The 50,647-nt window shown below is 41.2% G+C and carries 40 protein-coding genes, 1 tRNA gene, 5 pseudogenes and 1 riboswitch; of the genes and pseudogenes, 25 read left to right on the top strand and 21 right to left on the bottom strand.

Features of this window, described 5'->3' with window-relative positions:
* Positions 1-38: 38 nt before the first annotated feature.
* Positions 39-212, bottom strand: coding sequence for a hypothetical protein (locus HWQ58_RS19130; protein WP_292865917.1), 174 nt, complete (start codon positions 210-212; stop codon positions 39-41).
* Between the two features lie 450 nt (positions 213-662).
* Here HWQ58_RS19130 and HWQ58_RS38530 point away from each other — a divergent pair, with 450 nt between their 5' ends.
* The gene (locus tag HWQ58_RS38530; RefSeq protein WP_366838234.1) at positions 663-809 is read left to right on the top strand and encodes a hypothetical protein; all 147 of its coding nucleotides are present in this window, start codon (positions 663-665) and stop codon (positions 807-809) included.
* Between the two features lie 151 nt (positions 810-960).
* On the opposite strand, the gene HWQ58_RS19120 is transcribed toward HWQ58_RS38530, so the two are convergent.
* The 7 genes from HWQ58_RS19120 to HWQ58_RS19090 form a co-directional block, all read right to left on the bottom strand.
* Positions 961-2,097, bottom strand: coding sequence for a 3-oxoacyl-ACP synthase III family protein (locus HWQ58_RS19120; protein ID WP_292865914.1), 1,137 nt, complete (start codon positions 2,095-2,097; stop codon positions 961-963).
* A 25-nt stretch (positions 2,098-2,122) separates the two neighbouring features.
* Positions 2,123-3,922, bottom strand: a complete 1,800-nt coding sequence (locus tag HWQ58_RS19115; RefSeq protein ID WP_292865911.1) for a ScyA-related TPP-binding enzyme — start codon at positions 3,920-3,922, stop codon at positions 2,123-2,125.
* A gap of 49 nt (positions 3,923-3,971) precedes the next feature.
* A complete protein-coding gene (locus HWQ58_RS19110; protein WP_292865908.1) occupies positions 3,972-5,486 on the bottom strand; it encodes a class I adenylate-forming enzyme family protein in 1,515 nt (504 codons plus the stop codon).
* Between the two features lie 46 nt (positions 5,487-5,532).
* A complete protein-coding gene (locus tag HWQ58_RS19105) occupies positions 5,533-6,948 on the bottom strand; it encodes a cytochrome P450 (protein WP_292865905.1) in 1,416 nt (471 codons plus the stop codon).
* 18 nt (positions 6,949-6,966) lie between these two features.
* Positions 6,967-8,670: a histidine ammonia-lyase gene (locus HWQ58_RS19100; RefSeq protein WP_292865902.1), complete on the bottom strand. Its 1,704-nt coding sequence runs from the start codon at positions 8,668-8,670 to the stop codon at positions 6,967-6,969.
* Between the two features lie 110 nt (positions 8,671-8,780).
* Positions 8,781-9,887, bottom strand: a complete 1,107-nt coding sequence (gene aroF / locus HWQ58_RS19095; RefSeq protein ID WP_292865899.1) for a 3-deoxy-7-phosphoheptulonate synthase — start codon at positions 9,885-9,887, stop codon at positions 8,781-8,783.
* An 876-nt stretch (positions 9,888-10,763) separates the two neighbouring features.
* On the bottom strand, positions 10,764-11,576 hold the full coding sequence (locus tag HWQ58_RS19090; protein WP_292865896.1) for a hypothetical protein: 813 nt from the start codon (positions 11,574-11,576) through the stop codon (positions 10,764-10,766).
* A gap of 514 nt (positions 11,577-12,090) precedes the next feature.
* Between HWQ58_RS19090 and HWQ58_RS19085 the strand changes: the two genes are divergently transcribed.
* Positions 12,091-12,771, top strand: coding sequence for a HEAT repeat domain-containing protein (locus tag HWQ58_RS19085; RefSeq protein WP_292865893.1), 681 nt, complete (start codon positions 12,091-12,093; stop codon positions 12,769-12,771).
* 75 nt (positions 12,772-12,846) lie between these two features.
* Positions 12,847-13,413 carry a phycobiliprotein lyase gene (locus tag HWQ58_RS19080; RefSeq protein WP_292865891.1) on the top strand — a complete coding sequence of 189 codons (567 nt, stop codon included), beginning with the start codon at positions 12,847-12,849 and terminating at the stop codon, positions 13,411-13,413.
* A 236-nt stretch (positions 13,414-13,649) separates the two neighbouring features.
* Here the strand turns inward: HWQ58_RS19080 and HWQ58_RS19075 are convergent, their stop codons facing one another.
* Positions 13,650-14,153, bottom strand: a complete 504-nt coding sequence (locus HWQ58_RS19075) for a 2TM domain-containing protein (RefSeq protein ID WP_292865888.1) — start codon at positions 14,151-14,153, stop codon at positions 13,650-13,652.
* Between the two features lie 310 nt (positions 14,154-14,463).
* Here HWQ58_RS19075 and HWQ58_RS19070 point away from each other — a divergent pair, with 310 nt between their 5' ends.
* Together HWQ58_RS19070 and HWQ58_RS19065 are read left to right on the top strand one after the other, a co-directional pair.
* Positions 14,464-15,180, top strand: coding sequence for an ROK family protein (locus HWQ58_RS19070; protein WP_292865885.1), 717 nt, complete (start codon positions 14,464-14,466; stop codon positions 15,178-15,180).
* 860 nt (positions 15,181-16,040) lie between these two features.
* A complete protein-coding gene (locus HWQ58_RS19065; protein WP_292865881.1) occupies positions 16,041-16,595 on the top strand; it encodes a peptidoglycan-binding domain-containing protein in 555 nt (184 codons plus the stop codon).
* A 67-nt stretch (positions 16,596-16,662) separates the two neighbouring features.
* Here HWQ58_RS19065 and HWQ58_RS19060 read toward each other — a convergent pair whose 3' ends face one another.
* From HWQ58_RS19060 to HWQ58_RS19040, 5 genes and pseudogenes are all read right to left on the bottom strand, one after another.
* The gene (locus HWQ58_RS19060; protein WP_292865878.1) at positions 16,663-19,083 is read right to left on the bottom strand and encodes a sucrose synthase; all 2,421 of its coding nucleotides are present in this window, start codon (positions 19,081-19,083) and stop codon (positions 16,663-16,665) included.
* Between the two features lie 425 nt (positions 19,084-19,508).
* Positions 19,509-20,835, bottom strand: a pseudogene (locus HWQ58_RS19055) (IS701 family transposase).
* A 499-nt stretch (positions 20,836-21,334) separates the two neighbouring features.
* Positions 21,335-22,480: pseudogene (locus tag HWQ58_RS19050) on the bottom strand (ATP-binding protein); the annotation flags it as partial.
* A 214-nt stretch (positions 22,481-22,694) separates the two neighbouring features.
* Complete coding sequence (locus tag HWQ58_RS19045; RefSeq protein ID WP_292865875.1) at positions 22,695-25,664, bottom strand: PAS domain S-box protein; 2,970 nt, start codon at positions 25,662-25,664, stop codon at positions 22,695-22,697.
* 459 nt (positions 25,665-26,123) lie between these two features.
* Positions 26,124-26,196, bottom strand: a tRNA-His gene (locus HWQ58_RS19040).
* Between the two features lie 124 nt (positions 26,197-26,320).
* Here HWQ58_RS19040 and HWQ58_RS19035 point away from each other — a divergent pair.
* The 7 genes from HWQ58_RS19035 (at position 26,321) to HWQ58_RS19005 (ending at position 31,535) form a co-directional block, all read left to right on the top strand.
* On the top strand, positions 26,321-26,704 hold the full coding sequence (locus HWQ58_RS19035) for a DUF4359 domain-containing protein (RefSeq protein ID WP_292865872.1): 384 nt from the start codon (positions 26,321-26,323) through the stop codon (positions 26,702-26,704).
* Positions 26,705-26,910: 206 nt separating this feature from the next.
* On the top strand, positions 26,911-27,588 hold the full coding sequence (locus HWQ58_RS19030) for a pentapeptide repeat-containing protein (protein WP_292865869.1): 678 nt from the start codon (positions 26,911-26,913) through the stop codon (positions 27,586-27,588).
* Between the two features lie 190 nt (positions 27,589-27,778).
* The gene (locus HWQ58_RS19025) at positions 27,779-28,525 is read left to right on the top strand and encodes a sirohydrochlorin chelatase (RefSeq protein ID WP_292865920.1); all 747 of its coding nucleotides are present in this window, start codon (positions 27,779-27,781) and stop codon (positions 28,523-28,525) included.
* A complete protein-coding gene (cobA, locus tag HWQ58_RS19020) occupies positions 28,522-29,301 on the top strand; it encodes a uroporphyrinogen-III C-methyltransferase (RefSeq protein WP_292865866.1) in 780 nt (259 codons plus the stop codon). The genes HWQ58_RS19025 and cobA overlap by 4 nt, the downstream gene beginning before the upstream one ends.
* Before the next feature lie 49 nt (positions 29,302-29,350).
* Positions 29,351-29,523, top strand: a riboswitch (cobalamin riboswitch).
* A 21-nt stretch (positions 29,524-29,544) separates the two neighbouring features.
* Positions 29,545-29,964 carry a DUF1636 family protein gene (locus HWQ58_RS19015; RefSeq protein WP_292865863.1) on the top strand — a complete coding sequence of 140 codons (420 nt, stop codon included), beginning with the start codon at positions 29,545-29,547 and terminating at the stop codon, positions 29,962-29,964.
* Complete coding sequence (locus HWQ58_RS19010; RefSeq protein WP_292865860.1) at positions 29,961-30,701, top strand: cobalt-precorrin-6A reductase; 741 nt, start codon at positions 29,961-29,963, stop codon at positions 30,699-30,701. Before HWQ58_RS19015 ends, HWQ58_RS19010 begins: the two co-directional genes overlap by 4 nt.
* 345 nt (positions 30,702-31,046) lie before the next feature.
* Positions 31,047-31,535 carry a PEP-CTERM sorting domain-containing protein gene (locus HWQ58_RS19005; protein ID WP_292865857.1) on the top strand — a complete coding sequence of 163 codons (489 nt, stop codon included), beginning with the start codon at positions 31,047-31,049 and terminating at the stop codon, positions 31,533-31,535.
* A gap of 976 nt (positions 31,536-32,511) precedes the next feature.
* Here the strand turns inward: HWQ58_RS19005 and HWQ58_RS19000 are convergent.
* Positions 32,512-33,201 (bottom strand): class I SAM-dependent methyltransferase, encoded by a 690-nt coding sequence (locus tag HWQ58_RS19000; RefSeq protein ID WP_292865854.1) that lies wholly within the window; start codon positions 33,199-33,201, stop codon positions 32,512-32,514.
* A gap of 140 nt (positions 33,202-33,341) precedes the next feature.
* On the opposite strand from HWQ58_RS19000, the gene HWQ58_RS18995 reads away from it, so the two are divergent.
* Complete coding sequence (locus HWQ58_RS18995; RefSeq protein WP_292865852.1) at positions 33,342-33,629, top strand: hypothetical protein; 288 nt, start codon at positions 33,342-33,344, stop codon at positions 33,627-33,629.
* A 261-nt stretch (positions 33,630-33,890) separates the two neighbouring features.
* Positions 33,891-34,634 (top strand): hypothetical protein, encoded by a 744-nt coding sequence (locus HWQ58_RS18990; RefSeq protein WP_292865849.1) that lies wholly within the window; start codon positions 33,891-33,893, stop codon positions 34,632-34,634.
* Positions 34,635-34,705: 71 nt separating this feature from the next.
* On the opposite strand, the gene HWQ58_RS18985 is transcribed toward HWQ58_RS18990, so the two are convergent.
* The gene (locus HWQ58_RS18985; RefSeq protein WP_292865846.1) at positions 34,706-35,449 is read right to left on the bottom strand and encodes a gamma-glutamyl-gamma-aminobutyrate hydrolase family protein; all 744 of its coding nucleotides are present in this window, start codon (positions 35,447-35,449) and stop codon (positions 34,706-34,708) included.
* Positions 35,442-38,960 carry an NB-ARC domain-containing protein gene (locus HWQ58_RS18980; protein WP_292865843.1) on the bottom strand — a complete coding sequence of 1,173 codons (3,519 nt, stop codon included), beginning with the start codon at positions 38,958-38,960 and terminating at the stop codon, positions 35,442-35,444. The genes HWQ58_RS18985 and HWQ58_RS18980 overlap by 8 nt, the downstream gene beginning before the upstream one ends.
* Positions 38,961-39,444: 484 nt before the next feature.
* On the opposite strand from HWQ58_RS18980, the gene HWQ58_RS18975 reads away from it, so the two are divergent.
* The 4 genes from HWQ58_RS18975 to HWQ58_RS18960 all read left to right on the top strand — a co-directional run bounded on the left by HWQ58_RS18975 (position 39,445) and on the right by HWQ58_RS18960 (position 41,026).
* Entirely contained in the window at positions 39,445-39,735 is a 291-nt protein-coding gene (locus HWQ58_RS18975) for a hypothetical protein (protein ID WP_292865840.1), read from the top strand.
* A gap of 212 nt (positions 39,736-39,947) precedes the next feature.
* On the top strand, positions 39,948-40,190 hold the full coding sequence (locus HWQ58_RS18970) for a hypothetical protein (RefSeq protein WP_292865837.1): 243 nt from the start codon (positions 39,948-39,950) through the stop codon (positions 40,188-40,190).
* Between the two features lie 333 nt (positions 40,191-40,523).
* Positions 40,524-40,838: a hypothetical protein gene (locus tag HWQ58_RS18965; protein WP_292865834.1), complete on the top strand. Its 315-nt coding sequence runs from the start codon at positions 40,524-40,526 to the stop codon at positions 40,836-40,838.
* 8 nt (positions 40,839-40,846) lie between these two features.
* Positions 40,847-41,026, top strand: coding sequence for a hypothetical protein (locus HWQ58_RS18960; RefSeq protein ID WP_292865831.1), 180 nt, complete (start codon positions 40,847-40,849; stop codon positions 41,024-41,026).
* A gap of 90 nt (positions 41,027-41,116) precedes the next feature.
* Here the strand turns inward: HWQ58_RS18960 and HWQ58_RS18955 are convergent.
* Both HWQ58_RS18955 and HWQ58_RS18950 read right to left on the bottom strand, forming a co-directional pair.
* Positions 41,117-41,287, bottom strand: a pseudogene (locus HWQ58_RS18955) (type II toxin-antitoxin system VapC family toxin); the annotation flags it as partial.
* Positions 41,288-41,315: 28 nt separating this feature from the next.
* On the bottom strand, positions 41,316-41,555 hold the full coding sequence (locus HWQ58_RS18950) for a hypothetical protein (protein WP_292865828.1): 240 nt from the start codon (positions 41,553-41,555) through the stop codon (positions 41,316-41,318).
* Positions 41,556-41,785: 230 nt separating this feature from the next.
* Here HWQ58_RS18950 and HWQ58_RS18945 point away from each other — a divergent pair, with 230 nt between their 5' ends.
* The 7 genes from HWQ58_RS18945 to HWQ58_RS18915 all read left to right on the top strand — a co-directional run bounded on the left by HWQ58_RS18945 (position 41,786) and on the right by HWQ58_RS18915 (position 50,091).
* Positions 41,786-42,919, top strand: a complete 1,134-nt coding sequence (locus HWQ58_RS18945; protein ID WP_292865825.1) for a substrate-binding domain-containing protein — start codon at positions 41,786-41,788, stop codon at positions 42,917-42,919.
* A gap of 589 nt (positions 42,920-43,508) precedes the next feature.
* Complete coding sequence (gene nifH / locus HWQ58_RS18940) at positions 43,509-44,477, top strand: nitrogenase iron protein (protein ID WP_292865822.1); 969 nt, start codon at positions 43,509-43,511, stop codon at positions 44,475-44,477.
* Between the two features lie 543 nt (positions 44,478-45,020).
* Positions 45,021-46,496, top strand: a complete 1,476-nt coding sequence (nifE, locus tag HWQ58_RS18935; RefSeq protein WP_292865819.1) for a nitrogenase iron-molybdenum cofactor biosynthesis protein NifE — start codon at positions 45,021-45,023, stop codon at positions 46,494-46,496.
* Positions 46,496-47,806 (top strand): nitrogenase iron-molybdenum cofactor biosynthesis protein NifN, encoded by a 1,311-nt coding sequence (nifN, locus tag HWQ58_RS18930; protein WP_292865816.1) that lies wholly within the window; start codon positions 46,496-46,498, stop codon positions 47,804-47,806. The genes nifE and nifN overlap by 1 nt, the downstream gene beginning before the upstream one ends.
* A 234-nt stretch (positions 47,807-48,040) precedes the next feature.
* Entirely contained in the window at positions 48,041-49,147 is a 1,107-nt protein-coding gene (locus HWQ58_RS18925; RefSeq protein ID WP_292865813.1) for a type I restriction endonuclease, read from the top strand.
* Positions 49,148-49,234: 87 nt separating this feature from the next.
* Positions 49,235-49,603, top strand: a complete 369-nt coding sequence (locus tag HWQ58_RS18920; protein ID WP_292865810.1) for a hypothetical protein — start codon at positions 49,235-49,237, stop codon at positions 49,601-49,603.
* A 125-nt stretch (positions 49,604-49,728) separates the two neighbouring features.
* Positions 49,729-50,091 (top strand): hypothetical protein, encoded by a 363-nt coding sequence (locus tag HWQ58_RS18915; protein WP_292865807.1) that lies wholly within the window; start codon positions 49,729-49,731, stop codon positions 50,089-50,091.
* Between the two features lie 206 nt (positions 50,092-50,297).
* Here the strand turns inward: HWQ58_RS18915 and HWQ58_RS18910 are convergent.
* Both HWQ58_RS18910 and HWQ58_RS18905 read right to left on the bottom strand, forming a co-directional pair.
* A pseudogene (locus tag HWQ58_RS18910) lies at positions 50,298-50,447 on the bottom strand (ABC transporter permease subunit); the annotation flags it as partial.
* Between the two features lie 27 nt (positions 50,448-50,474).
* Positions 50,475-50,594 (bottom strand): annotated as a pseudogene (locus HWQ58_RS18905) (IS1 family transposase); the annotation flags it as partial.
* Positions 50,595-50,647 lie beyond the last annotated feature (53 nt).

Here is a 50,647-nt window from a genome sequence, read left to right as displayed (position 1 = left end):
TTCTCGCTGTGCTTGAGTCTCAAGCTCTTAAATACTAATTAGATAGTCAGGGGGTCATTGCCAGAACCACCTAAGACTCGGTCGTCACCTCCACGGCTTGATATAACATCGTCTCCATCTAAGCCAAAAATTGTATCGCTATCATCGGTGCCGATAAGAACGTCACTGCTTTGCGTTCCATAGATTTGGTTGGCGGGTAAATTTTTGTGCATTTTTAATTTTGACCTTGTTGCTTTATGAAAGTTGTATTTTTCTTTAACACCCTAGTGTGTAGGCTATACACCTGTCTTTCAAAATTGAACCTTTGTTTACTCATTCGGCAGTGGATGAGGATCATACGCAGGCGCATAAAAAATTTACATTGCCTTACATAATTTCATAATGCAGCAACGCCTACGCGAGAGTTAGGATTCGGACTAACTATTGTGTTGATTCTGGTTTTCATTGATATAGACTTGCTTGGTATGTTGTTAAGCGAGAAATATGGTTAAAATATCAAGCTAATTGCCACAAAGTCCAGCATTTGTAAACAATATTAGTAAACAGTGACATGATTGCGATTTATGGAATAGCTGCCAAAAATCTTCAGCGTTTCCGTACAGGTTGCCAATTCTTCTAGAGCAGATTACACAACAGCCTCCCTAGGATCAGCTTCTAAATCAATGAAGAAAAGATACTCGCGGAGCGATCGCTTGGTTGGACGAGATACAATCCAACTGAGATTAATGCCCCGACTAGCAAAACAAAACAACGGTTTCACAGGTGTGCTAGGAACATTGGCGGGAACGCTAAAAGCAAGGGAAGTTTGACTCCCGCCAGTGGAGGATTCTAAACCTAGCACCCAGAAACGGGTATAGTTGTTGGGAAAATCATTAATCGGGCAAGCCAGAACTGGTAGATGTTAAAGTTTGGCGGCTCTAGGAGATGCGATCGCACCAGCTGTCTTATCTGAGAATACACTTACCTAGTCAACAACGGAATTTTATCTTCCTGCTGGTTACGGTAAACTGCGTCAGCAGGGAGGGGTCCCAACTTGACATCGCCCCAGCGCATCACAGTTGCCGCTGCGGTAGATGCAGAACCAATTGTATAAGCAAGAACCAAGTCATTTTCCTGGACTTTGCCCATTTGTGCGCCATAGTACATATTGACGATGGGGAGTACTGGTCCAATGTTTGCAATCTGTGGGTAGAGATTGATTGTGCGCTCCGGATCGATGCCCAGCGCCCGCACGCACAAGTTTGCATACCAAGCAGTGGGTGTATTGAAAGCAAAGAATTTGATATCGTCAAGAGTCACACCTGCGGCTTCAATAGCACCTTGAGTGCATGCACGGACGAACTCCACACCTGTGCCACGGATCTGTTGGCTGGCGTTTTTCCCATTCTGGATACGCATCCGTGGGTTGCCCTGGGCATCTGTTATGAGTTCATTAAAGAAAGCTCCGCAGGTGGCAGCGGTATGAATGATTTTAGTTGCCAAGACTCCTTGGTTCGGCTTCAGGGCACTGACCACAAAGGCTCCAGCACCGTCACCCATAAACCAAGATAGGGTATCGTCTTCGTCTACCAACCGAGAGTAAGTGCAAGAGATGACAATCAACACATTGCGGTAGGCTCCCGTTTGTACCAGCGCATTGGCAGTCTGGAGGGCAACCAAAGCACTAGAACAGGTAGACTCAAGATTCCAGGCGGGGCAACGCAAGCCCATTTCACCAACTAAGAAAGAAGCATTGCCCGGTGCAATTCGTTCGGGAAACAGGGAGGTGACAATCATCAAATCGACATCTTCAGTGGACATCTCTGCGGCAGCGATCGCATCAAATGCCACACGCTTCTCCAACGTCATCGAGGACTCATCTGGTGCCAATATCCGCCGCTCGACAGCTCCACGGAAGGGGTCTGACAAATAAGGTATCATCTCTTCGTCGAACTCGCTGGTTTTAGCGTTGGGGTCGTTAGCTGAAAACAATTTGGCTAATGCCTTTTGTTCGGCTTGAGTAACTAGCTGTGGGTACTTCTGACGCCAATATTCGTTTGTACGTACAATTTTAGGGAAGGTAACTGCAATTGAGCGAATTCCTACTGCTTGATTCATGATAAATCTCCTTTTAATCAATTAATTACTTATTTGTTTCTTTAGCGCCTTGTTCAATCAGACTCTGAATACGGCTGCCAAAGGGTGCAGTTTGTGTTGGGTCGATAATCACATCAACAACAAACGGTATCTTAGAAGCAAGTGCTTTCTCCAGTGCAGCCTGGAGGTCGGTTTCGCTTTCAACACGGATGCCGTCAGCTCCCATTCCTCGAGCGATCGCCACAAAATCCACTGGTGACATCTGAGTGTCTACACCCTTGAATCCCAATAACGCCATACCTTGACTACACATGTTGTAGCGTGAGTCATTCAGAACAATCCAAACGGCGGGAATCTGGTATTTGACGGCGGTGCTGACTTCACTATTCATCAGCATGGCACCATCCCCAAGGATGGCAACAGCTTTATCATTTTGTGCCAAGGCAGCACCCAAGATACCCGTAGCAGCATGTCCCATTGAGCCAAATCCAGTACTGACCCGGTAGCGACCTGGTTTAGTAAATCGCAGCGTGTGGGTTCCCCAAGCAAAGGAGTTACCTGCTTCGGTCATTACCACTGCATCGCTTTTCTCGACAAATACGCGCTGAATCGTATCCATCAGTACATCAGGACGCACCGCACCTTCAGCTTGGGGTAGGAGTGGTACTCGCTGGGGATTAGGCAGTACAGGGTAGTCACCGGGACGATTAGGAAAGTACTTGAGTAGGGCCTTGACAAAGACTTGCACATCCGACTGGATAGAGAAAGTCTCGACAGCTGGATAAGCAGTTCCTGGCACTTCTGGATCGATATCTACATGCACAAATCCTTTTTTTGGCACCATCGCCGGACTCCAGAACGAGGTAAATTCACCAAGCCTGGTTCCCAAAACCAATATACGCCCAGGACTTATGTCCTGCATGTATTTCACAACTGAGTTATGTCCGCCAAAACCTGTCACGCCCAAATACTGAGGATGATTTTCAGGAAAGATACCCTTACCACGGGGCGAAGACATCACCGCAGATCCGGTTCTTTCGGCAAGTTGGCGGATTTCTTCTGCTGCACCTCTAGCACCAAAACCAACCCAGATGGCAAAAGGTCCTTCAGAGAGTAACTGTACAGACTTGGCGATCGCATCCTCCCCAGCAGTTGTCAGAGTTTGCGAGAAAGTCACACGAGGTAACGATGCCTTGAGCAAACTTGATTGGATGGTTGTGGGGACACTCAGATGAGCGACAAATCCACCCGGTCGTGCTAAACCAGCAGCAAGTCGGCGTGCAATCTCTGGTAATTCCTCACCAGACTCAATGCTGGTAGCATAGTGAAACAACGATCCAGAACTACAAAAAACTTCACTGGGCATTGTGTAGCTACTGGTTTCTTGGAAAGCCCACCGTCCGCGCTGTGGTGCTGAGGTTGCAGGTGATAAGAAAATCACCTTCGCACCCTCCCAGCGTGCCGCGAACAATCCAGTCAGCGTATTGGTAATGCCTGGACCAGTGGTGGTAAACACAACTACAGGGCGGTTATTTGCAAAGTACGACTCAATGGCTGCAAAACCTGCTCCAGTTTCGTGGCGGAAGTGAAGCACCTCAATGGCGCTGTGTTCCAGACTTGCCCACAGGGAAGCGATCGCTCCTCCAGAGACGCCAAAGGCATGGCGTACTCCCAAATCTTCCAGCATTTTGACCACAGTGTCTGCTACTGTCAGCTGAGTTGGCTCTGATTGGCTAGATTGTTCATGAGACGATACCACTAAGGAGCCTGTGGGTTGCGCAAAAATAGTAGATCCAGATGATTTTTGCCCTGAGATGTGATTGGATTTAACATCAGTGTGTTTCATTGAATGAACCTCTTGTTAGGTTTTTTGAATACTTGGCTAAATTTCTGATTCAGACGGTAACAGTAGCGTATTGAGGAATTGATTTCTGACTTAAAAATCGCTTGAGGACTTTACCAGTTGGGTTTTTAGGAAGCGAATCTACAAATTGAATAACATGGGGAACTTTATAAATTGCTATCCTACGAGAACAGAATTCAATGATTTGCTCTTCTGTAACTGCGTTACCAGGCTTAAGTACGATGTTTGCCTTGACTATCTCACCTTTGAGCGCATCTGGAACTCCGTATACTGCACATTCAGCTACCGCCGGATGTTGATAAATAACATTTTCTACTTCAGTTGGATACACCTTAAATCCAGAAATATTGACCATATCTTTTAAGCGATCAACAATGTAGAAAAAGCCGTCTGAATCCATCCGACCAATGTCGCCAGTATGGAACCAGCCATTTTTAATAACTTGGGCAGTTTCAAATGGGCGATTCCAATACCCAAGCATGACGTTGGGCCCCTTGATAACTATTTCTCCCAACTCCCCTGGTTTTACCTGATGACCATCGCCATCAACAATCTTCATTTCTACATTTTCAATTGGCATCCCAATTGAACCGAATTTATATTTAAGCTCGTGGTTATAACAAGAACATGATGATGTTTCTGTTAAACCATACCCTTCATGAATGACGAGTCCATATTTCTCCTGCCAAATCTTTGCAACTTCAACGGGCATAGGAGCCGCAGCCGAAAAGTAATAGCGGATGCTTTGGAGATGGGAAAAAGAAGTGTTGAGCAGATTTAAATAGATTGTGGGTACCCCAAAGAACATAGTGACTTTTTCAGTAGCAATGGTGTCCAGAACTTGCTCAAGCTTAAATCGGCGTTGCAGGATAATAGTGGCACAAACGTTGAATCCAGCATTGAGAATTGCGTTTTGGCCAAAGCAATGAAATAGTGGTAAGTACAGCAGCAATCGGTCATCCGGTCGCATTCCACAACAACGGTTGTGGGAATACATATTGGAAATCACATTGCCGTGAGAAAGAGTGGCTCCTTTGGGGAAACCTGTTGTGCCTGATGTGTAAACGATGCAAGCTGGAGCGTGGCGATCCATTTCGACAGCACATCCTTCCCCCGAAGCGTTTTCTATTAGTTGCGTTAAACTAATTCCCTTGCTAGCTGTACCTTCTACAATCAAAATATGTTGCAGTTCGGGTAAGTCTGCCTCTAGCACCTGCTTGCTTTGAGTTTCTGTTGTAATTACTACTTTAGCAGCACAATCGTTGAGAATATAGCTGACTTCAGCACTTTTGAGCATTACATTGACTGAGACAACGATAGCACCAATTTTAAGAATGCCAAGATAAGAAATAATGAACTCTGGAATATTCGGCAAAAACAAGGCTACGCGATCGCCTTTTTTAACTCCCAATCCCCGTAAACCATTAGCCACGCGATTTGCTAACAGATTAAGCTGTTTATAGGTTAAAGATTTATCCTCAAAAATCAGGGCGATTTTGTCAGGAAATAACAGATGACCGCGCTCTACATGATGTGTGATGTTCATAATGAAAAAGACTCACTTTCAAAGCTACCTATGACAGCAAATTAAGTTAAAACGTCTTCTGAATCTCAGGTTGGTAGACATCACCAAAACTGATTTGTGGTTCCAATGTCATCAGGATGCCGTGGCGGGGACGTAATGTAAACATTGGCTCCTCCTCAACTGGATGTCCAAGTACTAGGTGCAGCCGATATTTTTGAGCTACCATCGCAACTATCAACTGCATTTCAGTCATTGCAAATATCTCACCTATGCATTGGCGTGGCCCGCCGCCGAAGGGGTAGTAAGCATAGCGGGGACGCGCAGCAGCTTGTTCTTTTGTGAAGCGCTCAGGGTCAAAGTCTTCGGGATTCTCCCAAAAAGCTGGTAGGCGATGGGTGATATAAGGGCTAATCATGATCACAGAGTTAGCTGGTATGTGATAGCCTCCAATCTCGTCGGCCTGTAAGTTAGTACGAGTATAGACCCATGCACCAGGATAAAGCCGCATCGATTCTTCGAGTACCATCCTGGTATATTTCAGGTTTGGTAAATCTTCAAGAGTCGGGGTACGCCCATTTAAAACACTCTTGAGTTCATCTTGGAGCCGACTTTCGACGTTAGGGTGAAGAGAAAGCAAATACCAAGTCCATGCAAGTACAGCTGCTGAGGTTTCAAATCCACCAGTAAAGATGGTCATAATCTCATCGCGCAGTTGTTCATTACTCATTCCCTGACCAGACTCTTCATCGTAAGTATCCATCAGCATAGAGAGCAGGTCGTCAGGACTATTACTGTTTTCCCGACGGGAGCGAATGATCCGATAGACGATTCTATCCAGTGTTCCCATCGCTTGCACAAAGGCGCGGTTTTTCGGCGTGGGTACCCATAGAGGTAGCTTGAACACTGCCCATAGTTGACTACTAAGATACTCATAAGCAGTATCCCATGCTTGATTCATCTCGCTAATTTCGTCTTCAGAATCAATGCTCAACAAACTCTTGACGAGGATATTCTGCGCTAGTTGCATCATCTGTGCAAACACATCTAGGGGTTTGTCTGAGCCGATGCTGCTCCAGTTATCTAGCATTTGGCTAATAGTTTTAGTCATGAAGGTGACTAATGCTCCAACCCGATGGCGATGAAAGGTTGGTTGCATCAAGCGGCGTTCGCGCCGCCAAGTATCACCCTCGGCGACTGCCAGACCATTACCGATTACCTGCTTAATAGACTTAAAGTTTTCGCCTTTAATGTAGTTACGGCTATTTTCTTGCAGGATGTACTTCAGATGATCTGGATGAGAGACTAAATAAAGCTGTTGAGGCCCCATTGCTCCCAGGTGGACTACTTCGCCATACTCCTGTACGGCATTCGTGAGAAACTGTAATGGATTCCGCAACATTTGCGGGAGGTTACCTATAATCGGGTAGCCGATAGGGCCTGGAGGAGCTTTGCTGATACTTGGTAAAATACTCTGTTTGTGCATCTGAACTGTCCTCAAGATTTAATTGAAACTTGACAAAATATCTTGAACTGCTTGCACAATCTGCCCACCAGATGCGATATCTGCACTAATCCGGGCAATATGTTCGTCAAGAGGTTGTTCGTGGTCGTTCCAGATATAAGGACGGTCAGGTGAGGCTGGTTGTCCGATGACATCACGCACTGCCATATATAAATCTCTGGTAGCGGGAGACAAACAAGCACGGGCATCATAATGGTCTGCAACTAAGTAGGTGCGTAAATCAACCGCTTGTACCCCAAATATCAAAGCGATCGCCATATACTGCTGGAACGTATCTACTGACCGACGCGCTAAGTTTGCAGAAGCAAAACCTTGGCTGTTGATATTTTGGTTAAATTGTTCAGCATGGGTAGGAAATCTGTCTGCGATCGAATTTCCATAGAAGGTTAACAATGGCATGATGGAGTTCCCAGATATTTGCAGACCTTTTAACCCCATGTTGACACTGCGCTCTCGGTTCCCCACTAAAGATGCTGGCAGTCCATTGTTAAATTCTGGCGCTACCAGGTAGGCTATTTGCACATCCAAATGTTTAGCCAATAACCCGATGTAGTAGCGCAGCTGATCCATTCCTACACCGATATACTGCCCTAAGAAATTACCGCCATGATAGCTAACTTGGTTCTCAACATCGATTAGCGGGTTGTCGGTGACAGAATTAATTTCTACTTCGATTTGTTTTTTAATCTGCTCGATCCCATCTACAATCGGCCCCATATATTGTGGTAAACAGCGCAGTGAATAACGGTCTTGAATTGGATCTCCACCCCGATAGTTGTGAGAACCATCTAGTTCTTCGCGGACTAAGCGTGAACCTGCTAGTAAGTTCAGCATTTGGTTCGCAGCCCATTTTTGCCCTGAATGTGGTTTGAGTTGATGAATAAATGGGTGGAATGATTGATTGGTACCATTCAAACCTTGAATTGCTAGGGCATGTGCCCCCATTGAGAGAGCTAATAAAACTCTGGTGTCGTAGACACAATTGGCAGCAATACCTGTCATGACTGAGGTGCCATTCATCATTGCCAATCCTTCTTTAGGAAGTAATTGCAATGGCTCTAAACCCAGATCACTCAACGCTGTCGGCGCATCGATTTCTTCGCCGTTAAAGTCAACAGTATAACAGCGGTCTAAACCAACCAATGCCCCAGTAATGTACGATAAAGGCACTAAATCACCGCTTGCACCAATAGATCCAAATTCATATACATGGGGTGTGACACCAGCATTTAAGAAAGTTTCCATACGCTGGATAAGTTCTAAACGAATACCAGATGCACCATGCAAGTGGGAGTTAGCACGCAAAAGCATGGCGGCTCGGACATCAGCTAGCGGTAATTTTTGTCCGGCTCCGGTTTTGTGATACCAAATCAGGTTGTTCTGAAGCAGTGCCGCAGATTCAGGGGAAATGACAACATTGGCCATGCCACCAAAACCACTTGTCACGCCATAAATTGGTTGACCAGATTCCACAGCATTACTAATGTAATCGCACGATGCTTGAACTCCTTGCACAACATCTCGATCATCGCTCAGGCGTACTTGAACACCATGACGGGACACACTGGCTACTTCGTCTATCGTTAGGTCTTGATTGCCTACAACTACAGTTTTGCTGGAATTTACTACGGAGGTTGCAGAAGATTGAAAGGTCTTGTTTTTGTTGAGTGATGTTGTATTCATTGAACTTCCAATTATTATTTAGATTGCACAGATGATGGACTGATTGGATGTCCTTGTTGGGAGTTGTGCTTTTGTTGCTTTGTCAGAGATATTTCAGGGAAATGGCACGCTTATAAAGCACTACTGGCGGTGGCAGAAACTCGTGCAGCAAACTTGGGGGTAACAGTGGTGCTATGTTGTTTAGACCAACGACCAAAGAACTTACCTAAAGAAGCCATTTCTAGCATTAAGTCTTCAAATGCTTCCGGTGTTAAAGACTGAGGGCCATCTGAAAGAGCCTTAGCTGGGTTAGGGTGAACTTCAATCATTAAAGAATCTGCGCCAGCTGCGATCGCTGCCAAGGTCATCGATTGGACAAACTCTGATTTCCCGGTGGCGTGGCTAGGGTCAATCATAATTGGTAAGTGAGTCAAAGTCCGCAAGACAGGGATTGCAGATATATCAAGGGTATTCCGTGTATACTGTCGGTCAAAGGTGCGAATTCCTCGCTCACACAAAATTACATTGGGATTGCCTGCTGCCAAAATATATTCAGCTGACATCAACCAATCTTCAATTGTGGCTGACAGTCCCCGCTTCAATAAGACTGCTTTACCTGTAGCGCCTACTTTCTTCAGTAGGGAGAAATTCTGCATATTGCGGGCACCAATTTGGATCACGTCTGCTACTTCAACAACCTTGTCTAAATCAGCTGCATCCATGACTTCTGTGATAATACCCAAACCAGTAGCTTCACGAGCTTTTGCTAACAAACCTAATGCGCTTTCGCCATGTCCTTGGAATGCATAAGGTGAAGTCCGAGGTTTGTACGCCCCACCTCGTAGGAACTGTGCCCCTGCTGCTTTTACTATCTGTGCTGTTTCGACAATCATTTCCTCATTTTCAACAGAACATGGCCCAGCAACTACAACTAAAGGATGGGTTTGTCCAAAGGTAACAGCTCCATTAGGTGTGGGTACAACCACTTCACTATGTTCTCCATAACGGAATTCTAAAGAAGCACGTTTAAATGGTTTTTTTACTCGGATCACTTGCTCAATAAAAAGGCTAAGATTTTGAATCTGCCTAGTGTCAATTTCTGCCGTTTCACCAACTAAGCCAATTACTGTTTTGTGTTGACCTTGACATACTTCTGGGGTGATTTCATAACGACTAAGTTCTTTAACAACACGTTCGATTTCTGTTGATGGCGTACCTAACTTCATAACTATAATCATTGCTTAAAATCTCCTAATTGCAACTATTGATTGAGTTGTGATGCCTAAACTTAAGAATGTTGTTTGTTTAACCCTTCAAATAACAATCAGTCTATTATTTGAGTTTTATGCAAAATCCTAGAAACTTTCTATTTGGTGAGAATTTATCGAATTAATTATCCAAAAGTGTTTCTGAGTTTGGTTAGTAAATTTCAAAGTTTTTCCCCGGATAAGCTTCTCGATTCGACGGCTAGTTCTTGAAATTCATCTTGTGTTAATTTTTGCAGCATTATCTACCAAACTATTGGCAATACGCCTACATATAAAAATACTAAGCTTTTTATTAATGTGCTGCTTATTTTTATATTTACCATCCTTTTCAAAAAAATACAAGTCTTATTTTTTGTTTTTAATTTTTATTAATTTCAGGATATTACCTTATTTACTTAACTAACCACATCCCAAAAAATATTCTTTAGATATTTATCTTTTCTTACTTATTTGAGTTTATTATTTTTTATCCAAATATAAAACTGGAAAAATTATCCCATTTAGGGATTTGCCAGAAATATATTTTCAAAGAAAATTTAAATGTACAAAGGCTAGCACTGGAAGATATTGTAAAATCGTGAATGGCCATTTAGAAGATATTTTAACATCAAAAAAATCATAGCTATATAAATTCTAGGCTCACTCATTTCTGGCAAATTTTTATAATCGCAAGCTTCAAGGTATGAGATTATAAATATAAATGAAAATGAATGTAGAGACGTAGCAGTGCTAAGTCTCTACAAGGTTTATGGATAAGCACATTTAATTGTTGAAGATATCCATTGATTCTGCTAGATGAGATTTAGCTCAAGAATTCAGTGCTTAGGTAAGTATCAGAGACTCCCCCTAACTACTGCTAGCTTTAGTAGTTTGTAATGAAGTTAATTCTGAACGAAGTTTTGCAATATCTAGCTTAAGTTCCTGATTCTTTATTTGTAGTGCCTCTAGTTGTGCTTTATAAGTATCACGCTCCGCTACCAATTTTTGCAGTTCATTCTGTTGAAGTGGAGAAGAAAGTGGCAGATGGTTAGTGGTTGTTTGTTCAATGCTAGAAACCTCAGCCTTGGGTAAGACTAATGCCTCTACTTGATTTGTATCCCTCTGCTGACTAATCGAAGAGGCTTTTTGTTGCGGTTCTTTTACTATTTTAGGAGTTTTATATTTTTTAATGAGATTTTTAACAACCTCTGGATCGACTACTTCTCCTGCTTTCAAAATTTTTATTGCTTCATCTATAGCAGCTTCAGATGTACTAGGAGCAGCCAGTTTATAGAGAGCAGTAGGAGTAATACTATTAATCAAATTTCCGATTATCGGAATTTTGGACTCAAATGCTTTAGCAACGTGAATAAACTCATAGGCTGAAGTTTTTCCCATTCCAAACTCCTGTCGTAGCCAAGGTAGAAACTTGCCATGTTCGGTAATTTTTTGAGCTTCTAACAAGTTGACACCAATGCAATAAATGTCCATAGCACTTCGTTTCAGCCTACGTCGTGTATCTTCTGCTAGAATGGCTAGACGTTGTTGTTTTTCCTCTTTACTCTCAAAGTCTAACTTGCTCTTAGGTACTGAAGACTGGTCAATAATTTTTTCTGAATGTGTAGGTATTACTTGGATTTCTATAGGAAAATCTGTTGACTCATGCTTACTAATTTTCATACAATTTATTTCTGCTAGCATTTGTATTTTTCCCTGAGATATTTTTGCAAAGCAGTTTTTTAGGCTTGTGATTTTATGTTTAAGGGAACTTATATTAAGTTACTCAGGTCAAGCTAATAACTTTTACGCAACTTCTTGTTATATCTTTACAAAAGTACATAATCGACTACTACCCCAAATACTATTTTAAAAACGCTAATGTGTTGTTATTCGCCAGTTTTGCGGCTTTTTTGCGATTGGCAGAACTACTCGTACCAATTCACGATGAAGATGTACTTAATATTTATTAAACGAATTGCCAAGTACGCCTTTTCTTAGAGAGGGCTATGGATGCGGGTGATTTTCCCAATTGGCAGACGCTTTACACCGATTTCTGCAACTGGTAAAGCGCGATCGCTTTTTTATTCATAATTGAGCCATTTTGTAAAGTCGCCAAACTCCTACTTCACTATGGCGACAGCCTGATCAACAGATCGGGTAAATTAAGATAAGTAAAGAAAACGCTTTGAACTAAATGGCAGCTCTAAGCTTACAAGAAATTTCTACTCAGCTAGAAAGTCCGAATTTACGCGATCGCATGGTAGCCCTTGCTAATCTGCGTCACGTTGCGGCTGAAGATGCAGTCCCTTTGATTAAAAAGGTACTAGACGACGAATCTTTGCAACTGCGATCAATGGCAATATTTGCTCTGGGAATCAAGCCAACACCAGAATGTTATTCTATTTTGGTAAAAATTCTCGAAAATGACCCTGATTATGGTATACGCGCTGATGCTGCTGGTGCTTTAGGATATTTGGGTGATGCCAGAGCCTTTGAGGTACTTTCACGGGCATTTTATGAAGATACTGATTGGCTAGTACGTTTTAGTGCAGCTGTTTCTCTAGGTAATATTAAAGATCCCCGTGCTCATCAAATTCTTCTTCAAGCATTGGATAGCAAAGAAGTAGTGTTGCAACAAGCTGCAATCTCTGCGCTGGGAGAAATTCAAGACATCGAGTCTGTAGACAAGATCCTGCGCTTCGCCGAATCAGATGATTGGTTAGTGAGGCAGCGTTTGGCAGAAGCCTTGGGAAATCTTCCCACTCCCAAAAGTGTCTCAGCTTTAAAATACCTGGAAAAAGACAATCATTTCAACGTTGCTGAGGCAGCCAGAATTGGCCTGAAGAAGCTTGAGCAAATAGGCAATCAAGCTTAATATTAAAGCTTCCTGCTACTTTTTAATAATAATTAAGTGGGAATTTTAGCATTTTGATGCAGGGTAATTTCATTCATGAATATTGAAGAGTTTTTTCAGTTAAGTGCTGGTAAATGGTTTTCTCATCGTACTAGTCAACATTTGGCTTTTAACCAATCGGAACATAGCAAGTCAGATATCATCATTGAGGCGCTGCCATTAGATCATCCAGAAGCGATCAAGCTGTGTCAAAATTACAACATTAATCCTAGTTCTGCTTCCTGTGCTACCAAAATTACCTGGAACGGCACAATGGACAAGGATCAAGCAAAACACACTGGTTCAACTGTGTTAGTTTCGGTACCTGATGCGGATAATCCGGCCCAAGGCAGGTTACTGAGAGAAATAGTTGATGCCAATAAAACTCCAGTTGCCGGACGCTATAAAATTGACAGTGATGGTGCTTTGATTCTAACTACAGAGGATGAAACCATCTTCTCAGAGGAACGCCTGTGGTTTGCTAGCCCCAATTTGCGAATGCGGGTAAATGTCCTCAAGAGTTTTGGTGGATTTAGCATCACTACCTTCACTTCTGAGATTCGTATGGGTGGCTTTCCACCCCCTGAGAAGGTTTCCGAGGCGGCTAATTCAGTATCTAGTTAATTTGATCGCAAAATATTCCCCCCTTTCTGGCTACAGTGTACACACAAGTCAAATTACCCCCCTTAATCCCCCCTTAGAAAGGGGGGAAACAGGAAATCTAGTTCCCTCCCCTTTGCAAGGGGAGGGTTAGGGTGGGGTAAAAACCAGATTCATAAACTACTTCAGACTTGTGTGTACACCGTAGCCGTTTCTGGGCGAATAAAGTAGAGATGGATTAGCGTTAGAGAAAGTTTTGATTAAGCCTGTAATACCTTAAACCACTTATTCAAAACTGTGCTAATGGTTTTCTTAATCTGATGGTTACGACTCCACTTTTGGAATGCCATTTCATACTCTTCACCTTTAATTTGAAAGGTATTCCAGACATCAAGCCCTACAGGCAATCCACAGAATAGCAAAATGTACAGCGACCAAGAAATTCCGCCACTAGTGATTAAATTAAGCAGTATAAAAAAGCCATTGAAAATTGCATATTTGCTTAAACGCTTCTGAAATCTTCTGATGCGGTAGGCGTCAAAAGCTTTTCGCTGTTGAACTTGGCCCTGTTGTAATACCCAATCGCGTTCTGCTAATTTTAAAGACTCAGGTGAAATTTCTAACTCAGCAGCAATTTCTAATATATGCTCATAAGAAAATTCTGTGTCTTTATCATCTGCTTGACGAGCGATCGCTAAGTGCAGAATTTGTTGGACATCTTCTTGGCTATACGAGCGGATGCTTTGAGGTTCAAACGCCGTCATAATTCTTTCTCTTATATAACTTTCAATAGAAATTTGCTGCTTGATAGATTTTAAGCAGCTACGCCAGTACTATCTCTATTATTCTTAGATTAACAAATCTAGATGCTGTCCGGCATCGAATGTATGGGATTTTTAACTTTGGGCATTGGTAAAGAGGCAGAGGTGCAGGGGGAAGGGTGCACAGGAGAAGAATTTTCCTCCTGCTCCCCCCACTCCCCACCAATATAAAGACTCTCCAAATATCCAAGATATTATCAAATGCAGCAGAGCATAATAACGAAATAACAAGCATTAACAAGGATGTAACTCAATGGTTGAAGAAAATGGATCGATTCGCACCCTATCGGTTGATATTGGCGGTAGTGGCGTTAAGGCTATAGTTTTGGATATTATGGGGAATACTGTAACTGAAAGGGTTCGTTTAGATACACCCAAACCTGCTACACCGGAGGTTGTAATTAATGCAATTGTTGCGTTAGCAGGCGCTCAAGGTGAATTTCATCGCGTTTCGGTCGGTTTTCCTGGTGTGGTGCGGTCTGGAGTCACGGAAACAGCAGTAAACTTACATCCAGATTGGATCGGATTTGATTTGGAAACAGCATTATTAAAACACTTAAACAAGCCTGTACGGGTGATTAATGATGCAGATATGCAGGGTTTTGGTGCGATCGCAGGTAAAGGTGTTGAATTGGTGATTACTCTAGGTACGGGGTTTGGTTCGGCTTTATTTGTAGATGGTAAGCTAGTACCAAATATGGAAATGGGGCATCATCCGTTTCGCAAAGGAGAAACTTTCGAGCAGCAGTTGGGGCGTGCAGAGTTAGAAAAAATTGGTGAGAAAAGATGGAATAGGCGTTTAGAAAAAGCGATCGCATCTTTGCAACATCTGTTTAATTATGACTACCTTTACATTGGCGGTGGTGAAGCTGTAAGAGTGAATTTACAGCTACCGTTAAATGTCAAACTCATCCCCAATATCACTGGTTTATTAGGCGGTATTGCTTTGTGGCGAGATGAAAAAAGGTAAAAAGTTTTTCAATATCCATAACTGAGAGTACTAAGCGATATCTAAGGGCGGCCTACACCTACACGCTTTTTATTAAGGTACATCCTTTCTCAAAGTTTCACAATGGTATAAAAATTAACACAGACTAGACAAGAGAATTGCACAAACATTATGTTCAGTGCCCCTGTGTAATTTTGTCATGTAGTATCTAAACTTTAACTCAAATTTAATACCGTGCAACAAGGTTGTGCGGTTTCATTCTTTTGAGGTTAAAGTGTGCGCTTTCCGAGAATAGGTTAAAAGAGCGACATAAGTTGTAATTGATGAAAAGTTTATAACCCCCTGTAATATTGTGTTCGACTAAAGACTTGTCATTTAGATCACAGTTCTTGCTGGGAGCAGGGCGAAAGAGGCTTTTGGGATTTTTGCACAGATGCGGTAATCATAAGTAATTAACCGAACTTGATATAAAATAGAAAAAAGTGTTTGAAATTAATTAAGAGCTTTTAATCAATAGTTAAAAAACTGACTCGATGAATTGAGTAGTATTTTTACTGGCAGTAGAAACATGATAAAAGCAACATCAGCATACCAAGCACGATCCAAATATAACTAGGTAAATTTGTTTGATGGCATTCCCAGATGATCGTATAGTATGTTATTGTCTAAACCATTGATTTAGATAGTATGTCTGATAACTTGATGGCTTGATTAAGTATATTAATCTGATTAAATAGAATCGGAGGTGAGCAAATATGAACATGAAAATATTATCTAGAAAAATTAGTACATGACTTTTTTATTTGGTCAGTATGTACTATGCTGAACAGCAACAATGTTGTTGGTTAAAAGAAATATTGGTTAAAGTAAAATAAACTAAAATGACTGAAATTGGCCTGATGATGACGGGCGAGTTAACAATAAGACAAGCATCTGGGGCCAATTTGCCACAGCAGCAATTATTTCAGATGGAAAATGACGTAAACCAGTCAAAACACAGTCAGTTAGAGATAGCTGCTAAAGTTACACCACCTGAATTCATGCAGACAGATGGGATTTCCCAGGCTTCTCCCTCAGCGTTGAAACTAGAAAAAGAACACATACTTCAGAAAATCAGCAAAAAGAATCTGGGACTAATTTCTTCTAACTTAGGTAAGCCTAAGAAGTATTTTCAGTCTGGAGGTAAAGTCCGTACAAAGGCTACAGGACGGTTCCAGAAGTTTAGTAGCCAACCCCTACCGACTCTTTATTTTGGTAGTTCTGGTATTGCTGTCAGAGCCTTACAACAGTTATTAGTATCTAACGGTTATGCTGTGAGGGTGGATGGGATTTTTGGCGCACTAACAGAGACTGCTGTCAAAGCCTTTCAAAACCAGCAAAATTTAGGAGTAGATGGAGTAGTTGGTCAACGAACTTGGAATGCGTTGACAATTTAGTTATTTGTTTATTGTTCTTAGTCATTTGTCTTTAGTTATTAGCTAATGACAAATGACAAATGACAAACTAACGATACTTATGCTGCTCTAATAGCTGTTGTGCTCTTGGCTTGTAAATTAAATAGAACAAAGCCTCAATATAGCGCAATAAATCTTCCCGATTTTCCTTTGAGGTAAAGTTCCAAAAACCATAAATCCGTGCTAACGATAACAGCTTGGTAGTGTGAATTTTCCAAGTATAGGTGCTGTAAACTCGCTCAATTCCTCGCTGCGAAATTTCATTCCAATAGTTAGGATATTGTTCGCATTTAGTGATAAATTCCACAATTTTTGTGGCTGTTTCCTCTAAATTCGTTGGGTTAATCAAAAATCCATTAACTTTATCTTGAATAATCTCCAGTGGCCCGCCAAACTGTGTGGCAAAAGTTGGCAATCCTGAAACCATCGCTTCTAAAATTGTCAAACCAAAAGCTTCAAATAAAGCTGGTTGTACAAAAATTCCCTGACGATCGGCAATCACTCGGTAAATTTCACCGGAATCGGTTTTAGAGAGACGCACACCCAACCAACGAATTTTCCCGTGGAGATTGTACTGGTCAATTATTTGGTAGAGTTTGATAATTTCGCTGCGTTCTTCGTTGTCATCTGATTCTTCAACGCGTAACTTACCCGCTACCAAAATTAAGTTACAATGCTCTTGTAATTCTTTACTTTGACCATAAAATTCAGCTAAACCTGTGAGGTTTTTGATGTGGTCAAGACGCGCCATTGAGAAGAGAGGGCGCTTGTTAGGATCGTCTAGTTTGCCAAAGATTTGCGTGGCATCTTCCAGAGTAAAAAGCATTTCTGCAAGGCGTTGGCGATCGCTCTCCACGCGGTCTTTAGTTTGGGTGTAGGGGAAGTAATTATTTTCGTTTACTCCAGGCGGTACAACATTAAATTTGGGACTAAATAATTCAATGCCATTGGTAACATGATACAACTCCGGCATGGTGAAGCATTTATAAGACTCGTACTGTCCCACACTATCCGGTGTTCCGACAATTTCTTGGTAGGTGCTGCTAATCACAAAATTGGCAGCATTCATGGCAATCAAATCAGCTGTGAATTGCAAAGAAAAATGATATTTATCTTCTAATTCTTGCCAGTAGAGGTTGCTGAACAAGTATTTAGATTTTTCTAAAGCATGGGCAACATTGCATTGAGTAACTTTCAGCCGTCGCGCCAGCAAGAATGCTACTAAATTCCCATCAGTATAGTTTCCAACTATTAAGTCAGGTGTGCCGTGAAATTCTGCCCGTAGTTCTCTTTCAGAATCAATGGCGAAAGTTTCTAGATAAGGCCAAAACTCAAACCGAGAAATCCAGTTTTGAGTCATGTTAGGATTAAAATCCCGTAAAGGCACTCGCAAAATCCAGGCATTTTCGGTACCAAGGACTTTTTCTAGCCGTTGATTACATAGAGTACCATCACTATTGGGAATCAAGCGGGTGAGAATAATTACCTTTGGCTCGACATTCAATTTCTCTAAACCCGCAAGCAGGACATCTTCTTGTAGCTGCTTCTCTAGGCTCTTTGCCTGGTCAAGGACGTAAACTACCTGACCGCCAGTATCAGGACGCCCCAACACTCCCTCTTGCCCAAACCAACCGTGAGCTGACACCAAGACGATTCTAAAAATCATCGGGACACGAGAAATTAAGGCTTCTAGAGTCTGAGGATCGGCAGAATCAATCAATTCATCGAGAATATTTAAAGTTTCTCGCACTCGCGCTGCGGTGTTACCCCAACCTGGCTCAAAACCCATTGACTGCAATTGGAATCGGAATTGTTCGTAGGGTTCATCATCGGGGCGATTATTAACAAAGCCGATAGCTTTCTTAACTTGCTCGGAAAGTTGCTGCTGTGATTGAATGCGATCGTTAAGCAGCAGTTGAATACCGTTGTAGTGGTGCAGCCGCAGGAAATTCAATAAGCTGTCCAGCAATTGTTTGGAGTCTTGAAATATTTTGCTGGACAGATAGCGGTTGAGAAATTGTACTCCTTTACCAATATTTTTGGGGTCGCGGATAACTGGGGTGTAGTCATAAAACGGGCCGAAGTCCAATTCTAGCAGGTCGCCCTCGTTGGGATGAAATTTGTTCACCAAGCGATCGCGCAAATCGAGCAAATCCTGCACCGTCATCGGCTCAATGCTTAAGTCTGATGTCAACCAATAAACTTCTTGGCTGGCAATCTTAGAACGGATGATGAAACAGAAGTTTGATTCCTCCTGAATTATTTCCTGAGTATAGTAAATAAGTTTGCCTAACTCAGAGGAAGTGTAAAAAGCTTCGGGTTTTTGGGACTTGGAGCAATACTCACTATATACATTGAGTATGTCGTTCCGCAGCAAGTACTTCTTTTCTTGTTGGCGTAATTCACTAAGAAAGGAACGTAAATCACTTCTTTCTTCACTATCTAAGACTGCTTGAAGCAATTCAGACATAGCAACTCCACTAAATGACGATGTTTGCATTGCTAACTTTCTAAGCGAGACAAATAAGCCTCCACCTTTTGTTAGACACATATAAACACGAAATAACACAGATAAATTATATTTATCTGTGTACCTACAAGTATCAACTTTTTAGCAGACACTTAAATCGTGTTCTTCTTTACCTAAAGTATCTATGACTCAGTATTTTTGGATCTCACTAAAGGAATACAATTTTTATTTCTTTTGATAGATGTTAGTGAATAACTCCATCATAATATTTGGGGCACAAATTATCACACCCTCAATAGCTTGATGTAGTCTTTAGTATATCATTTATTTGCGTATATTCTGATTGTCAACACATCTAGAAGGAAAATATTTAACTAACCCTCTTCTGTCACTTTCCGGGGCAAGTAAGTAGTAAATAAACTAAACTATCCAGAAGCATAAGAGAGTTTAAATTGATTCATTGCACTAATTAAATGATTGAATCCCAGCAATAAATCGGAATTGGGGAAAAAATTTAGCCAGGGATAAATTAACCAAAATAGTAAGAGAGGTTGCACAATGAGACGCAGATTATTTAAAGTATTCTTCCATCCACATTCATGGTTCCATTGTTGATGATTAGAAAAATTAACATAACTATTTTCTTGTACCTCCGGTTCGATTTGACGAATATTTAAGCCTAAAAATGCTGAAGAATTTAAACTAATCATGGTGTAAACACAAAAAATAATTTCCCACCATCTCTCAATATGTTGGAAATTAGTAAAACGATAATCTGTCCAACCTAGTTCCTGTTTACACTGTCGAAAACCATATTCTACCCAGGTTCTTAATCCATATAGGTCGCCTAAAGTTTTCTTCAGATTTCCTTGAAGATTTGTCATGACGTAAGAAGTAGAATTCTTCGGCATGGTTTCTGGGTCGGTAGTTATTTGCCAGTAAGTTATGGCTCTTTTTTTACCATAAATTATTTCTCTAATGTATCTAGTTTCTGATTTTTGATTGCTAAATGTTCTTTCAAATTTACACCACTTATTCGCCCTAACGCTCTGAAATACTGGCAGCCAGACTCCATGATTACTTCTTATTGCTACAACATAATCTAATTTATATTCAGCTAGTTTTCTAATAAATTGACTACTTTCACCATATAAACTATCTGCCAGTACCAGTTCAATATTAAAGCCTGATTCAATTAATTCTGTAATAATTTCTGATGCTAACTCTATTTTTGTTTTATATTTATCTTCTGATTTTAGCGTCCCTTTAGGTTTGAATACTTTTACAATTAATGGAAACGTTATATTACAGTAAACTCCATAAGTATTGACTGAAACTATCCCATTATCAATTTTTCCTACACTCCCTAGATATTGTCTTGCACTTGCCGCAGTCTTTTTACCTTTTTTCCTGTCTCCAGTTTCATCTATTACTAGCGTCATGGCATTTCCATCTAATGCAATCTTTACGTTTATTCAATCTTTGACTTTTTAATTTATCTACTGACCAATCTGAATTGGCTAGAAAATGGTGTAATGACTGTGCTGAATTTATACTTACTACTTTCGCTATTTTTGGTAATGATTTTCTTTGGATTTGTGACATTATTCCCAAATGTAAATATTTGAAGCACTCATAATTTCTTACTTCTTTAAATAAGCCTTTATACTCTGCACAATATTCATCTACGATCGCAACTGTTGGGTGGGCATCTCTCGACAAATGTTTCAGGATTTGTAATTCTACATCCATTGCTCTGCTTACCTGAAGAGAGTTTTTTCTTTTAATTCTTTTATTCAGAATACCCGGAAAGTGACAGAAGAGGGCTAAGTAAGTTGGCACAATAAAACCAAACTGTGTGAAGAAAAGTAAACAAGGCTCAAACCCTTTTTCTTCCTGCTCTCTGCTCCCTGCCCTCTGCTTTATCCCAACGATAATTATTTACGCCGACCTACTTATCAAGCTCTATAAGACTTGTAAATCAATATTTTTTTAATTATTTCAGAGTGCTAATATTCATTTTTATAGTGCGTATAAATAATTTATTCTTAGAATAATTGTAAGAATTCAGCACCCAGAAGTCAGGAGTCAGCCCCTTTGGGGAAGTCAAAAGTCAAAAGTCAAAATTAATAATCCTCATAAATAAATTTAGGGGCTTGTATCATGAGTCTTTTTCGGTCATCCTTTATAAGGAATCTAGAATAATTTAGAATAATTAGTATATTTATTCATCAAATCTTCTTCTGATTTTTTAACTATTTTGAATTTTGAATTCTGAACTTTGAATTCTGCTGTAAGTCCGCATTTCGACGACGATCGCCACCAAAGCTTCTGGATCGATAGGTTTGGGGACGTGACGTTGAAATCCGGCGGCGATCGCAAGCTTGCGATCGAGTTCTCCGGCATAAGCTGTTAAGGCAATAGCGGGAATTTGTCCCCCTTGCTCAAGCCCAAGGGTACGAATTTGTCGCATCAGCATATAGCCATCCATCTCTGGCATCCCAATGTCACTGATGATGATGTTGGGAATAGATTGAGCGATCGCTTGCAGCGCATCAGTGCCAGATCCAACAGCAGTAACGATCGCGCCACGTTCCTCTAAAACAAAAGCGATGAACTCCCGCGAGTCTGTTTCATCATCAACGACTAAAATGTGAATGCCGCTCAAATCACTCTCTTTAATCGGTGATTGATTTAAGATTGGTGCTTCAGTTAACTGAGGCGCAAGCGGAATTTTAACCGTAAATGTCGCTCCTAGCCCAACACCTGGACTGTCTACTGTTACGGTTCCACCGTGCATTTCCACAATTTGGCGCACGATTGCTAATCCCAAGCCTAGTCCGCCAAATTTGCGGGTGGTTGCGCCATCTTCTTGTCGGAAATGCTCAAACACGTAGGGCAAAAAGTCGGTACGAATCCCTTTTCCGGTGTCGGTGATTTGAATTTGGGCCTGATTTTCAACTTGAGATAGGGCAACCGTGACTTGTTTTCCTTCAGGTGTAAACTTAACAGCATTAGACAAAAGATTCCACACAACCTGCTGCAATCGCCCTGCATCCCCGATTACCACTCCCATAATCGCTGAAATGGTCGTGTGAATTTGGATTGATTTAGTTTCTGCGGCTAGCCGAACCGTTTCTAACGCGGCTGAAATCACTGCATTCAGGTCAATGGGTGAGGCTGATAAGCTCATTTTGCCTTGCAGAATCCGGGAAATGTCGAGCAAGTCATCAATTAGCTGCACCTGGATCTGGGCGTTGCGCTCGATCGTGGCGATCGCAAGATTCGTTTTTTCAGGATTAAGCTTTCCCCGTTGCAACAGTTTTGACCATCCCAGAATTGGATTCAGGGGAGTACGTAACTCATGGGAGAGAACCGCTAAAAACTCATCTTTAATCAATACCTTTGCCAAAATAAGAGCCTAGAAAAATTTTGGCAAAAACGGCAAAATGACTCATACATAAGCGTTTAGCTTACAAGGTGGTTTGGAAGCTCAAACCCTTGATACTGCGGACAATACATGAAAAAATCCTTGCAGGAAACCTTGAAGGAATTTTTAGGACTTATTGTTTTTGCCAAACCTTTGAGAACAGGACGTTAATACAATCAACTCAGCCTTGTAAATTGGCGAAGGTATTGTTAATGCGATTACTTTGATCTAACGCTTCGGCGCGTGCGTGTAGCTCTGCAACCAGGCGTGATCGTTCTAAGGCAACAGCAACTTGATTGGCAAGGGTTTGCATAAGGTCGAGTTCGTCGCGCGTAAAGCGATCGCGTTGACGAGTTCCCAGTCCCAGAGTACCCAAGACGCGCTCGCCTACCATCAATGGATGACACACATAAGCTCTGATACCGATTGACTGAACTCGAACAGCAAGTGGATCGGTCGTTGAGAGCGCATTTTCAACGATCGCTGGCTGGCGATGTTGCACCACATAACCACCCACCCCTTGCCCTAACTCCAAAAATTTCCCGGATAAAGCAACATCTTCTGAGATGCCCCCAGAGGTGTGTAGCTCAAGGCGTTGCTGGTCTTCTTGAAACAAGTAATTGAAGTAAACTTCGAGTCCCAAATGAGTCGAAACCTTTTCAAACAAACTGGCTAAAAATACCTTAGGATCTTCGTTGAGCAAGAGATCGTTAGCGACTTCTGAAAGCAGCTTCAGCCGTTCGTTGCTGGCTTTGACAGTCGCTTCGATTTGCTTGCGATCGGTAATGTCTCGCGTCACACCTGCCACTGCTTCTACCATCCCATTTACGCCCAAAAGCGGGACGAAAATGTATTCATGAGCGCGCGTGCCAAATGCGCTTGTGTACAGCATTTCATCTTTGAGCGGTTGGCGCGTTTCGATAACTTGCTGAATCTGTCTTTGGAGTCTGGTTGCTAAATCTATTGGATAATCCAGGTCAAAAAAGTTTTTACCAAGGGTTTGAGCCGAAGTTTTTTGGAAAAGGTCGAGCAACGCCTGATTGACGTAAGTGAACCGTCCAGACAGATCGAATGTGTAAATAAAATCGGTTACGGAAGAGGCGATCGCGTCAAACTTTCGCAGTTGTCGTTCGAGTTCGGTGGAAATCTGTCGCCAAGCGTTTTCGGCTTGTTTGCGTTCGGTAATATCTGCCAGTGCTCCAGGAAAAGTAAGCGGTGTGCCATCAGCTGCATATTCAACGCGACCGCGGGCGGCAAGCCATCGCTCCTCACCTGCCAACGTATAAACACGGTACTCACTGATAAATTCTTTACCAGTTTCAATCGCCTGATTAATTGCGGCGACCACTTGGGTGCGGTCTTCTTCGTGTATCGCCTGTATAAACAGTTCAATTGGTAAACCGCTTGCCGCCTCCACAGAGTCAACACCAAACAAGTGAGCAAAGGCTGCATTCACGATCACCAGATTCTCGGCAATCTTCCACCGCCATGTGTAAATCGCTCCTGCCGCTAAAACAGCCTCCCATTGCACATAGGCTTCCCGGAGGTCAGCTTCGGCTTGTTTGCGATTGGTAATATCTATTGATATCCCGACCATGCGCTCAGGATTGCCCGCCTCGTCGTAAATCGGATGCCCGCGAACGATTACCCAGTGCGTACTGCCATCGTTCCAAACATTGCGGTATTCCACATCGTAATCGGTGCGGTTGGTAATCGAGTCTTGAATTGCCGCCTGCACCCAAGTCCGATCCTCTGGATGAATCCGCTCCATCAGAACTTGGTGTGAGAAATCAGCCTCAATGGGTAGACCATAATTGAATTTGCACTGGTCAGAAACAGACAGAACGTTTGTTTTGAGATCGAATTGCCAGGAGCCGAGTTTGCTGGTCTTAAGGGCAAGTTTAAGTTGCTGTTCGCTGGCTTGCAGTGTCTGAGCCGCTTGTTTGCGGATGTCTACCTGTTTTAAGATTAACTCAATACGAGCCAGTAGTTCGCGAGCCGAAAACGGCTTGATTAAATAATCATCGGCTCCTGCTGCCAAACCTGACACGCGAGACTCTTCACCCGCCTGCGCGGACAGCAAAATTACGGGCAATTCGCTCCTTTGGGGGTCAGCCCGCAATTGACGCAGCAACTCAAACCCATCCATCCCCGGCATCATTAAATCGCTGAGAATCAAATCTGGGCGCTGTGCCTGGATCGCAGCTAGAGCCGCAACCCCATCTGTGACTACCTCAACCTCATACCGTTGACTCAACAATCGCCACAGATAATCGCGCATATCGGCGTTGTCATCTGCCAGCAAAATTCGGGCGGGTAAGGAAGATGGCGCGATCGCTGAAGGTAAACTCCAGTTGGAAGCGATCGGTTCGGATGAAGCTTCAATCCCTGCCGCTTCCAGTTGCGAAAACTCAAGCAGTGTGTTGACTAATTTTAGCAACCGAAGTCCATTTCGCTGCACGAGTTCAAGGCGATCGCGCTGTTGCGGTGCTAATGGAGCTTGAATGTCGAGTAATAGGTCTTCGATTGGACTCAACATCAGCGTTAAAGGCGTGTGAAATTCATGCGAGATATTGCTGAAGAATACGGTCTTAACGCGATCGAATTCTGACAACGCCTCATTCGCCGCTTGCACTTGTTCGTTGACCTCTTGTAACTCCTGCGCTCTAGCATAAATTTCCCTCTCCATTTGCTCGGTGTGAGACTGGAGTGATTGATTGAGCTGACGCTGCTCATTTAGCTGTTGCTGCACCCGCACAAACTCGGTGACATCTTCGACTCGGTGAATAATGTGCGTCATTTCACCGTTTTCATCAAAGACTGGGGAGTTGGTTGGCGTCCAGTACCGCTCCTCAAAACCACCGCCTTCTGATTCGGGGCGGCGAATGTCATACTTCTGCACTGCCATCGTGTGAGGCTTTTGATACTTCAGTACGCTTGACAACGAGGTACGCAAATTCTGAATTCCAGTACCATTGGGATCGTCGGGATTGTCTGGAAAAACCTCGAACAAATAGCGACCAACAACCTCTTCTCGTTTGGTCTTCGTTGCCCAAAAGTAAGCATCACTTCCCCCGATAATCACAAAGTCGAGTGAGTAGACGATATACAATCCCGGTATTGATTCAAATAAGGTTTGAAAATTCAGCATCCCTGACTCTGATCGGTATTAACTTTTTGGCTTAAAAAGCTATTAAAACAAACAACAGTCCAATTAAAGGGTGCTGCAAAGCGTAAATTTATAGCTTCAACAGTCCAGAGCTTGGGTTTGAGAGAACAGAGGCTTGCAGAAGCAGAATTAGGATGGAATCGAGGCACTCACTATATAGTAAAGGAATAAGAGAATTAAAAGTGGTATTACTTGCCTTGATCGCATCAGCCCAAAAGGATGTAAGGCATTGCATACCTAAATTTTAATTTAGCAAGTAAATTTGCTTATATACATAAACTTATTTAATAAGATAATCTAATTAATTATTATAGGCTTGCAATCCTTGCAAGTCTATAAAGCTATTAGATGACAGATTATTGTTAAAGTAATGCTTATGAGGGTTCACACCATACAACCCACCTTTAATAGGAGTATAGCTATGAATATGAAATTATGTAGGGCGAACGATGGGAATTGAACCCACGAATGGTGGTACCACAAACCACTGCCTTAACCACTTGGCTACGCTCGCCATTCAACAATTTGAATTATAGCAATAATTTGGCAAGCGATCAAGAGTTTTTGTTCAAGGAACGGACTTAGTTGATTTAGAGTCTCTGGAGTCTGACGATTACAACGAATTTTACTTGGCAAATATGAAACCATTGACCATCATCGCGTATACTGGAGCAGCAGTAGGACTTGCCGCCTTGGGTGTGACAATGGCGAAAACCAATCCCAGTCAGGTTGAATATGAAGAATATGCAGTTCAACGGCTGACAAAATACTTAAAAACTGATGTATGTAAAAAAACTACGAATGTTATTGAAAATTTAATCCGTTTTAATTGCGATAAATTGGTTGACTCGGCTAGCCCGCAAATCCAAGAAATTATTGCCAAGACCACAGAAAGGCAAGATTTCGTTATTTTTAGCATTTACCGTACAGATTTAAAAATAAATTCTTGGATACCTTCGTATCAATTTGAAACGGTAGGGGCTTTCGCTCAATTTTATACTTACACTGCCGAAGAACAATAAGGTAAGGAGTAGGGGGAGAATATAAAGGTATTGTAACTTTTTTTAATTTTATTCTTGATACTTTGTTGTAAGCTGCTTTTTAGGAGGAGTTGTATTTCTGATAAACCTCATTTTGTATTAATAGAAAAATAAAGAAATGCATTTTTTATTTGACTATTAGATTATTCCTAAGGTATTTTTAGATGAAATAATTTAAATTAAAAAATATGTCTAGCAAACATAGAGCTATTAATCCTCCTAATTTACCTTTATGTGAAACAATGAATAAGGGGATACCAGATAACCAATTATATGAATTAGAAAGCTATAAAAATGTACATTTATCAAATTGCCAGATTGAGGGAATTAAAGGAGTAGATTTTCAGTATGCATACTTTGATAATGTTAAAGCTATAAATACTTACTTTAAAAAACTTACTCTACAAGATGTTAGAATCGCTAAAAGTGATTTCGCCAATACTGAATGGGAAGAAAGTTCACTTAATAGAGTTGAATTTATTAACTGTAGGTTGCTGGGATTTAAAGCAATAAAGTCCAGATTTAAAAATGTTATTTTTAAAGGCTGCCAAGGACAATTATCACAATTCAATTCAAGTAAATTTGATAATGCTATTTTTGAAAATTGTATCCTTGAAGATTCTACATTTATAGAATCTTCTCTAATAAATGTAAAATTTATAAATTGCCAAATGAATAATGTTATCCTTGCTGATGCTAAATTTAAAAACACAGATTTTCGAGGTTCTAACATAGAAGGTTTACAAATTAATATAAATCAGCTTCAAGGTGCAATTTTAGATGTATTCCAAGCTGCTTATATTCTTCAAAGGTATGCAAATGTAATAGTTAAAGCTGTTGATGAAGAAACGATGGATAAGGCATAAAAATTGAAAGAAAGTTTTGAGTTGTCGTTGTGGAAGATAATAACTCTAGTACATAAGCTCTCTCTTCATCTCTTTTTTTGGCGAAGGCATTGTTAGCAATCGATCGCAGTTTCAATAATTACCAGAGGACTTAATTATCCCCAGCTTCATCTTAAAATAAGGATAGTAATTGAGAGTTCAATCTTTGCCGATGTCATCTGCCTATTTGCTATTATCTCACGGAAGTCGCGATCGCCGCCCAGAAATTGCTATGCAGCAACTAGCTAGGCTGATATGTCACAAATTAACAATAAACCACAACTCAGCAAATAGCGAACATTTGGTTGGCATCGCTGCTTTGGAAATGAATCCTCAGCCTTTACACGAGCAGATTCAACAATTTGCTAAGAGCGCTTTTGGCGATTGCCCAGTGTCTCAAAATGAAAATAGCCTCAAAATTGTACCGCTATTTCTGCTGCCGGGAGTGCATGTCATGACAGACATTCCCGCCGAAGTAGCACTAGCAGAGCAGACTCTTGGTCAAGATGTGATCATTGAGTTGCAACCATATTTAGGCTCTCACCCCAATTTAGAGAAATTGCTGGCAAAGCAAATAGCTGCTATAAAAACAGAAGCATGGATTCTCTTAGCTCATGGTAGCCGTCGCCCAGGTTCGCAAAAAACTGTGGAAGCAATGGCGGCGAGTTTGGGAGCCGTGACTGCTTATTGGGCTGGGCCTCCTAGTTTAGAATCACGAGTGAAAGAGTTGGTAGGTGCTGGTTATCGGGAAATTGCAATCTTGCCATACTTTTTATTCGCTGGTGGAATAACCGATGCGATCGCCACCTCAATAGAGGAGCTAAAATTACAATTTTCTGCGGTGAATTTCCAATTGGCAGAGCCATTGGGAGCAAGTGCAGAATTAGCCGAGCTAATTTGGGATTTAACACAGAGATGAACCGCACAATCACACAGAGGAACAAGTATTTGGGAAAGGTTTATTTAGTAGGTGCAGGGCCTGGAGATCCAGGACTAATTACCCTGAAGGCGAAAGGTTTGTTGGAATGTGCAGATGTAGTCATCTATGATGCCTTGGTGAGTCCGGCAATTTTGGCAATGATTAATCCCCAAGCCGAGCAAATTAATGCTGGTAAACGTGCGGGGAGACATTCGTTGTTGCAGTCAGAAACAACTCAATTGCTGATTGATAAAGCGCAGGATCGTGCAATTGTAGTGCGGCTAAAGGGTGGCGATCCGTTTATCTTTGGTCGCGGTGGCGAAGAGATGGAAGAATTAGTCAACGCTGGAATATCAACGGAAGTAGTGCCCGGTATCACATCGGGAATTGCAGCAGCAGCATACTCAGGTATCCCTTTGACGCATCGGCTCTATAGTTCGTCAGTTACATTTGTAACTGGTCATGAGGCGGCGGGTAAGTATAGACCGCAAGTGAATTGGAGTGCGATCGCTCACGGTTCCGAAACTATTGTAATTTATATGGGAATTCACAATCTGCCTTATATTGTCGAAGAATTAATTGCAGCTGGGTTGAATTTAGAAACGCCTATTGCTTTGGTGCGCTGGGGTACGCGCCCAGAACAAGAAGAATTGATTGGGACATTGAAAACAATTGTTAAACAGGTAGAGCAAACTGGATTTGGTGCGCCTGCGATCGCAGTTATTGGACAAGTAGTAAATATGCACAGTATTTTATCTGATTGTCGTCCAGTTTGATGGTTGGCGAAAAGCTTATTGTTTCGTATTCTCCGATAACCCTAGTGTATGATCGATAAGGTTATTCGGTTCTGGTGGGAGTCAGCTACCAGAGGTAACGGGGAAAGTTCGGTGCAAATCCGGCGCTGTCCCGCAACTGTGAACTAATTTGAGATTAAGGAACTAAATCGAAAATCTCAATTTGAGTGAGTCAGGATGCCCGCCGAAATAGATTTATCAGTTTCACATATCTGCGAGGTACAGATGACTACTACTGTAAATATTTCTCCAACTAGTCCAATGGAAGTTGCTGAACATACTTTATTTGTTTGCAAAACCTGTGCCAGTGTTTGGCAAAATGGAAAACGCCTTGGTGAAAGTGGTGGTGAAAAATTTCTACACCAACTTCAGCAGCTGGCACAAGATTGGGAGTTACGAGATCAATTCCCGATTCAGGAAGTTGAATGCATGAGTGCTTGTAATCGTTCTTGTGTAGTCGCCTTTGCTGCCAAAGGTAAATTAACATATTTATTTGGTGATTTAGCCGTTGATGGTAGTGCCTCTGCGGTACTGGAATGTGCTAGTCAATACTATCTTAAAGCAGATGGTTTGCTGCCTTGGTCAGAGCGTCCAGAAGCAATGAAGAAGGGCATTTTAGCAAAGATTCCACCTTTATCTAAATGATCCGCGTTTTGATTCTGGGTGGGACGGGTGATGCAGCAGAATTAGCTGCCAAAGTTACGACTATCCAAGGGTTAGAAGTAATCACCTCTCTAGCTGGCCGCACCCGTGAACCATCAGTACCGCTGGGCGATTTACGGGTTGGAGGCTTCGGTGGCGTGCGTGGATTGGCTAGCTATCTGCGAGTCATGCAAATCGACTTGTTAATTGATGCAACCCATCCTTTCGCTACTCAGATTTCCTTCAATGCGGCAGATGCGGCAATGGAAATTAGAGTACCCCGTCTGATGTTAATTCGTCCGCCTTGGGAAAAAGTAAGTGGCGATCGCTGGATTGAAGTTGATAATGTTGAAGCCGCAGCAATAGCCCTGCAAAACCAGGCACAGCGAGTGTTTTTGACAGTTGGTAGACAAGAACTGGCCGCTTTTGCTCACCTAGAGAAAATTTGGTTTTTGATGCGGATGATTGACCCTCCTGGCGATGATGCTTTAGTACCACCAGGGATGGTATTGTGCGATCGCGGGCCTTTTACCCTCAACAATGAAAGACAAATTTTGATTGAGAATAACATTGATACCATCGTCAGCAAAAATAGCGGTGGCGATGCTACAAAGCCCAAGATTATTGCAGCGCGAGAACTGGGCGTAAAGGTTGTGATGGTCAATCGTCCAGCTATACCGCCAGGGGAGCAGGTTAATAATGTTGATGCTGCTTTGGCATGGTTATTAGATCGCTGCTAAGTATATATCACAGTCCTAAATCATTTGTGAAATATTTTTGGAGTTGGCTGTCATTAGTTATAGCCGTAGCCACATAGGTTAGGACAATATTGATTGCTAAAAGCCTTGATTTAACTGGGTTTCTACTCAGCACTCAGCACTCAGCACTCAGCACTTTGCTATATTAGTCATTTGTCCTTTGTAATCACAAATGACCAATGACTTATGACTCTTGACGACCATAACAAAAATTTTCACAATCTCATTTAGGATTGCTATAGGCAAGATTGATAATACTATTTTTCCTAATTTCCGTATAATACACGGGAGTCTTCTACAAGATCCGCGATCGCGCTAACGACTTCCATGACAAATCTAGCTTTATCTGCCATAGCCCTCGTCACCATATCTGGATTAGTTTTCGGGACAATGCCAGCCGCTTCTGCTTTAAGTTGGAGTTGGAATTATTCTGGTACTAGCGTAGCGGCAAACGGTACTTTTAAGACTAATGACACCCCTAACGATTTGGGTTTTTACTTGATTACTGGAATTACTGGTACACGAAATGGTGAAATAATTACTGGTCTGCAACCCGCCGGGACTCCAATGCCAGGAAACGAACCTTTTGATATTGATAATTTAATTAGCCTTAATACTCAGCAGTTAACGGGTAAGGGTTTTGCGTATTCCACTTCGGGAGGAAATTATTCTAGTCCATTTTTCGCTAGTTTTTTGCCGACACCAGGTTATTTAGAGGTTTTTTCTGCGCCAACTAGACCAGGTTTTGAAAAGTTAGGATTAGAAGATAATGAGTTACCCATTAGTTTTTCTGCAACCCAAATTACTGTCCCTTAACCCACTTCTATTTTTAGCTTACTGATCATCGGCACTCTGGGCGCACCTCTAGTACTCAAACGTCACAAGCTATTCAAATTCACTCATAACAAGCTCAAAAAAGTTTCCTACAACCATTTGTAGGGTAACTTTAACTAAATACAGTTTTGCGTAAAAGCGTAGCGTTGTTAATGCAGGGGAACGTATTAACAAAGCGGCCGTCGCATTAATAATGCAAGCCGACACATTCACAATGCAAGCCGACGCATTGGCATTGTAGGATATTGCCTTTCTTTAATTCGCTATGAATTAATGAAATGCTGTACTAAGTGTTGACGTTCGGTCTTAATATGTTTCATCGAGTGTTGGGAAAGGCAGTATCTTCACAGTTTATTTACCTGTGCAAACAGCTTATTCAAAAATGTTATCAGCATAAAAAATTTGGAAAATCGAGCTTCATAATTCGTACCGAAATAACTTACCTACTTTATCAAAAAAACTGATAATCAAGGCTTTCAGTTATTCAAAAAAGGAACTTATTAATGCGTGCCTCTTAAGGGAAGTTTTACCAAGATTCATCTGGTTCAGGTGGACGCCAACCACGAGTAGTTGAACTTTCATCACCTAGTCGATCAATTGCCCCAGAATCGCTATTGAGAAATTAATCTAAATTTTCATATCCACTTGGATAATAAGAACCTGATGTAGATTTGATAGTATTTTCCTTAATTATTATGCTTTCATCAGGTTTGAGATGAGCATATTCTGGGTAATGCTCATTTTGGGATATAGGAATCATATTTGATTTCTGAAAAAAGTACGAGATAATACTGAGGATTATATCTGTCTAATAACAAACAATGATAAACCAGCATCTACAAGCCGCGTTTAAAATAGAGCTATAGTCGTTAGAAAAAATAAAAATGATTAAAATTTGATTCTTAACCATCGTCACTCAAGCAACCATTAGATGAGTGTCCAGCATTACAAATTAATTCTAAAACTTCGTATTATTAGCATAGATAAAATAATGGTCTGTCACTTTTACATCGGCTTTAAAACCAACTTGTATCAGATACTTTTGCAGTTCATCTTGCTGATAAAAAACTTTCACTATTTGAAATTCTTGCCCATCATTTAACTTCCGGCTTTTGTAGATACTGCCATCATCATTCAGAATATGGTTATTAGCTGTAGATGTCGGTTCAAAGCGCGAGTCAACAATAAATACTTGTCCACCGACACGCACAGATTTATAAACTTTTAGCAAAAACGATTTCAGTAATTCTGGCGGCACATGAGATAACCAGAAAGAGAAAAATACTAAATCATATTCAGCGTGCGGTTCCCAGGAAAATAAATCAATTTGGTGATATTCTACTTTTTGTGAATTTAATTTGTTGCGATTAATTTCAATTACTTCTTCGGAGGCATCAATTGCAGTAATTTTATGTCCAATTTTTAAAAGCTCTTGTGTCCAAATTCCGGTTCCACAGGCTAATTCTAAGATTTCCTCAGCTTGGACAATTTGTTGTAAACCCTGTTTGACAATATCAACTTCTTTAAACCAACGCTGGTTTAGTTCCTCACCGCGATCGTAACGACCAAGGCGATAAAACCACTGATCGTATTCGTTGGCTCTAGCACGATAGTAGGCAATTTGTTGTTGCAGAATTTGATTGGTCATTGCCAGCTTATCATCTACTCTCATCAACTCTAGATAAATTTTACAGCTAAAAGTTCTGCTGACTCAATAGCAGCAGATGAAGTATTATCCCAAGGGAAGTGGCTCAATCAATTTAAGCGGGAAATTTATCTGACCCAGAATTGAAAAAAACTCGCAATGTAGTTTGGATTCACCCCAAGGATGCCGAAGAATACCACCAAGCCGATTTTGACGGCGACCAATTAATGGTCAGCCCTGCCAGTAAACTTGATGAAATTAAAGTGTTGGGTATCAAATACAATCACTTCGCCAATGAAAACTTTGCTAGTAAGCAATGGAAAAAGCACAGCGTTACTCTGGAAGTAGGAGTTTTTGAGTTGCCCGAATCTCATCCAGAGTTTTATCTTACAACGGTACACCGATATTACAGATTGATGGCAAAAATTTAGGCACTTTTGCTCCTGATAGTCCGAAACTACCGATTGGTGCGTGAGTTAGAAGCGATGATTTTAGAGAGGGAACGATCACTTCACAAAAAACATGAATTATCACATAATGGACACCATGTTAGCAGTCAGAATATTGAGTTGAACAATCCTAATAGGAATTTATACCGAAAGACGAGAAGAGATTTTTCCCTTAATTACTTTAAAGATGAACTAATTCTTAGTCATTAGTACAAACCTTTAATTATTTACGCCTTACTACTTATGCAAACTCCAAATGTTGAACAAATATTTCAAGATGTTTTAGATGAGCTTTACCAAACACATCTGCCATCCAAACATCCTTTTTTCTCTCGTCTAGCTCTGTTGCCACCTGAACAACTTCGTTCTCCCGATTTATTAGGAGAAATTTACCTCAGATACCAAGCAGCCTGCCATGCAACTCGTGTCATGGTATACTTTATACCGCACTTAAATAGTCCTGCGCTCAGAGAGCGGAAGCTCAGAATTATTAGTGACGATGATAGTTGGCAAAATGGTGGTATTCACCATTATCAATTAAGTCAAGCTTTTGCTAATTTGGGAGCAAAATTGACTATCCCAGATGAAGAGTTTGGCAGTTTAGATGAATTACAAAAATACCTAGACCCTACTACTGCAAATTTTGTATCTTTAGTGCAGAATATTTATCCGCAGTCTCTAGGCCCTTTCTGTGTGGTTGAAATGTTTGCTCATGATTGGATGCAAGCATTAATGAATGCGCTGGCTCATTGTTTTCCATTTATTAAACAAGAGCCATACTTTACTGAATGTTTTGACCAAGGTGTTGAAGAAAGACACGCCCAAGAAGCAATAGAATTAACCAGTATTATTCTCAATAAGTTACCACAATTATTGACTCCCACAATTGAGGGTGCAAACATGATGGCTATGGCGTTAGATCAATTTTGGTCTGGATTAGATAATTTATTGCAAGACATTCATCCTCATCCGTGCATCTTACTGTAATTTTCACTTGGGGGATGAGGGAGATGAGGGAAATTTTCACCCAATCCCCTGTTCCCAATCTTCAATGCCTTTTACGCTGTTAATAAATTTTGTTCAATATATGTGGCTTGAACAAAAGCTTGAAAAATTCTTTTATGATGGGGATCGTTAACTGAAAGCTCTGGATGCCATTGCACACCAATTGCCCAAGGGTGATGTTCATGTTCCACTGCTTCAATTACCCCATCTTCTGGGGCATGGGCTACAACACGCCAACCATCTGGGACTTTGTGTACTGCTTGATGATGCCAAGAAACTACCGATATATGAGTATTCTGAACAAACTTAGCTAGACGGCTTTCTCCATTTATTTTGACTAAATGTTCTGTGGGTAAACGCTTTCCAGGTTCAGGATCTATCCGATGTAATACTGAATTACCATAAACCTCTGGGACGTGGGGAATGAGAGTACCGCCAGAAGCAACGATGAGAATTTGTAAACCTCGGCAGATACCTAACACAGGTAAATGATGTTGCATAGCATATTTGGCTAATTGCAATTCAAAAGCATCGCGATCGCTATCTACAGAATAAATACTGGGGTGATCTAAACCTTCATACCACACAGGGTTAATGTCTCCACCACCGGATATGATTAAACCATCCAAAGGCTCTAATAATATTGCCGGGTCAGTTTCACCGGGTGGTAATAATATAGGAATACCACCTGCGGTGCGGACTGCATCTATATAAACACTTGGCAAAGAAAACGGTAATGCATCTTGCCGACCATAGGTTGTAATGCCAATCAACGCTTTTTGAGACATTCTACTCATCGTCTTTCTTTGCTCCTAAGGTTTTTAAAGTTTTAATTTGAGCTTCTGTGAGATTCACTACACCTGTGATATCCATCCCTTCACAGAGTCTGGGAGACCTAAGTGTTTTTTTTAGCTCTCCTGTTTCTATATGCCAAAGCATAATCGTGCCATCTTCACTACTACTAGCAAGAGTTTGACCATCAGCACTAAAGACTACAGACCAAATTCTTTCTTGATGTCCGCTCAAAGTTCGATAGAGTTTAGCGGTTTTGATATCCCAAATTTCAATGATTGGGTTTCCCCCTGCACTTGCCACAAAACGACCTTTAGGGCTAAAAGCTACAGTCCGCACCCAACCAGTTTTTCCTTTCAAGGTTTGGATACACTCACCTGTAGTTACATCCCAGAGCTTAATCGTGTGGTCTTCGCTACCACTCACAAGGGTATTACCATCTGGACTAAAACGCACAGACCGTACCCATCCATCGTGACCAAAGAGAGTTTTAAAGCATTTACCTGTATCTACATCCCACAATTTGATTGTGCAGTCTTCGCTACCACTAGCTAAGATACTGCTATCTGGACTAAAAGTTACAGACCAGAGCCAGTTTTTATGATTCTCTTGAGTTTGGCGATATTCACCTGAATGAATATTCCATATTCTTAATATTTTGTCATCGCCACCACTGGCTAAATAACGACCATCTGGACTAAAAGCTACAGTCAAAATGCGATCAAAATGGTCTACTAAAGTTTTGCGATGTTGACCAGTTTGAGTATCCCATAATTTGATAGTTTGGTCGTCACTACCACTGGCAACCATACTACTGTCAGGACTCAAGGCAACTGCGCGTATTCTATTGCTATGCCCTGCCAAAGATTTACTTTCACCTGTATCTAAGTTCCAGAGTTTAATAGTTTTATCGTCATTGCCACTAATTAAGATATTACCACTGGGATGAAAAACTAGAGACCAAGCCCAATCTGTGTAACCTTGAAGAGTTTTGAGACATTCACCTGTATGAGTATCCCAAAATTTCACAGTTTTGTCATCGCTACTACTGATTAAAGTTTTACCTTCAGGATCAGTAAAGGTAACAGACCAAACTTTTTCTGTATGTTCTGATAAAGTCCGGTAGCGTTTGTTAGCATCAATATCCCACAAAATTACCTTATGGTCTTCACTGGCACTAGCCAAAATGCGAGAATTTGGTTCTGGGCTAAATGCTAGCGATCGCACTCTTTGCCTATGTCCTAGTAAAGTTTGGAGATACTTGCCGCTATGAATATCCCAGAGCCTAATGGTATGGTCATCACTACCACTGGCTAAAATCCTACCATCAGAGCTAAAGGCAACTGTACGTACCCGCGCTGTATGTTGTCCTTCCAGAGTTCTTATGTAATTTCCCGTATGTGCATCCCACAAAATTACTGTCCTGTCACTACTTCCACTAGCTAAAATTTTGCCATCTGGACTAAAAGCAACTTCACGTACCCAATGAGTATGTTTTTCGAGAATTTTCCAGCATTCAGCAGTATGAACATTCCATAGTCTAACTGTTTTATCTTCGCTACTACTAGCTACTGTTTTTCCATCTGGGCTAAATGCTACTGACCAGACTCTTTCTTTATGTCCTTGTAACGATCTCAAAAATTGACCAGTTGTGGTATTCCATAATCTGACAGTTTTATCGTCACTACCACTTACTAAGATTTCTCCATCAGGACTAAAAGCCACTGATCTAATCCAATTTGTATGCCCTTCTAAAGTTAAAAGTTGGTGACCTTTAGCATCTCTGAGGCGAACTTCACTTTTAGTATCACCCAAGGCAATCATCGATTTTTTCGAGTTATATGCCACTGCCAAAACAATCCCAAAAGACTCTGTAAACCGTGTTTTGTTTAAGTCTGCATTAACAAATTTCACATCACGTAAATCTGCACCTCTTAAATATGCCTGCCATACCGTGAAATTGGATAAATCAAGCCCAGATAAATTGTAATTATGATAGCGTAATAAATCTAAAATATTACCCACAAGATATCCTTTGGGTAAATCTCTAATTTTTTGCTTTTGCTCCTCCAGGAATTTAACTAGTTTTGCGTCTAACTCATTAACATTTTTAGCAATTGGTTTAATAATTAATTGTATCTGGCTATTTCTTACATAGTCTTGGGCAGTAGCTTTAGCTAAAGCAAATCTATTAATAAATTGCGTCTGTCCAGAATTTAGCTCTTTACTTACCTGCCGAATCAGAATACCAGTCATATATTCTAATACGACATTTTGCAGGGTAAATTTACCATCAGCGGCTTCAATTAATGAGCATCGTTTCAGGTTTTCTAAGGCATTAATCACATCAAAATATATTGGTTTTTCGGTAATATCCTCAAATAACTCTATAGGAGATACTGGCTCTCGATTAATTGCCAACCAGTACATAATTTCTTGTTCTAATTCTGTTAGGTGGGTAAATTGCTGCTCTAATAAACTTTCTATCCCTACAAACGGTGTCAAAGTAATTTCTTGAGATAAAAATTCCGAAACATTTCCGCTAAATAAATCTTGAATAAAAGTAGAGACTATTTTTAAGGCTAAAGGATTACCACTGTATAATCTTACTAGTTTTTGTATTTCCTGGTCTGTACCAGTAAGTTTTTTAGCCTCCAAGATTTTCATTACTTCTAAATCTTTCAAACCTGGGAGTGGTAAATAATCAATTAGCAAATTTTCACCTTCTTGCATCGCAATTTTTTTCGGTTTTATCCGACTTGTAAATACTAAACAACTTTGGTGATGTAATTCGCCGATACGCTGAATTAAAATACTATAGTCTTGATATTCATCACGGTATTGTTCTCCATAGGAGCCATCCGCCAGGATTGATTCAAAATTATCTAAAATTAATAAACAACGGGAAGACCTCAAGTGTTCCAGCAGACGTGTGATTTTTTCATGAATATTACCTGTAGTATTAATTTCTTCTTGATTCGACAAAAATTTAATGATCCCATTCAGTATTGTCTCTAACTTGGGAGCCTCCCGGAGACTACGCCAGATAATATAATCAAAATCTGACTTTAATTCTGCCGCTAATTTCACGGATAAAGCGGTTTTTCCCAGTCCACCCATTCCCAGCAACCCCACAATCCGACACCGTTCGTTGACGATCCATTGTCGGAGAGTAGCTAATTCCTCGGTACGTCCGTAAAAAGTGACAGTATGCGGTGCTTCTCCTAAATCTTGTTTAGTGTTGGAGGAGCTTTTCTCAGCCACAGGAAGTATCTGATGAGAGGTTCCGTTGATGAGTTCTGGTTTGTATTTAGCAAATAATGTGACTAATTCGGATTTTTTAGTGACATCAAATGCTCTATATAGTCTTTCTAGGTACTTTCTGACTGTCGCTGGCTGAATAAGCAGAACTTGAGCGATCGCTTCGTCTAACTCCCCAGCCAAAACTAAACGCAACACCTCTTGGCGACGTGGCGTTAGTTTATCAAAGGTTTCATTCAACTGTTGTTGATTCATATCGTTTGGTGGCTTTCCACCTAACATCCGATTTAGTGACTAAGAATAGCTTACAATCTAAAAGCTTTTGTGACACTTGTCACTTGTACGGAAATCTTGATTTTTTGAGATACTCAATTGATTGGGAATGTGGAATATAGTAACGTGCTGATTGCTAAGGAGCCTTGAACCAAAAGGCTTTGAGCAATCTACACTCTGCTCGCGTATTTGACTACAGCCATACAAATAAAATTTCTCACTTAACTGCTTGACAGTAATCGGATCGGTATGAGATAGTTCTATACATGAGATTGGTGTCACATATTGCGACACTTAGTTGCTAGAAAAACACAATTAAAAACTGCCCACTCAATCATGTAAGCAAATCCCCTGGTAGATTCTTGTTCACAAAGGTGACACCTTTCTTTTTAGCAATTGAACGGTTGACACATTTGTTATTTTTAACTGAGAGTCTAGCACTGGTGTAGCATAAGGTTACGTAACTATGCCCAGAGAAACTAGCGAAGCGAATGAAGTTGACAGAATTGTGACTCGGCTGCTGGTAATTCTTCTTACTTGTTGGCATGAGACTGGATTCGGTCACATAGAAGTTAAAAGCGAACGAATTAAGCGTGGTCAAATTGTGGTGACTATCATGGGTTCTACCCACTATCGATATGTCATCAATAACGAGGATTTACAGAATTGGTTGATGGAGGAGAATAAATCGGATTACGCTACAAGTGAATCCCAAATCCTAACACAATTAAATAAGTATCAGCAAAAAACTGAATAATTAGATATTCTTCTCAAAAATAAGTAAAGCTTAGGTATAGTTGTGACGACTAACCAATAGCAAGACGAAGAAAATACAGTCGAAAATGTGCAACCCCTAGCCATGATAAATGTGATTTTTACAAGGCAGGAAAAGTTAGATAAACTTTTCCTGCCTTATATTGTAAGGGTTGATTGATAGAAAAAGTTAGCAAATTTTTGGAGAGCAAAAGTATGAAAACTCAACAAGAAAACAAAAACAACTTCTTATTTCGGTTAGCTTCAAGATTTTTAAAATACCTGCTACTGTTTGTATTTGGCTTGGCGATTACCTTTGTTATTTATAGTATTGTGGGATTAGGGGGTGTGACTCAAATGCTGTTACCTGTGATTGCAGACTTGTTGGCAAAATTGACTATTCTTCTAATATGTTTGTTTGCCACTGCCATAATTTTTGAGTCTTTACTAAAAAAATAAATTGCTCGGCATCTCATAGATGGCTAATGATTCAATACCGTTCAGTTAAGGCTAAAAATCAATATCCATGTAGGTTGAATTGAGCAATAAAATTTCACCTATGCGAAGCTTAATGTTTTGCACTCCGCTCATATCCAACCTACAATATACTTAACTTTGACTGAAATGTATTGCAATACACTAGGAGGCCAAAACTATCTTAGTTTGATTGGCATTACTATGAACTAGAAGCAGAAGTATTGAATCTTAAGATTTTAAGGTCATAGCCAAGTTATCTATTGGCAGATGCTGAATATTGAGGGTGCGGTTGATGAAACCAAATGGATCAGAAGTATGAAATTTAAATCCTCTGCACAATTCATGAATAACGAACCAACTCCTAGAGATCATTCCACAATCGAACTATCCATTACCCAAGAACGCTTGCGCCAAGCACGTTACAGTTTTAACCTGTCCTTGATTGCCACCACAGTATCTTTCTTTATTGGCTTTGTAGGCGCTGGGCTAATTTTGTCAAATAAAATTCCAGAAGGAACTGTTGCTGCTGCTGGAGGTTTGGTTTCAAGTGTACGTTGCATTCAACTTGCTAAGGACGCAAACGATAGACTTGACAAGATTTTAGCAGAAATAAAGAACGAAAAAAATTAACTGCTAAAATGACGGAATTGACTTCCCCTCTGCAACTATACCAATTAGCGATCGCTCAACTGAGAGCATCCACTTTTGGCGATCGCCAAAAGTGGACAAGACCCTTAATCCTGGTTAAGTCGTCACCCCAAGAAATCTTACCGATGGTTGTCATGTTTATTCTGAGTTTTATGAGAAAAATAGCTTGAGGATATTTGTTCATAAAACTGCGAACTTTCAACATTAGCCAACTGGACAACTTATAAATCGCCATTTGGTCTAGCTGTTTCCAGATGTGCTAATATCTCTATATTCTTGGCTACCTGTTGAGAACAATAAACGCCTTTATATAGTTCTGAAACTACAATGATAGAGAGATAGCATTGGCTGAAAAAACGATTAAATTTAGTAACAGCTTCGGGATTTTCGTTCAGCAGTGCAATGCAAATATTGGTATCTAGTAGATACAGTAGCCGTTATCCAGATTATCAAGTGAGTCTATAGTTCTGCCTTGATATTGCGATCGCGTTTGCAGCATACTAAAAGCACGGTGCTAGATACTGCGTTTTTCTGCGCTTGGTGTAAGTTTTGGAAGTTTTCGGTGCTGACTGTCCAAGATGCGGTAATCTCGAAACCAGCATCAGTGAGGGATTTTGCTAAGACATCCCACGACCGGAGTTTTTGTGGTTGAATTGCACTGCAAAGGCATCTAAAACAGTCGGTGTGCGAGTTCCCCAAACCTTCTCACAAGAATTATAACAGTAAAAAGTAACCATCCGCAAAAATAATTTGCGCTTTGCAAGCAAATTTGCAATTTCTGTGATAGTCTTTTTGTATGGGGAATCAAGACAGCGAAAGCACAAAAAGTCTTCAAAGAGAAATGATATAAACTCAAAGACAAGACTTTCGCCTTGGCAGATGCAATGTTTAAATCCGCTACGGCTTTTTGAAACCAAGAGACAAAGCCAATGAAGCAGGATAGTGACCTCCGTAATAACTTGAAGTCGATTAGAACTCGCTTAGGCATGAGCCAACAAGATTTGGCTAACATCGCTAATGTGACTCGTCAGACTATTAGTGGTGTAGAGTCGGGATTATATGCTCCCTCAGTAGCCATAACACTTCGTTTGGCCAAAGCGCTTGGCTGTCAAGTTGAGGATCTGTTCTGGTTAGAGCGGGATTTACCTGAAATTGAAGCTGTTCTTGCCAAACCTGTTCTTAATGGTCAGCAACTGCGAGTTAGCATGGCTCGTGTGGGAGGACAATGGATAGCTTATCCCTTGATTGGTAAGGATGCTTTTCGCCAAGATATGATTCCGGCTGATGGTAATGCTGAGACTTGCACAGGTACAAATAAAATTCGAGTCCGTCTTTTAGACGATAATCTCGACACACTTCACAATACTGTTGTGATTGCTGGTTGTGCCCCTGTGATTTCACTATGGGCAAGAGCCACCGAACGCTGGCATCCCCAACTACGAGTCCAATATAACTTCGCCAATAGCATGGCTGCATTGCACAGTCTATGCAGAGGTGAGGCGCACATTGCTGGGATGCATCTGTACGATCCTGAGACTGGTGAGTACAATACTCCCTTTGTTCGAGATGTTCTGGCTGGCAGGGAAGCAGTTCTGATTACCCTTGGTGTCTGGGAGGAGGGACTTTTATTGAAGTCAGGGAACCCAATGGGAATTAGAACAGTTACTGACTTAGTGGCTGGGGGAGCGACTATTGTCAACCGCGAAACAGGTTCCGGTAGTCGAATGCTTTTGGAACAAACACTCCAAAAAGAGCAGATACCGTTCGATGCTGTTCAGGGCTTTGATAATATACTCAAAAGTCACCAAGATGTTGCCCAAGCTGTAGTCAGAGGAGTTGCCGATGCTGGTATGAGCACGGGATCTGTAGCTACCGCTTTTGGGCTGGGATTTATCCCTTTAAATCAGGCACGATATGATTTGGTGATTCTCAAGAAATATCTGGAAGAAGCACCTGTACAGCAGTTACTCAGTACTTTGGGACATCGGATGGTTCACTCCCAATTTGAAATTCTCGGCGGTTACGATATCAGCAAAATCGGGGAAGTTGTAGCGACTGTTTAGGGTGGATTGTAATGGTTGGTTGTGTGGTTAAAGGAAAATTTGGCGTAAATTTAAATCCTGCTGCAACCACTCTTTAGGTATGAGCAACCTTCACGAGATTACAACAACTGATAATGCTGAATTCGTAATTCGGAGTGAATTTGAGTTTCCAGTTTGGAATCTATAGCTTTCTTTTTTCCAATTGGTATTATACCAATTCAATTCATGACTGCAACACATACTTGGATAAAGATGCAATGAATTGCGTCTCTACAAATGGTCTATTTGTCGCTTTCTTTTTTCCAATTGGTATTACTACCGCTAGAGAAATCATTTGAGTGTCTGGTAATACTTGCAATATTCCTTGAGTGATGTCTTATCGCTCTAGCATTAGTCAGAAAAAATAATGACTAATAGCCAATGAAAATTGACCAAAACTTGAATATGTTCTTTCTTCGGACTCTTTTTGCTGTAGAACGATCGCCTCCAACGACGTTCTACATCAGGTCACTGCTGTAATTTTACAGCGCGAGTACCTCCGTAGGCACTTTGTGCCATCACCTCATAAACCAAAAGACCCACCAAACAAACAATCACAGGATTAATCATCATGTCCGACGAAAAAATTAGACAGATTGCTTTTTACGGTAAAGGCGGTATTGGTAAATCTACCACTTCCCAAAACACCCTTGCCGCTATGGCAGAAGTGGGTAAACGCATTTTGATTGTCGGATGTGACCCCAAAGCTGACTCCACTCGTTTGATTTTGCACTGTAAAGCTCAAACCACCGTGTTGCACCTCGCTGCTGAACGAGGTGCTGTGGAAGATATCGAACTTGAAGAAGTAGTTATCAATGGTTTCCGAGATATCAAATGTGTGGAATCTGGTGGTCCTGAACCTGGTGTAGGTTGCGCCGGTCGCGGTATCATTACCGCCATCAACTTTCTTGAAGAAAACGGTGCTTACTCAGATGTAGATTTCGTATCTTACGACGTGTTGGGCGACGTTGTGTGCGGTGGTTTTGCTATGCCAATCCGTGAAGGTAAAGCCCAAGAAATCTACATCGTTACCTCTGGTGAAATGATGGCGATGTTTGCTGCTAATAACATCTCTCGCGGTGTTCTCAAGTACGCTCACACTGGTGGCGTGCGCTTGGGAGGTCTAATTTGTAATAGTCGTAATACTGACAGAGAAGACGAACTGATTAGCACATTGGCGGCCAGATTGAGTACTCAGATGATTCACTTTGTTCCCCGCGACAACATCGTGCAACACGCAGAATTGCGCCGGATGACTGTTAACGAGTACGCACCCGATAGCAATCAAGCTAATCAATACCGGATATTAGCGGACAAGATTATCAACAATACAAATCTTGCCGTTCCCACACCTATTGAGATGGACGAGCTAGAAGATTTGTTGATTGAATTTGGTATTCTCGAAAGCGAAGAAAATGCTGCAAAACTGATAGGTGCCGCCAACGCTCAAGCAGATGGTGAGAAGAAGCTAGAAGATGCCCAAGGCGAAGCACTAGAAGCACTGAAAAAAGGAAATGTAGAAATAGTTTCCGGTAGCTAGAAAAAGAAAGTAAAGTTCTTATTTAGACTCAGGTGCTAAATACAGAGTCAATATTAGGTGGGCTATTTTTGCCCACCCTCTCACCGAAACAGTGCTGAGTGCTGAGTAAAAAGTAAAATTAGACCGACTAAGCATCAAATTAGTTTTGAGTAGCGAATACCTCGGCTAAGAGTGGGAAGATTCATTAATACTACTTATTCATTACTTCTTACTCAGGACTCAACCACTCATCACTCCTGAAAAATCTTTTAAAATGGAGGTAATCGAATAGCCAATCTTAACTTTTGTTTGTTTCAGCTTCACCGTGCTAACACTAATTTCTCAAGGTCTACACAGCAACATTAATACTTTAATAGTCTAGTTGGTGTTTTTGTTTTCTCCTTCTCTAACCTAGTTGGTGTTTATGTTTTAGGGGATGGAAAATTCCCTTTTTCATTCCCTTTTATTCCATCCTTTAGATACACGATTAATAAATGAAAACCTATAAAATTTTTTGGAAATTCTCTTAACACCTAGTAACTTCTACTTATTGTCACCAAACAGATGAATCCCACCCCAGGACAAATTAACGATTCGCTCAGTAACTCCAATTCTGAAGATGCTCCTCAGCAGCAGAAACTGCATAAAAAAAAGTCCTCTACACAATTACCCCAACCTGGAACTACTCAAGGGAGTTGCGCTTTTGATAGTGCAATGATTACCCTAGTACCAATCACCGATGCTGCTCATGTAGTTCACGGGCCAAGTGGCTGTGCTGCCAGTATTTTGGGAAGTTACAGCAGTCTCTCCTCTGGTTCGATGCTGTACAAAATACGTTTTACCAGCGACATCAATGAAAACGATATCATTTTCGGTGGAGCCAAAAAGCTGTACAAAGGCATTTTAGAATTAGCAAGACGCTACAAACCGGCGGCGGTATTTGTTTACTCCACTTGCATCACCGCCCTGATTGGGGATGACATTGAGGGAGTTTGCAAAGATGCCACCGAGAAAACAGGAATACCTACTATTCCTGTACATTGTCCTGGATTCATTGGGAACCAAAATTTGGGCAACCGTGTCGCTGGTGAAGCGATACTAGAACACGTTATTGGAACAGCTGAACCAGAGACTAGTACACAATACAACATCAACCTAATTGGTGAACATAACATCGCAGGTGCAATATGGAATGTTCTACCGTTATTGGAGAAATTAGGTATCAGAGTTTTGGCAAAAATCACAGGCGATGCTATCTACAAAGAAGTTTGCTATGCTCATCGTGCCCAACTTAACGTCATACTCTCCTCCAAAGCACTCATCAACGTGGCAAAAGGGATGGAAAAAAAATATGGCATTCCCTATATTGAAGAGTCTATCTATGGTATAGAGTCAATCAATCAATGTTTAAGGAATATTGCGTCAAAGTTAGGTAATTCTGATTTGCAGGAACGTACAGAAAAGTTAATTGTAGAAGAAACTGCTGCAATAGATGAAAAACTCGCTCTGTATATTACCCGATTACAAGGTAAGCGCATTATCCTTTCTATTGGAAGTTTCAAGAGTTGGTTGATTATCTTTGCTGCTAAGAAATTGGGGATGGAAGTTATTGCTATTCTTACTAAGAATAATACTGAGGAGGATAAAATTAGAGTCAAAAGTTTGTTGGAGCAAGATAGCATAATTCTAGAACAAAATACTCCTGAAGAAATTTTACAAATAATTAACTCTAATCAAGCTGAGATGTTAATTGCTGATAAACGCTATCAAGATACCTCTCTCACAGCTAGAATTCCATTTCTAGATATTAATCAAGAACGCAACCATCCTTATGCAGGGTATATAGGAATTTTAGAAGTAGCACGAGAACTGTATGCCGCCTTTTACAACCCTGTATGGGAGCAAGTATACCAGCTAGCCCCGTGGTCAGAGGATGGGGGAGATGAGGGAGCAGGGGGAGATGGGGGAGATCGGGGAGATGGGGGAGTAACAGTAATATCCCCCTCATCCCCCTCATCTTCTCTAGAGGAGAACATTTGATGGCAATTATTAGCGTTACGAGTACATCTGTTGCAGTTAATCCCCTGAAGCAAAGCCAAACTGTGGGTGCAGTTTTAGCCTTTTTGGGGTTGAAGGGAATGATGCCTTTATTACACGGTTCTCAAGGCTGTACTGCTTTGACTAAGGCAGTATTAGTACAACATTTCCGTCAGACGATTCCCCTTTCCAGTACAGCAATGACTGAAGTTGCAACCATTTTGGGTGGCGAGGAAAGAGTTGAACAAGCAATCTTGACTTTGGTGCACACATCCAAACCAGAAATTATCGGTCTTTGTAGCACTGGATTGGTGGAAACTAGAGGCGATGATATGGGGCGCTTTGTCAAGGAGATTCGCCACCGTCACCCAGAACTGGATTATTTACCAATTGTACTTGTCTCGACACCTGATTTCAAAGGTACATTACAGGATGGCTTTGCTGGTGCAGTTGAGAGTATAGTCAGGGAAATTCCTCAAAAAAGCGACAAGCAAGACGCTTGTCCTACACAAATTACTATTTTGGCGAGTTCTGCCTTCACACCAGGGGATGTACAGGAAATCAAAGAGATTGTTACCTCTTTTGGACTTGTACCTATTGTTGTACCTGACCTTTCTGGCTCATTAGATGGTCATATAGAAGATTCTTCTAGTGCCATTACAGCTAATGGCACAAATGCAGCACAGTTGCGCTCAATTGGCAGTTCTGTATTCACTTTGGCACTAGGTGATAGTATGCGGGCTGGGGCGCAAATTTTGGAGCAGAGATTCAATATACCTTATGAGGTATTTGGTGAACTGACGGGACTAGTAGCAGTAGATAAATTTCTGCAAGCTTTGGCGGATATCAGTGGTGTCAGCGTACCAGAGAAATACCGCCGTCAACGCCGTCAGTTACAACATGTGATGTTGGAGAATCATTTTTACTTTGGTTGCAAGCGAGTTTCTTTGGCGCTAGAACCAGATTTACTTTGGTCAACAGTTGCTTTTTTGCGATCGCTAGGAGTTGAGATTCACTCAGCAGTGACAACAACACGCTTTCCTCTGCTCGAAAAACTGCCGATTAAGAGCGTCACTATCGGCGATTTGGAAGACTTTGAGCAATTGGCGGTTGGGTCTGATTTACTAATTACCAACTCTCATGGAGTAGCGATCGCCCAACGCTTAAAAATTCCTCTCTATCGTCAAGGGATTCCCATTTTTGACCGCTTAGATTATGGTCAGTTCACCAAGGTTGGCTATCGAGGTACTATGCAACTTTTATTTGATATTGGCAATCTGTTTTTAGAGCAGGAGATAAAAGTTAAGCATTAAACACAACCAACTCTAACTATTTATGAAATATTACCAATAATATTGGTAATATGTAGCACTAGATACAATCTCACCGATCAACTTCAGCTTTGATAGTTACTGAAAAGCCGTATACGTCCATTGGTGAATATACCAACCAATGTTCAGCAAACTAGGCGCGAGCTTCTGCATTGACTCAAATAAAATCTTCTACTGTTGATGAATCCAGCACAGCTAAAAAAAACAACTGCCAAAGTGAGTCGTGTTACAAAAAAACTTCGCCGCCGTTTTGATTCCACACAATCTGCGATGCCTGCGGCGGTCACTGAGTCTTGTCGTACCACTTCCCTACGGGAGGCTACGCGAACGTGGAAGCAAGTTACGCGCAGCCTCTCGCAGAGAAGTGCGGGCATACCCCTACCCCTACTCAAAAGCCAGCTACGTGTTGGCGGAGCCTCTGTCTTTGACATGCTACGCAAACGCCTAGCATCCCGCAGGGAAGGTAGAGAAGCGATGCCTGCGGCGGGCAAAGCCATCGCACCATCTGCGCTCACTTGGTTCGAGGTCATTGGCTACACAGTTTTATTAGAGTCAGACATTACTCTAGGTAAGCACCAGATAGGGCGGAGTAGTTATAGTGATGTGGTTTTGTGTCAGCGCCTCCATAACGCTTTGCAAAAAATTAACCCGACAAAACTGGATGAGGCGATCGCCGCAGCTATCCATCAGGTTACTTGTACAGAGAGTTCCCACTTGCTGGAAAATAACCGTCGCTTTCACAAATTATTGACCAATGGGGTGGAAGTTGAATACCTGTATAACGAAGAAATAGTTCATGACTTTGTGTCGCTCATTGATACGTCTAATCTACTGAACAATAATTGGCTAGCTATTCATCCCTTGACTGTAGTTGAGGGGAATTATACTCACTGTCCTGATGTAGTTGTCTTTATCAACGGTTTACCCTTGGCAGTTATTGTCTCGATTCAGCCAAGTGATGAACAGGCGATTTTCAAAGAAGGTAAAGAGAGAATTCAAACCTACATTGAACAAATACCAAAGCTGTTTGACTACAATACATTCCTAGTTATTACTTATGGGAATCGGGCACGAGTCGGTACATTAACCTCAGATTGGCAGGAGTTTTTACCCTGGCGCACCATTGATGGCGAGGACTTTCCTGCCAAGGGCGCAACTGAACTAGAGGTGCTGATTCAAGGCATTTTTGACAAACGGCGTTTGCTAGAGCAAGTATTGCACTTGATAGTGTTTGAGGAGAAGGGAAGCAGCATTAGTAAAAAATTGCTTCGCCGACCTTTTTGTACTACACAGTACCCCAAAAAATCTTTGCGCCAAGGCTGATAAATGCTGAGTTATCAGTGATTAGTAGAAAAACTAAATCACAATTCAAAATTCCCAATTGTTACTTTCAGCATGAAAGTTATAACCATGAACACAAGTTGGTATGAACAAGAGCTAGTCAAAGAATTCAAAACGGTTATTGCTCATTCTTTCCCACAAGTCGATGAATTACTAAAACAGTGTCATGTTAAACTCATCGAGTCTTATTGGGGAAGACCTCGTGTTCACTTTCTGCCATACTTCACAATTTATTGCCCTGACAATCTGATTGCTGCTGTCAAAGCCCAGATATCTATACTCAGAGAAGTAGCAGAATATGCGGGATTAGTTGAGGTTGTCTGCCTAAATGCTACACATCTGCTGCGAGATCCGATGTCGAAGGTAAAGCAGACAGATCCTCGTTTGTGGTTAGAACTGCAATGGCTTGCAACACAAGAACAAGAACATTTACTATGATTTCCCGACTTTGGGTGCAACTACAAAAGTGCTTATTGCGCCATCTTTAAATAGATGGCGTGATTAAAACACGCAGGAGCATTGTATTTTTTTGACTAATAATTCCCAATCCCTAGTTATTTGCTATGAATAAATCCCCCCTTCCCGCAGATGATTTGCCTCCAACTGGAGCACCTATACTTAACGAGTTATTCTACAGGCAACTAGAAGAAGCTACTTGCAGGCGATTTTATCAAGCCTGTGGCCCAATTATGCGAGTTTTACTATCAAATTGTCACTGGTATTTCAAGATAAATACTAGTCCTCTGATGTTACTCATTATCTGCTATGACATAGAAAGTTATCTGCATATCGTCGATGCTATTCCCCAGTTCATCAAAAAGCTGAAGCAGTTTTCCAATAAAGCCAAAATTCACCTTTTTTCACCAGATTATAAAGGAGAACCTTGGGAAATCGAGATTGAAGAAACATCAGATGATGAAGCCTAGTCAAACAGGTAAATGACGGAGTTGATAGGTTCAATAACTTGGAGGCTACAACCCCAATCAAGTGCTTGCACCTGATTTGATGATTAAAAGACAACACGAGAGAAGTTCTTGCACCCGGTTAATTGGGCGACACCCACAGTAGTGGGATGCTCAAAAATATCGTATTTGGAGCCATAATGCACTGCTAAACCATGTTCCAAGGGCAGTGCTAGAGGTAGACTGATGCGCCAGAAGATTGTCACTTCCGTTGCGCCAAGAGTTCTGGCTACCCGCAAGAGATTAGTATCAATCTGTTCAAACGCTCCCAATGCAGTTTTATACATTAACGGGAAGGAAACAATTGTAGCTGCGATCGCTTCAAGCTTGCGGGCGCATAGCGCCCGCAGCGCCACCGAACCGTACTTAAGATAATATATTACTAATCGAATTGAATGCCTAAGCATTTCCTCTGATTTTGAATAACAAAAAGTCTTACGATGTAAGCGAGCAAGATAATGTCTTATACCAATTCTCTAAAAGCTGGCTACAGATAAAGCTACCAAAATATATTGCCTTC

Origin of the sequence: Nostoc sp. LPT, assembly GCF_017115165.1 — a bacterium.
Taxonomy (GTDB): Bacteria; Cyanobacteriota; Cyanobacteriia; order Cyanobacteriales; family Nostocaceae; genus Nostoc.
This window is presented reverse-complemented; position numbering and strand designations above follow the sequence as displayed.

Bases quoted from the DNA above. Each gene is read 5' to 3' on its own strand.
- HWQ58_RS19045 (WP_292865875.1), bottom strand. From the start codon at position 25,664: ATGCTGAATTTTCAAACCTTATTTGAATCAATACCGGGATTGTATATC.
- nifE (WP_292865819.1), top strand. From the start codon at position 45,021: ATGAATCCCACCCCAGGACAAATTAACGATTCGCTCAGTAACTCCAAT.
- HWQ58_RS18970 (WP_292865837.1), top strand. From the start codon at position 39,948: ATGAAAACTCAACAAGAAAACAAAAACAACTTCTTATTTCGGTTAGCT.
- HWQ58_RS19110 (WP_292865908.1), bottom strand. From the start codon at position 5,486: ATGAACATCACACATCATGTAGAGCGCGGTCATCTGTTATTTCCTGAC.
- HWQ58_RS19065 (WP_292865881.1), top strand. From the start codon at position 16,041: ATGACTGAAATTGGCCTGATGATGACGGGCGAGTTAACAATAAGACAA.
- HWQ58_RS18920 (WP_292865810.1), top strand. From the start codon at position 49,235: ATGAACACAAGTTGGTATGAACAAGAGCTAGTCAAAGAATTCAAAACG.
- HWQ58_RS18965 (WP_292865834.1), top strand. From the start codon at position 40,524: ATGAAATTTAAATCCTCTGCACAATTCATGAATAACGAACCAACTCCT.
- HWQ58_RS18975 (WP_292865840.1), top strand. From the start codon at position 39,445: ATGCCCAGAGAAACTAGCGAAGCGAATGAAGTTGACAGAATTGTGACT.
- HWQ58_RS19015 (WP_292865863.1), top strand. From the start codon at position 29,545: ATGACTACTACTGTAAATATTTCTCCAACTAGTCCAATGGAAGTTGCT.
- HWQ58_RS19130 (WP_292865917.1), bottom strand. From the start codon at position 212: ATGCACAAAAATTTACCCGCCAACCAAATCTATGGAACGCAAAGCAGT.
- HWQ58_RS19100 (WP_292865902.1), bottom strand. From the start codon at position 8,670: ATGAATACAACATCACTCAACAAAAACAAGACCTTTCAATCTTCTGCA.
- nifN (WP_292865816.1), top strand. From the start codon at position 46,496: ATGGCAATTATTAGCGTTACGAGTACATCTGTTGCAGTTAATCCCCTG.
- nifH (WP_292865822.1), top strand. From the start codon at position 43,509: ATGTCCGACGAAAAAATTAGACAGATTGCTTTTTACGGTAAAGGCGGT.
- HWQ58_RS19115 (WP_292865911.1), bottom strand. From the start codon at position 3,922: ATGAAACACACTGATGTTAAATCCAATCACATCTCAGGGCAAAAATCA.
- HWQ58_RS19075 (WP_292865888.1), bottom strand. From the start codon at position 14,153: ATGACGGCGTTTGAACCTCAAAGCATCCGCTCGTATAGCCAAGAAGAT.
- aroF (WP_292865899.1), bottom strand. From the start codon at position 9,887: ATGATTATAGTTATGAAGTTAGGTACGCCATCAACAGAAATCGAACGT.
- HWQ58_RS19085 (WP_292865893.1), top strand. From the start codon at position 12,091: ATGGCAGCTCTAAGCTTACAAGAAATTTCTACTCAGCTAGAAAGTCCG.
- HWQ58_RS19080 (WP_292865891.1), top strand. From the start codon at position 12,847: ATGAATATTGAAGAGTTTTTTCAGTTAAGTGCTGGTAAATGGTTTTCT.
- HWQ58_RS19030 (WP_292865869.1), top strand. From the start codon at position 26,911: ATGTCTAGCAAACATAGAGCTATTAATCCTCCTAATTTACCTTTATGT.
- HWQ58_RS19025 (WP_292865920.1), top strand. From the start codon at position 27,779: ATGTCATCTGCCTATTTGCTATTATCTCACGGAAGTCGCGATCGCCGC.
- HWQ58_RS19010 (WP_292865860.1), top strand. From the start codon at position 29,961: ATGATCCGCGTTTTGATTCTGGGTGGGACGGGTGATGCAGCAGAATTA.
- HWQ58_RS18985 (WP_292865846.1), bottom strand. From the start codon at position 35,449: ATGAGTAGAATGTCTCAAAAAGCGTTGATTGGCATTACAACCTATGGT.
- HWQ58_RS19090 (WP_292865896.1), bottom strand. From the start codon at position 11,576: ATGAAAATTAGTAAGCATGAGTCAACAGATTTTCCTATAGAAATCCAA.
- HWQ58_RS18980 (WP_292865843.1), bottom strand. From the start codon at position 38,960: ATGAATCAACAACAGTTGAATGAAACCTTTGATAAACTAACGCCACGT.
- HWQ58_RS18990 (WP_292865849.1), top strand. From the start codon at position 33,891: ATGCAAACTCCAAATGTTGAACAAATATTTCAAGATGTTTTAGATGAG.
- HWQ58_RS19005 (WP_292865857.1), top strand. From the start codon at position 31,047: ATGACAAATCTAGCTTTATCTGCCATAGCCCTCGTCACCATATCTGGA.
- HWQ58_RS38530 (WP_366838234.1), top strand. From the start codon at position 663: ATGAAGAAAAGATACTCGCGGAGCGATCGCTTGGTTGGACGAGATACA.
- HWQ58_RS19070 (WP_292865885.1), top strand. From the start codon at position 14,464: ATGGTTGAAGAAAATGGATCGATTCGCACCCTATCGGTTGATATTGGC.
- HWQ58_RS19120 (WP_292865914.1), bottom strand. From the start codon at position 2,097: ATGAATCAAGCAGTAGGAATTCGCTCAATTGCAGTTACCTTCCCTAAA.
- HWQ58_RS19105 (WP_292865905.1), bottom strand. From the start codon at position 6,948: ATGCACAAACAGAGTATTTTACCAAGTATCAGCAAAGCTCCTCCAGGC.
- HWQ58_RS19035 (WP_292865872.1), top strand. From the start codon at position 26,321: ATGAAACCATTGACCATCATCGCGTATACTGGAGCAGCAGTAGGACTT.
- HWQ58_RS18915 (WP_292865807.1), top strand. From the start codon at position 49,729: ATGAATAAATCCCCCCTTCCCGCAGATGATTTGCCTCCAACTGGAGCA.
- HWQ58_RS19000 (WP_292865854.1), bottom strand. From the start codon at position 33,201: ATGACCAATCAAATTCTGCAACAACAAATTGCCTACTATCGTGCTAGA.
- HWQ58_RS18960 (WP_292865831.1), top strand. From the start codon at position 40,847: ATGACGGAATTGACTTCCCCTCTGCAACTATACCAATTAGCGATCGCT.
- HWQ58_RS19060 (WP_292865878.1), bottom strand. From the start codon at position 19,083: ATGTCTGAATTGCTTCAAGCAGTCTTAGATAGTGAAGAAAGAAGTGAT.
- HWQ58_RS18945 (WP_292865825.1), top strand. From the start codon at position 41,786: ATGAAGCAGGATAGTGACCTCCGTAATAACTTGAAGTCGATTAGAACT.
- cobA (WP_292865866.1), top strand. From the start codon at position 28,522: ATGAACCGCACAATCACACAGAGGAACAAGTATTTGGGAAAGGTTTAT.